This is a genomic window from Ignavibacteriota bacterium, from assembly GCA_016212665.1.
Classification (GTDB): domain Bacteria; phylum Bacteroidota; class Ignavibacteria; order UBA10030; family SZUA-254; genus FW602-bin19.
In genome coordinates this window covers 57,672-115,342 of the sequence record JACREZ010000024.1, presented here as the reverse complement: position 1 = coordinate 115,342, position 57,671 = coordinate 57,672, and the positions used below count along the sequence as shown (strand labels likewise).

Sequence of the window (57,671 nt, the reverse complement as noted above, 5' to 3'; positions counted from 1 at the left end):
AAAGTGTTATACTTGGTGAAACTCCCGTGAAAATTGCATCGCATATTTGCAATTTGTTTGATGACCCGCAACGAGCAGAAACGCTTGCGAGAAATGCGTACGAAAATATCGTTCAACATTACTCGTGGGAAGTTGTAATCGAACGACTTGAGAAAATTTATGGCAAGATACTGTCAAACTAATATTAAAAGATTTACAATCAAGAAATTATGGCTCAACCTCAATCAACAATAAAAAAACAATCATCACAAACGCTCTTCGGAAATCTTTCGGAGGCGAAGCGCGACCTACTATTTATCGGAATCTTATATGTGATTCTTTTAGTGATGTTCAACAAAATTGTCTTCAATGATATGATGTTTGCCGATTCAGGCGATACCGTTGCGGCGGAGGCGTGGTCTCAAGCCGGACGACAAATTGTCGAGACTGAGAACGTCGAGCCGCTTTGGATTCCCAATCCGTTCGGAGGAATGCCGGGCTTCGGAAGTTTAGCATATATTCCCCGCGATGTGAATTACTTGCAACTCGCGCTTCACTGGCTCGGCAAGGTATTGTTTCTCAACGCAACATGGGGATGGATGGTGCTTCACTTTTTCCTTGCAGGTGTGTTCATGTATTTTGCCGGGCGGGCGTTGTTTCCCGGTCCGTCGGGACAGTTGCCATCGTTGCTCGGTGCGTTGACCTTTATGCTCAATCCGTATCTCATCGGGCTCGCGCAGGCAGGACAAGGTTCTAAGTTATTCGCTCTGAGTTACATCCCGTTACTTTTTTTGCTCACACATAATTTATTTAAGCGAAGAGATGTATTGAGTTTGGGTTTGCTTGCAATCGCGATTGGAACGAGTCTTCTCACCAATCACGTGCAGATGGTGTTTTATGGATTTGTTGTCATCGGAAGTTATCTCCTTTGGGAAGTAGTTTCAGAAATCAAACAACAGCCAAAACCGGCAATGATAAAAACATTGATGTTTGTCGGAGCGTTCGTCCTTGGATTTGCAATTTCCGCGTATGTCTATCTTTCGGTTCAGGAATATTCAGCCTATTCGATACGCGGAGGTGGCGGTGGAGAAGGCGCTGTTGCGGGAGGCTTGGATTACGACTATGCGACCAATTGGTCGTTCCATCCATTCGAGATGATGAATTATCTTCTCCCCTCATTTTTCGGTTATCAGTCTCCGTACTATTGGGGCTGGATGCCGTTTACCGATAGCACTGTTTATATCGGTATTGTTCCCCTTGTGCTGGCTTTGTTTGCATTGATGTATAAAAGAAATCGTATGACGATTTTTCTTGCAGTTTTGTCCGGTGTTATGTTCCTCATTTCGTTCGGTAAACATTTTTCATTGTTGTATGATTTGATGTTCAATTACTTTCCGTTCTTTAACAAGTTCCGTGTGCCGGTGATGATTCTTCATCTCATTCCGTTCACGTTCGGAATCCTTGCATTGTACGGTTACAACGCGTTGATTGAAATGCAGGGAAAAGATTTTGAGAAGAAAAGAACACAATTGTTCAAGGCGTTACGCGTTGGAGTAGTTGTCATTTTTGCCGCGCTGGTTGTCGGATTTGTTGCAAAAGACGGTGTTTATAGTTTCCTGTCTGATTTTATGTTCAAGCGTGCGGAAGATATGAGGGAGTTGCAACAACAATACGGCGCGCAAGCGCAACAGATTCTTCCGCAGTTAGAACGTGGCAGATTCGATTTATTGTGGGATGATTACATCAAGTTTGCATTGATTGCTTGTGCAACGTTCGGTTTGATGATTGCGTTTTTGAAAAATAAAATCAAATCGCTTGCGATGACACTTGGCTTTCTCGTCATCTTAGCAATAGACCTGATAATGTTAGACACGAATTACATCAATCCGAAACCGAACACTGCGCTCGGTCAGCATTTTGCACCGGATGCGACCGTGCAATTTTTGCAACAGGATAAGAGTCAATTCCGGGTTTATCAAATAGGGAACTTCATGGATAACACCTACATGTATCATGGATTACAATTAGTTGGCGGGTATAGTCCTGCAAAAATAAAAATCTATCAGGAAATGATAGACTCAATTGGTTTGCATCCGTTCCGTTTTCCTCTCAACATGGGCGTGTTGAACATGTTGAACACGAAATATTTTGTTGTGCCGGGTCAGTTGCCGCCGGATACAAATCTTACCGTTGTGAATTTCGACCAATCGAAAAGTTTATTGACGTATCAAAATAAAAACTTCTTACCGCGTGCGTGGTTTGTTGATGAAGTGACCGTTGCAACTACTAAACCTGAAATATTCAATGTGCTTCGTTCCGGTTCATTTGACCCGAAGAAGATTGCCGTGTTGGAAAAGTCGCCCTCCGTCAATCCCGTGAAATCGGATTCTTCGTTTGTATCAATTGATGATTATAAATCACGGGAAATTTCGTACTCGACCTATTCAACACAAACTTCGTTGCTGGTGTTCAGTGAAGTTTATTATCCCGCAGGGTGGAAGGCGTACATTGATGGACAAGAGACGGAAATCTTCAAAACAAATTTTGTTCTTCGGTCGATAATTGTTCCGGCAGGCAATCATAAAATAGAAATGAAATTCAACCCGCCGCTATACGAAACAGGATTCTCGATAACAATGGGAGCGTGGGTTGTTTCAATAGCATTGGTTAGCTTTGGAGTTTGGAAGTGGAAGAAAAGTAATAAAATTGAAGCATAACGTTGAACGTCGTGCCCGATTCACTTGGGACAAAAATACAAAAGGGTCAGAAAAACTGACCCTTTTTTGTTAAGCAAACTTGTAACTTACATCTGCTCTTCCATCCGCTGGCGATATCTTGGATAAAAAATAATTGATTTTGATGGACAATATTATTTGTAATCATTAAAAAAAGTACTATAATCACGCGCAAGGGTTAGTGTGATAATATGTAATAAAACATTTATTCGCTCACCATATAATTTTATCAATATTTTATGTTCTTTATAGGTATAACATGTATCAGTTATTTTTATGTTCAATGTTTCTTCTTTTGTTCGGCGGTGGATTAGTGTATTCACAAAACACAAATCAAAACCAAGTGGTTGATGATTTTAATAAGGAAATGTTGACCGAGGAAAATGCCAACGAAATGAAAAGCCCTTCCCTTGGAATAGGCGCGATTGTAAATACAATTGATCAAACAACTGAATCTTTTATTGTGTTTGATTATTTTGAATCCCATCCTATTGTAGTCAATAGTAAAAAATTATCCTTGCGCTATGTTGATCATCCTAACGAAGCCCAATATACTGTTACTGGTGAATTAGATGGTTCGATGAGTATGTCTTCATATCGTCTACATGCTGATTATTTTCTTTGGAAAGATGGAAAGAAAATACAACAGTTGAGTATTTCGTGGAGTGGAACTACGAATGAAACCTATCCTCTCGATTTTAGAGCTAATGTACTCAGGCCGAGTCTTGATGAGTTCAAAAATTATTTAACTACTCTAATAGATGCAGGTAACATCTCTCCACAAGAAAAGCTAGTAATTGTACTACCAAATATTGAAATGAAGCGAACGAGAATTCCGTTTTCTAATTCTCTAAATATCGGTATTGCAACTTCAAGTAGCGAGTATGGTGTAGGAGGAGTTTTGGCACCCGCCTATTTTGCACAACTGAATATGCACATCCCGTTTCTTAGAAATATTAATGTTGAAAATACTGTACAACTTCTCTATGCAGAAGTTGGAGAAAAAGAATATACTAATAGTTTCAGTACGCAATATAAATTATACAAGAAAAAAGGCTCGTATTTTTCTAGTACGATCTTACTTGGTATGAATTATAGTATTCCACTTTCAAATTCGTCATATATTTACTTGGGAGGACAAGGGCAATTAGGCCTAGGCGGGTTGATTGATCACAATATGTCATATAGAGATCAATCACAGCAATTTTATTTTTCAGTCTCTTCATCAGACGATATGCATTTCATTTACGGTTTTAACTTCAATGCAGGAATTACCTTCGGTAGATTCAGAACGTTTATATCGTATGATAATGTCTATTGGTCTGATGAATTTTCTATTACAGAGTGGCATACAAATAACCCGAATATGAAGTTATACTATTCACTTCCGGAAGATGTATCCCTTGAATATATAAAATTTGGGATAGGTTATATTACAGACATCCATTTTTAATCTACAAACAAAAACATCAATTAGAAACAAGTATTGGTTATTTCTATGTCAAATCTCAAAAAATTTACCCTACTAACTTTTCTTTTCTTATTCATACAAGGTTGCGCTACACAAAGACTTAGTACACTTTTTAATAATCCCAGTATCGAAGATAAAGGGAGAATTAATCCTAAAAGTAGAATTAATAAATTTGAAGATAATTTCCGTAATTCCAATTCAAAGGATCAATCATACCCTAACTATCTTGGGAACTATGAAGGGTTATCAACATTTTTCTTTCCCAAAACAAAGAGACCTGAGGCTGCATGGAATTATGTTTTTTTAGGTTGGGATTTTTTAAAGGTTAATGACATTGGTGGAGCTGCTCGGGCATTTTGGGCCGGATTGAAACTTGTTGGTACAACGAATGCAAGTAGAACTGAACGAGAAAGGATTAGATATTATTGTTATCAAGGGCTTGGAGAAGTTGCAGAAGGAAAAAAACAACATCGATATCGTGCTTTATTATTGTTATGTTCTGATTTGATAAATGTTTATTTACATGACCCTCAATCATATTCCGATAGTATAAAATTTGTTCAGGAAATGGCTAAATTCAAAAGCGTTCAGATTAGTATCGAAAATGCTGAGGATGAAAAAAACAAACAAGGTTTACTGAATATGCTCAATGTTCTTTCCTCTGTGTATGCATCCGATGCACAATTAAAAAATGCTTTGGTTACCGGTGATTCTAAGGCAGCAGCCGAACAATTAGTTTCAACTTTTAAGACCACTAGTGAGGCAAATGAGCAAGAAAAAGAATCTCGAATGAAATTAAATGAGATGGTGGAGAAGTTGAATACAATTAACACGAAAGAGATTAGCTCCGTGGTAGAAAGTGAAGTTATATCCAATGAATCCGACTTATTTTTTGTGTCAAAAGAAATCATCGCGTTTTTAGCTATCACAGACAGTGCAAAAAAAAATAATTATTTAAACATAATTCATTCTTTTGCTGAAAAGAATTCTGAGTTAGACATTGTTCTTAACAAATTTGATTACTCTGAAACAGCGATGATGGGGCTTGTTCGAGCAATAAATAAAGAATGTGCTAAAGTTGAAGTAACTGAGAGAAGAAAAGTAAATCAATGATCTATTGTTGACAAGGATTGTGAGGAATAACATGATATCCAGTGAAAGAGGTCTTTACCAGAACTTATCACTTTTTCCGATAATCAGGATCGTTGTATTGATAATGATTATGAATGGATTGATTTATGAAATTGCCGTTTCACAATGCTCATATTGTAAAATGGCTGCAGAAAAAATGAGAGTTGCAATGCAAGAAAACCAGAAAAATGCAAATCAGTTTCCCGGTTCTCTTGGAGATCCTTATCGGCAAGCAGTCAAGGCGCAACAATGGGGGATAAACAAGTATAATTCATGTACGGGAAATCCATGCATTGCAACAGGAAAATCATCATCGTCTCAATCAAATCAACAAAATATATCAACGTCACCTACTTCCACTAATAATAATGCAGAATCTTTGAATAAACTTTCTGAGGGTTTACAGTCTCTTGCAAATCGTTCAAAAGATAATTTTAATGAACATGCAGAAGAATTCGAGGAAAAATTTAATATCCTTCAAAATGGTTCTTCAATAGAGGAAAAGGTAAGACTTAATGTAAAAGAACGCGACGCTATGATGACTCGATTTCTTTCTGACCAAGATGGATACATGAAAGACTTTATCTCTGATTTAGAAGAACAAGAAAAACTAGAGAAGGAAGTTTATGCATCAGTAGATAGAAAATTACATGAAATGGATTTACGATTGGATAGTATCCGCCGTTTGATGCCTGAAACCGATGCGATAGTTAATGATGACGGGTCAATTAGTTTATTTCCTCGTAACGCTAATCAATATACCAGCCCTCGTCACGCACCCATTTCAGATAAAGAATTGATTGCCAAATTTCAAAATGATTTGGGACAGATGGTTGAATCTTTTTTCAACAATAAAGAATATACAACCATCCTTGGGCAAGAAATTCCTAAGGAAATTGAGTTTGGCGGAGATGAGGATTCTGAGGAGTTAGCGAATATTTCTGAAAATCAAAATGACAACATCGGGGAAGATAGAGGCAGTCAACAAAACCCGGCAATTATTGAGTCAAGCATTGGTCAAGATAGAATCGCCGAGACTAGAAGTGATATAAAAAGTAAAGATGTAAGTGATGAGGATGAAAGCTCAAATAGTTCCTCAGCCAAATTTGAAATTTCCGATAACAAAGCGAAAGAACTGGAAGATATTGCATACTCGGCCGGAGATTGGGCTCTTAAAAAATCTAATCCACGTTTATATCAACAAACAACAGAAAAGATAGAAAAGACCAACGATGCATTGAAGCCAATTATTATTACACAAAGAACATTAAGCGATTTCAATAGTACTTTCAAAGGTCAAGAGGGACATGATTACTATAAGGGAACCCGTGCGATTGCAACAACAGGGACTCACGATAAAGAGATTCGAGAAAAGGTTGAAAATGTTGGCGCAACTGTTCAGGGCGCTGTAAATCGGCTTAACGGTCAAACTGTAGATGAGTATGAGGAAGTTCTCCGACGAAAGGAGGAAGGTACAGATGAAATACTACTGCCAAGACCAATTAAAAATATCAAACAGAAGTATGATAATGTTATTTCCACCACTGAAGATGTTTTGAAGAAAATGAAATCAGCAGCTAATACTACAGGAGTGAAAGAGTTTTGGCCCGTTGATATGCTTTTTCGTACCAGTAATAGATGGAAGTAACTCCACAGATGTATGGTCAGAATCTGAAGAGCGATTTAAGAGAATGATCACATTAGGTATGATTTGTCAAAGGGGTGTTTTTGTAAACAAGAAGTTATTGGAACAACCTCATGAGTAAATTCTGTTTCGTTATTTCGGATATCATTATGATTTTGTTAGTTTTCATTTGTTCTAATCAGGTGTACAGTCTTACAAACAACATTGATGATTCAGTATTAATTGACGCACGATTTACTTCACTAAACTATACATTACCCGAAACACAAAGTAAGCCTTTTGATTTTACGGTTGCAAAACCCGGACTAATTTTTGTCCCAATAGATGGAGGTATATTCATTTGTGGGTGGAACTCATGGTTTATCAAACCACAGGAATTTCCTATTATCGCTATGGAGGTTTCAAACGATAGTATTCTTACCATTATTCAAAACGACAGCACGTTTTCATACGTTTTAAGCACTTTGATGGGGAATCATTCCAACACTGCTTTTGATACTATTGCTAAATTACCAGTTGGGTCTTATGGATTGCGAAATGCAGGAAAAAATCAATATTGGGTTTGGGGCAAATCAACTTCTTTAAAGTGGAAAATATATAAAGTATCCAAACGAAATGTATCTGTATTTTTTGTTTCTGACAATCCCATAAAATCTCTCACATTGTACGGTAATGATAAAATTCTTTTCTCTGCCGGTGAGCGGCTTTTCCTGATGAAGAGCAAACACAACTCAATTTTGGTATCAAAAACCGATTTTCTCATAGAAGGATTATGTGTAGATGAGAACGGGAATATCTTCATTTCTTCAAATAACTCAATTATTGAAATCAATAAGAATGCGAAAATGACGACTATTGCAAAAAATGTTTCCGGTTTGCTCCAAAGGTATAATAAGAAGATTTTTGTATTGTCAAAGATTGGGAATCAGGTAATAGAATTGATTTTGTCTAATAACAAGTAAGACATGCAATACGAATTAATGAAGTGTCAGTAATAAATAAAAAAAGGGTCAATAAAACTGACCCTTTTTTGTTAAGCAAACTTGTAACTTTACATTTGCTCTTCCATCCGCTGGCGATATGCCCGGCGTACGGCTTTGATTTTTTTCATCCGCTTCTCGACAGAAGGCTTCGTAAAGTACGAACGTCGTTTTACTTCCTTCAACACACCTGAACGCTCGTATTTTTTCTTAAAGCGCCGGATTGCGCGATCAACGTTTTCATTCTCTTGAATGGTAATGCCGACCACTAACTTCACCTCCTCTCGAGTATACTAATAGATGTTGCATAAAATTTCTAAGTGTTTTTACCATGACAATGTTTATACTTTTTACCGCTTCCGCAATAACAAGTTTTATTTCTACCGATGTTCAATGATCTAGCAAAATTATTATTCATTATTGTAGATTCTGCAACGTAATCAATCGTTTGTACAGAAGGGATTCTGAAAGAAACGGTAGTCAGGTTGTTCACGTTTGTTATAGCAAAATCTCCATGTGAGATAATATCCATTCCGATTATTATCCCAAATTTCCCAGCAGTTTCTTTACATTCACTAACTCTTACCCCTGGAATAATCAAATTATTGGGAAGATAGACATTTACTAGATACACATTGACATTATTGCTTATCCCATTAGCGTGGGAAATTCTTGCAACCGAAATAGGGTGCAGGTTTAATATTCTTGCCGTTTCTTCTGTTACAGCACAATTAGTTGCACCGGTATCCCATAATGCTTTCGTTCTAAAAATTCTGTTATCAGAAGGACTGACTTCTTTTTCGAGGAAAGGAACCGAAACCCCGATGTCTGTTACAATTTCCCTAAGTAATCCATTTGCTTTTATAGTAAAAGCATGAAAGCCTATTTTATTGTTCAAATGCTCTAACGAAAAATAGCTCTTGAATGAAATGTCTGGGTATAATTTTCAATCCCGGGCAGACATTGCTGAATTAGAAACGTGCCAACTTCATGGACTTTCGAAGTTTCAACGTAAGCATCTAATTCATTTTCATAAATACCGATTATCTGTTGGTTCTTAAATACAAGATATTTACCCGCATATTTTGTGACAAATTCACTCTGATGTGCAAGGTAATATTCAAATTCTTTTTCAAGGCCTATTTTATTCTCAGACATATAAATAAAAATGCTACCGTAAATTTTCCACCAGTGTTTTTTGTCCTTCTTTTTCAAACGAGACGACTATCGCTTGACTTCCGCTGGAGGTTCGTACTTTGCTCAGTACTTTTCCCACGTCGTTCCATTCTGTATGGAATATTGCTTCCCCGATTCTGAACGTCTGTTCAGGATTGTACGGAGTTGCTTTCGATGCATCAAGATTGGCGTCATCTGCTTTTGGGTCAATAGGAGTAATAAGTGTCATGTGGTGGCAACGAGTGCAACGAACCCATGATTTACCCGGTGTCGTTGTCATTTCGCCCATCATTTCCATGCGTGTGGTTTTATTACAATAACCGCAATGACGTTGTGAAAATTTTGAACGCGACATAAAGATGTCTTTCAACTTAGTTGGGGATGAAGATTTAGTAAACTATTCACCTATAAAATACCAGCACAGGTGGTATTGACTTTTTTCAATTATGTATGTTGTAGCATACAACTGAAAGAACACAACATTCCACCAAATCGCAGTTCAATATGTTCGCAGAGAACTTTTGAGGGAGGGAATGAGGGAAGCCAATGACGCTTTCAATATAGCAAAAATATGGTTGCTGTCAAATCGAAATTCCTGTTTGGTAATTACCTCAGAATGCCCTATATTTGTTCGGTTTTGAATAAAAAACAAAGTTTTTTGGGCCCTTAGCTCAGTTGGTCAGAGCAATTGACTCATAATCAATGGGTCGCAGGTTCAAGTCCTGCAGGGCCCACTTCTTATTTCATTTCGGATTTCGAATTGCCAATTTCGGATTTACTCTCCATTACTTTTTTTCCTTCTTTGCATGATTGATTTTTCGGTGGTAATTATCGGTGGTGGGGTCGTCGGGCTTGCATGCGCGGCAGAAGCATCAGCGAAAGGATTTTCGACATTACTCATCGAGCGACACGAATCGTTCGGGCAGGAGACGAGCAGTCGAAACAGTGAGGTCATTCATTCAGGAATTTACTATGCTACGAATTCTCTCAAGGCAACTTTCTGTGTTCCTTCCAACAAAAATCTTTACTCGTACTGCGAACGGAATACCGTATGGTACAACCGATGCGGAAAATTAATCGTTGCGGTTACGGCTGATGAAGAACCGGAACTTGAACGATTAAAGAAGCAGGGCGAGACAAACGGTGTCCCTGAAATCCAATTTCTTACTGCAACGCAAGCAAGAAAACTTGAACCGAATATCCAATGTGTTTCAGCATTGCTGGTTCCTTCAACAGGAATTGTGGATTCTCACGAGTTGATGAAGGCGTATATGGTAGAAGCAAAATCAAACGGTGCGGAAATAATTTTTGGGGTTGAATTTCTTTCTGTGATTGAGAAGTCAGACGGATACAAACTCCTGTTGAAAGAACGAAGCGGAGAACATCTTGAATTGAGAGCGAAGTTTGTCATCAACTCTGCCGGACTTGTAGCCGATAAAGTTGCGGAACGGTTCGGAGTGAATATAGACGAAGCAGGATATCGTTTGTATCCGAATCGTGGACATTATTTCCGTGTTGCTTCATCAAAAAGTAAACTAGTTTCCCGTTTGATTTATCCCGTGCCTCTGAAAAATCATGTCGGACTTGGCACGCACATAACTCTTGATAAAGGGGGACAAATCAAATTAGGTCCCGACCAGGAATACTGTTTCTCGACGCCTGAGGAAGATTGGTACAAGTTCGATGAATCAAAAAAAGAACGTTTTTATCAATCTGTGAAACGATATTTTCCTGCTTTAGAATTAGAAGATTTATCTCCCGACCAAATCGGTGTTCGACCGAAAGTGCAGAAGCCGGGGGATGGAGCGAAGGATTTCATCATTTCAGAAGAAAGCAAGCGAGGGTTTCCGGGATTAGTGAATCTTATCGGAATTGAATCGCCAGGATTGACCTGCGCGAGGGAAATAGGGAAGAACGTTGTTGAAAATTTCATCTCTTAACTCCGATTGCAGAAATGTTTGTTCAACTTCAATGCGAATTATTTTTTTCAAAATTAAATAAAGAGTACATTAAACCCGCATTCGATAGTTGAGTCTAACTTGTTGAATTTCTAACCGGATATATTATCGGTTAGAAAAGAATGTTTTCACGCTCGCACAGCGATTTATTTCACATTCATTTTTTAGAAAGTTCGTCATGAAACGAATTCTTGTACTTCTCATCATCAGTTTGTTCCTTCTCCCAGCGTGGAGTTCGACACAGTCGAATCCTCCATCCAATCTTACTGCAACAGTAGATTATTCGGGACGATACCCGAAGGTCAATCTTATGTGGCAACAAGATTCTGTCAACACATGGGCGAAGTTTAACATCTACAAAAAAATCGGTTCACTGAGTGATTCAAATTCCCGCTTTATCCGAATCTGGTCAACACATTACAGAACGTTCACTGATTTTTATGTACAAGCCGGAAGAACCTATTCGTATTATGTTACCTCGGTGGTGAACAGAGTTGAAAGCGCGCCGTCAACTATGGTTGAAGCAACAGTCCTCGCTCCGGTATTTACGTTTGGAAAAATCAGTGGGCTGTTGGTGAACGATTCAGCGAATGTTCCGATTGGACGCGGCGGAGTGAAATTCATTCCCGCATTGAACTCAGCAGGAAATCCGATTTTTGTTCCGACCGATAGCAACGGTTTCTTCTCTGCTCGATTACGGACGGGCGAGTATTACATGTTCTCATCCGCTCCCGGATTTGTTGGAGAGTTTTATGATAATGCCGCGACAATACAAACTGCCACAAAAGTGACTGTCCTTGAAAATGATTCGCTCATCCTCACCGTTGGTTTAGCGAAGTTTGTACCACCAACATTTTATACTCTCACGGGTCGTGTGGATGACTACATATACGACGCACCACACCAAAAGAGAGCATGGGTAAGCGCGTATCTCATTAACAGAAATTTCGGGCATGATTTACACCGGCGTAAGCTTCAAACGACAACAGATTCACTTGGTTTCTTTTCTTTGACTTTGAAACAGAATGATACTGTTGTCGTGTATGCATTTTCTTCCGACCGATTCTTATTACCTGAATTCTGGAACGACAAACGAACATTTGCTGAAGCAGATAGAATTGCAATTACCGGAAATATCACCGACATCAACATGACGCTCGACCCGGTTCCGGTGTATAACAATGGAATTACCGGAACGGTATCAGACTCAGCCGGAACATTGCCGTTGAATGCGTTTATCTATGCATACAAAAAAGTCAACAACGGAATACGTTACACGAAATATTACACACAGACCGACACAGCGTCTGGGGGATACACTCTCTCGAATATGGAACCCGGCGCATACATTTTATTAAGTTGGGCTCGCGGTTATAAATCAACATACTTCCGGTTAGACGGAACACCGACGTTGAACTGGAGAGAAGCCGATACACTTGTTGTTTCAGCAAGCGATGTGATTCCGAATATCAATTTCAACTTACGTCCGATTCGCCACCGCAACAGCGCGGGATTTGTTCTCGGCACGGTGAAGCAACGCGCGGGAAATGCGCTGGATGGAGCGCTACTCTATGCAGTGAATACACAGGGAGAACTTGTCGGCTGTGCAGTCTCCGACCTCGACGGTTCGTTTGAGATTGAAGGATTGGAAAAAGGAGACTACTTCCTTGTTTCTAATTTAATGAATTATGATGACGACTATGCAAACGATATTTCTATCAGCATGGAAAATGAAGTTCAGCAAATTGATGTAGTGTTGAATCCAAACGAAGTGCTTAGCGTCGGTGAAACTCCCAATGTTGTTACAGAGTACAGGTTAGCGCAAAACTATCCGAATCCGTTTAACCCTGCAACCGTTATCAGTTATTCATTACCCGTTACAGGCGTCGTTACATTGAAAGTGTATAATCTTCTCGGCAACGAAGTCGCAACCCTTGTTCAAGGAATGCAGGAAGCCGGAGAGAAGAAAGTAACATTCAACGCCTCAGGATTATCGAGCGGCGTGTACATGTACAAACTTTCCGCCGGTTCGTTCAGTGAAGTGAAGCGGATGATACTTATTAAGTAGTTGAGATGGTGAGTACATGAGTATTTGAGTATTTGAGTATTCAGTACATAAGTAACCAATGTTCCAAAGAAAGCCGATGCTGAAAAGTGTCGGCTTTTTTGTAGAAGGATGTGTGAGATTCAAGAGGAGCGATTCAAAAAAACATACCATCCAACGTACACTCACCGCCATACTTTTTGTGCTCTACGAGTCGTTGACTTTGCTTTTTGGTGGAGGTTGTAGTGCAGGAATACTGACTGATTTCTAACATGTTTTTGCTTTATAACTGAACTTTAGTATTTTTACTCCACAAATTAAGGAATGCCACATGAATGCAGTTGCAGTAATAGAAGAAAAAATACATCAGTTACACCCGGAACATTATGGTGAGGTTGAAGAATTTATTGATATGTTCCTCGGCAAACAGCAAACTCCAAAATCCGCGAAGTTGAATCCGAAATGGAAGGGGATGTTAAAAGATGTGAGAATGTCCTCTGTCGAGTTACAGCACAAGTCACTTGAGTGGTGGAGCGAGGAATGTATCTTATAGATACCAATGTATTTATTGAATACTTTTTAGGGCAGGAGAGGGCGGCAGAGGTCGAACACTTCTTCGAGCGAATGACTTCAGAAGTCTTGTTCATTTCAGAATTTTCTCTTCATACCATCGGAATAATATTAGCAAAGAAGAGAATGAAAGAAAAATTCACAGAATTCGTACAAGAAGAAATAATTGATGGGAAGATACAACCCGTTAAACTACCTGCACACGACCTGAGGAAGTTGATTGACCATAGTAATAAATACAATTTAGATTTTGACGACGCCTACCAATACACCGCCGCTGAGAAATACAATTTAGAAATAGTAAGTTTTGCCTACGGCTCGTAGAGATACTGACTTTGATAGAACCGAACGAGGACGAGTAACACCACTACAGGTTTTAGAACGGCTGAACAAACAACAATGAGATTTTGATGTACTAAATTTTTAAATACATTTTGGGGAAGGAACACCATGAAACATACCATACAACTTACACTCACCGCCATACTTTTTGTGCTCTACGAGTCGTTGACTTTGCTTTTTGGCGGCGGTTGAGGCACAAGTAAGCAAACGTTGTTTTTGAACCGATGAATTTGTAACATTGTACGGTCAATCGAAATAATTACATTAAAATATATGAGCACTACATTAGTAGAAAAAATTGAGAAACTCCCTCCTAAAAAACAAAAGGAAGTTGAGGTTATTGTTGAAAGAATGATTGAACAACAAGAGCCTGAATCAGAAATGCCATGGAAATTTGATTGGGAGGGAGCGTTAAAAGATATGAGGGATGAATACACGTCTGTTGAATTACAACACGCAGTAACAAAGTTGTGGAGACAAGGTGTATCTCGTTGATACGAATGTCTTTTTAGAAATTATCCTTCAGCAGGAGCGGAAGGAAGAAGCCAAGGAATTTCTACGGAGAGTTTCATCTCGTTCGATATTCATTTCAGAATTTTCTGTTGATTCAGTAGGGCTTATTCTTTTCTATCGAAATTTACACGACGAATTTCTGAATTTTATTCACGATGTTTTCGTGCATAGAAAAATAGAGCAAATTCGTTTGTTCCACGAAGAACTGGAAACCATTGTATTTGTCTCGAAACGCTTCAAACTTGACTTTGACGACGCCTACCAATACACAGCCGCAGAGAAATACAATTTAGAAATAGTCAGTTTCGATACTGACTTTGATAGAACAGAACGAGGCAGAGTAACACCACAACAAGTTTTAGAAAGAATTAACAAGCCGCAATAAAATTTTGATGTACTAAATTTATAAATACATTTTGGGGAAGTAACACCATGAAACATACCATACACTTTACACTCACCGCCATACTTTTTGTGATTTGCTTTTTAGTGGAGGTTGATGCGCAGGAATACCAACCCGATGCGAACACTGTTGCGCTTGACTCCGGACTTGTTGCTTACTATCCTTTCAACGGAAATGCAAATGATGAAAGTGGAAATGGAAATAATGGAACTGTTTTTGGTGCAATTCTAACAGCCGATAGATTTGGAGGTGCAAATAAAGCGTTTAGTTTTAATGGTGTAGATCATTACATACTAGAACAGAGTACGCCAATTTTTAATTTGGGATGGTCAACATATTCCATCACAGGATGGTTCAACACGTCTGACATTTCAAAAACAATGCAAACCATTTTCAATACTTATCCGCATAACGGCATATCCATTTCTTATAATTATTTTCCGCAGGGAAAGATGAATTACTCGGTTGGTAATGGATCTGCTTGGGATTCTGCAGTTGTTGCTGGAACAAAAACAAACTTTCAGCAAAATAAATGGTACTTTTTCTCCTTAATAAAAAATGGGAATACATATAAATTTTATATAGATGGTACATTAGATATTTCTTTCATAGTATCATCAAGTGATTATTACAACACCAATGTAGGATGTAGGTTTGGAACAATTGGAGGATTATGGGAAATGTTCAAGGGGAAACTTGATGATTTTAGAATATATAATAAGGCACTTGACATTGCAGAAATCGATTCACTCTTCCATGAAAACGGATGGGACCCACAAGTAAAATCTGTTTCTCCATCTCAAAACGCCCTCAACATCTCCAAGTCCACCAACATCTCCGCCACGTTCAATGTTGCAATGAACACGGCAACATTAAACACAAGCAACATTCTCGTTCACGGCTCGCAGAGCGGGAAGCACGCCGGAACAATTACTCTGAGTGGTGATACGGCTATTACATTTAACCCAACAACAGATTTTAAAGCGGGAGAAATTGTAAATGTTACGCTTACCAAAAACATACTTAGTGCAAGTGGAGATAGTTTGACGAATGGGTGGCATTGGCAGTTTTCTGTTGCAACAGTTTCTAGCCCAGGCACTTTTTCTGCAAAAATGGATTACACTGTAGGTGTTCGTCCACGTTCTATTTTTGCAAGTGATGTGGATAATGATGGAGATGCAGACATTCTAACAGCAAATTATATCTCAGCTTCAGTTTCTGTGATGAAAAATAATGGAGATGGGACTTTTGCTCCAAAGGCAGATTATCCAATAGATTTACCTGCTTTTTCCGTATGTGTAAACGATATTGATAATGATGGAGATGAAGATATCCTGCTTGCAAATTTTGGTGGATACGTTTCCGTGTTGAAAAATTATGGTGATGGCACATTTGAAAACAAAGTAAATTATCAAACAGGAAATCGTCCCTACTTTGTCATAACGAGTGATCTAGACGGAGACGGTGATGTTGATGTCGTAACAGCCAATTATAATGGAAATTCGGTCTCTATATTGATGAACAACGGAGATGGCACGTTCGCGACAAAAGTAGATTACCCGACAGGGACCGCTGCCATTTGTGTATTAACGAGCGATATTGATAACGATGGAGATAATGATTTATTAGTAACCAATTATACTGCGAATACGCTTTCTGTTTTGAAAAACAATGGTGACGGCACATTTGTTTCAAAAATTGATTATAACATTAGTCCATTTCCCATATCATTATTTGTGAATGATATTGACGCAGACCTTGACAACGATGTTCTAATTGCGAATAACAATTCCGGAACTTTTTCTGTTCTGAAAAATAATGGTGATGGGACGTTTGCAAATACAATAAATTATTCCACGGGCGTAACTCCGTCTTCAATTATTTTAAATGATATAGATGGTAATGGAAACAGCGATGTAATAGTTACTAATGAGGATTCATATACAATCTCTGTCTTAAGAAACGATGATAATGGAGTATTTGGGGCAAAAGTAAATTACACAACAGGGGCATCACCTAAAAGTGTGTGTGCGAGTGATGTAGACAACGATGGGATGGTTGACCTGATTGTAGCAAATTACAATGCTGGGACGGTTTCAGTTTTTAAGAACCTCCATTTCGGTGTTATCTCCGGTATCAAGTTCAACGATCGCTACGGAAATAAAACGAAGGACAGCACTGATGGAGTATTAGAAAACTGGAAAATTATTCTTTCAGGTACTTCAAATGAAACAACCTACACAGATGCAAATGGAAATTATACATTCACAAACCTTTCTCCTGGTTCATATACTCTTACTGAAGAAATTAAAAATGGTTGGTTACAAACATTTCCTGATTCAGGTTTTTACACTATTACACTTTCAGACGGAGATAGTCTTACAGGAAAAGATTTTTGGAATTTCAAATATGGTTCATTAAATGGAATGAAGTTCCACGACCTCAACTCCAACGGAATCAAAGATAGTGCTGATGGAATATTGGAGAACTGGAGTATCTATCTTTCCGGCGCATCAAGCGAAACAACGCTCACCGATGCAAACGGTAATTACTCTTTCGATAGTCTTGAAGCTGGAACATACATCATCACAGAAGAAGAACGGGCAGGATGGGTGAGAACTTCTGATTCTGTTTCATACACAATTACAATTTCAAGCGGCGATAGTGTTACCAACAAAAACTTCGGTAACTACCAACTCGTCTCCATCTCCGGCAAAAAGTTTCACGATGTAAACGCCGATAGCGCAATCGCAGGCGAGCCGGGACTGAGCGGATGGGTAATCAAACTGTTCAAGGATTGTCAACTTGTTGCACGCGCAGTAACGGATTCAAGCGGAAGTTATAGTTTCAATAATCTCACAGCCGGAACATACACCGTTGAGGAAAGTTTGAAGGTAAGTTGGGTGCAAAGTTATCCGAGAATCGGTTCACCAAATGTTACCACTTCAACCTGCGGAAGTGGGGCGGGACAACGGGCATACTCTCTCACAATTTCTTCCGGCATGAATGCGACTGGAATTGATTTTGCCAATGGGCAACTTGGAAGAATTTGCGGCGTGAAGTACGAAGACACCAACGGCAACGGAACTCGTGATGATGGCGAGCCGGGTCTTGAGGGCTGGACAATTCTCCTTGGAGGATTGACCAACGCGTTCACACAAACAGATGCACAAGGAAATTATTGCTTCATCGGATTGTCTCCCGGGTACTACATGCTCACCGAAGCGCAACAAGGTGGTTGGGTAAAGACCGAAGGAGGGTGCAGTATCTTTTTACAAAGCGGCGGAAGCGATACCTGCAATTTCGGAAACTTTCAATTTGGCAGCATCAGCGGAATGAAATTTCAGGATTTGAACGGGAATGGAAGTAAACAACCGTTCGAGCCGTATCTTTCTGATTGGCGATTCTTTCTTGGAAAAATCGGTGAACCCGCGCCGTACAGGATGCGGCTCACCGGTGGAAATGGTGTGTTCACGTTCGATTCATTACTGTATGGAAAATATCTCCTGACAGAAGAGCAACGTGCGGGTTGGGTGCAAACTACCGAGCCGTTTGATACTCTTGAAATCCTCAGCGGAACAACGGTAACGAATATTATTTTCGGAAATGTTTTTCAATCGGATTGCGATGTGAAAGAAAAATGGAACATGCTTTCTCTTCCGGTTCGCGTCGTGGATAGCCGGAAGGTATTTCTCTTTCCAAGTGCTACATCAAGCGCGTTTGCATTTGAGGGAAGTTATCAAACAAAAGACTCGTTGGAAAACGGAGTCGGTTATTGGTTAAAATTTCCCGCTGATGATTCGCTGAGTATTTCCGGTGTTGCAGTCGAAACAGATTCAGTCGAAGTGGGCGAAGGTTGGAATCTGATTGGGATGATTAGTTCCGAGTTAACGCCGGGGTGTGTGGAGACGAGAGGAACAACAGAAATCGTCTCACAATTTTTTGAGTTTGGTGGAGGATATACCGCGTCGGAGTTGCTTCGTCCATGCAAAGCGTATTGGGTGAAAGTTTCGCAAGCAGGAACGTTGTACTTTGATGGGCATTGCCGCGCTTCTTCGAGGAAGATGTTGAAAAAGTAAGATATGTTCAAGTAGGCTTTGCATTACCTCCTATTTCGTCATGCCGAACTTGTTTCGGCATCTAAAAAGTGCCGATTGGGGGCTGTCTCAAAAGTCTTTTTACTTTTCATTCCCGTGCCAACGGGAATCCAGAATCGTCGAAAGTGAAATGGATTCCTGCTTTCGCAGGAATGACACCCAAGGCGATTGCACTTATGAGACAGCCCCGACGGCATCGTAGGGTTTTGCAAAGCCTTCTTCAAGACTATTTTTACGCTTTTCAGTCCATATTAAGAAGTTCCACTAAAAATTGTTCGCTGTAACTCCGCAATCTGACAATTTAATTCCGCATTCTGATGGATTAACTCCGCATTCCGATGGATTAACTCCGCAATCTGAAAGTTTAATTCCGCATTCCGACGGATTAATTCCGCAATCTGATAGTTTAACTCCGCATACCGACGGATTATCTCCGCATTCCGAAAGTTTAATTCGGCAATCCGATGGATTAACTCCGCAATTTGATAGTTTAACTCCGCATTCCGATGAATTAACTCCGCATTCCGAAAGTTTAATTCGGCATCCCGATGGATTAACTCCGAATTTTTTTTACCTGAATTTTGCCTTCCTTACTTTACCTCATCCGGAATGAAAACAAATTATTACTTCACAAACACAATCCCCGCCGCAAACGAACCGACTTCAATGTTCTTTCTCACCAACTTAGTAGATATATCTATGACCGAAACAAAACTCGGAACTGAATTTCCTTTTGTAAGATGATACTGCGGGAACAAATGCCATAATATTTTCGCACGAAACATAGACACACTTACCGTCGGAGGAAATTTCAATCACAACTACTTCGTTCAACTAATAAGAAGAATGAAAAGGAGGAAAATAAGAGTTGATTGCTTCATAGCAACGTTCTGAGTGATGAGTGGTGTAAAAAATCCCGGAGTAAGTTCCAACATTTTGAATTATACTTACGATTGGGGTATATTTGTCCGGCTTTATGGTTCAAAACAATTCCAACACATTAGTCATCAACGAAATCTTTCACAGCATACAGGGCGAGTCGAGTTATGCCGGCATGCCGTGCGTGTTCGTGCGACTGACATATTGTAATATCCGTTGCTCGTACTGCGATTCCGCGTACGCGTTCTATGAAGGGAAGGAGATGACGGTTGAAGAAATCGTTCAGCAGGTGCGAAGTTACGACTGCAAACTTGTAGAAGTGACAGGCGGCGAGCCGTTGTTTCAATCCAACATTCATACGTTTTTACAACAATTGTGTGATGAGGGCTTTGAAGTGTTGCTGGAGACCGGCGGAAGTTTACCCATTGCTGAAGTTGATGAGCGTGTGAATTGTATCGTTGATTTCAAATGTCCGTCATCCGCTATGATGAAGAAAAATGATTGGACAATTGTTCACGACCTGAAACCGACAGACGAGGTAAAGTTCGTTATTGGCGACCGGAACGATTACGATTGGGCGAAAGAAAAAATCAAAGAATACAAGATTGATGAACGATGCAATTTGCTGATGTCGGTTGTATTCGGAAAGTTAGAACCGGTTAACCTTGCTGAATGGATTCTCACTGACAAACTCAATGTGCGGTTTCAGTTGCAGTTGCATAAGTTTATTTGGCATCCGGAAGCACGGGGCGTTTAGTTTAGATGCTTGATATGCGATGTGAGATGCTGTGCGAAAAGTTATCTGTTAATGGTTATTTGTTATTCGTTTGAATGTTGACGACCAATGACTAATGACTATTGACAAATGACAAAGAACCACAAACCTGTTTTCCTGAACCTTGAACATGAAACAACAATCAATGAAGAACGACCTCGCAATTGTACTGGTCAGCGGCGGAATGGATAGTTGCGTTACTGCCGCCATCGCTCATCAGGAGTTTGAGATGGCGTTTTTGCATTTGAATTACGGACAACGAACAGAGCGGCGTGAGTTGAAGTCGTTCAACGACATTGCTGATTTTTATTCAGTGAAGAAACGGCTTGTTGTGGATGTTCAGCATCTGAAACACATCGGTGGCTCAAGTTTGACTGATGATACGATGGCTGTTCAACAAGCGGATTTGGAACGGAAAGAAATTCCGACATCGTATGTCCCGTTTCGGAATGCGAATATTCTTTCCATTGCAGTGAGCTGGGGAGAAATTCTCGGAGCGAAGAAGATTTTCATCGGTGCGGTGGAAGAAGATTCATCCGGCTATCCCGATTGTCGGAGAGAGTTTTATGATGCGTTCAATCAGGTAATCAAACTCGGAACGAAAGCGGAGACGAACTTAGAAATTGTCACGCCTGTTATCTCCATGAAGAAATTTGAGATCGTAAAGAGAGGAAATGAATTGAACGCTCCGTTACATCTCAGTTGGTCCTGCTATCAAAATGAAGAGATTGCTTGCGGTGTGTGTGATAGTTGCGCTCTTCGTCTGCGGGGATTTCAACTCGCAGGCGTCGTTGATCCGATTACGTATGTCGTCATCCCTGATTACGCAAATCAACTATGAGCAAAGAAGTGCGGGTACTGAGGAACGAGGGAGGACGAAATCTTATGTTATTGTATGGTTCAACAATTTTCCTTAGTGCGTTCCTTCTTTTTCAGGTTCAGCCAATTATCAGCAAATACATTTTGCCGTGGTACGGCGGTAGCATGTCGGTATGGACAACGTGCATGTTGTTTTTCCAAATGTTCCTGTTGTTTGGATATTTATACGCACACCTACTCACGAAATATTTCTCGAAAAATATTCAAGCGTTTGTACATCTTGTATTGATGGTTGCTTCGCTCTTGTTACTGCCGGTTATACCTTCGGAGAGTTGGAAGCCGCAACCAAACGCAGACCCGACACTTGGAATACTTTCACTCCTCACCGTTAATTTAGGTTTACCGTACTTTATTCTTTCAGCAACAAGCCCGCTCTTGCAACGATGGTTTACGTTGCTCAATCCGGGAGTGCAACCGTATCGTTTGTTTGCACTTTCTAACGCAGGCTCGTTGTTGGCGCTTCTCAGTTTTCCATTTTTGATTGAGCCCCTCTTTTCAAGAATTGAACAAGCAATGATCTGGGCATTCGGATTGGGCTTGTTTACAGTATTGTGCGGAACGATTGGATTCAGACTCCGGAAAACTTCAGAACAAAGCATCACTGAAAAAGAACTATCAGAAAAGAAAGAAGTAAAATCGCCAACACAACTCATACGATGGCTTTGGATTCTGTTGCCGGCGACTTCCTCCATCATTCTTTTAGCAATAACAAATAAACTGTGTCGTGAAGTCGTTGTCGTTCCGTTTCTCTGGGTTCTTCCGTTAATGGTGTACCTGCTGACGTTCATCATCAGTTTCGACCGACCAACTTGGTATTCACGAAGATGGTTTGGATTGCTCTTTGCCGTCAGCCTTGCTTTGACTTGTTATTTTCTTCTTGTCAAAGAAGAGACGTTGACGATAGTGATGACAATCTTTCCGTTGCTGATGTTTTCTTCGTGCATGATTTGCCATGGTGAACTTGCGCGATTGAAACCCGGTTCAAATCATCTTACATTATATTATTTGCTGATTGCGTTTGGCGGCGCGCTTGGTAGTTTGTTCGTGGTTCTCGTTGCCCCTCTAATCTTCGATGAATACAATGAATTTTACCTTGGATTTATTTTGTGTTCGCTTCTTTGGTTCACCATTTTGTATGTTGATAAACAGAGTCCGCTGCGAGGCGGAAAACGAAAACTCCTGTGGGCGTTCCTCTTTGCCGGAACTGTCGGATTGGTATTTTCTTTCTACAAGATACATGGCTCGACACGAACATACGTTATTGAGCAATCAAGAAATTTTTATGGAGTCATTTCAATTTCTGAGTATGCAAAGGAAACGCCGGTGTACACATACAGAACCATGAGTCACGACGGCGTTTTGCACGGACAGCAATTCATGAGTCCGAAAGTCCAACGGATGCCGATGAGCTATTACTCAGAAAAGAGCGGGCTTGGTGTCTGTTTCTTGGCGATTGGAAAACCACAGTTTCGTGTCGGAGCGGTTGGAATGGGTGTCGGAACAATTGCCGTATGGATGCGCCCGAACGATTACCTCCGGCTCTATGAAATCAACCCTGAAGTGGAGCGGCTCGCGCAAAAATACTTCACGTACATGAAGGACTGCATGGGCAAGATGGATATTTTACTTGGTGATGCACGCCTTTCCCTCGAACGGGAACAGCCGCAGAATTTTGATATCCTCGCACTCGATGCCTTCAATAGTGATTCACCGCCGCTCCATCTACTGACCAAGGAAGCGTTTGATGTTTACCTGAAACATCTTGCACCGGATGGAGCGATTATAATTCACGGGACGTCAAGTTATCTTGACTTCTATCCGGCTGTTACAAAACTTGCCGCACTTTACGGAATGCATTGCAGTTACTTGTTAGATATGAATGAAGAAAGAGCAAAGAACCGTTCGGCTTCGGTTTGGTTGATGGTAACGAAAAATCAATCACTCATTAATCATCCTGATGTTGTACGCATGACAATTCCTGTAACACCTGATACAACTTTCGAACTTTGGACGGACGATTATTCATCACTCTTCCCGATTATGACGTGGTAATTCTCTCTCCATTTTGAATGGAGTGTTGGAGTTATGGAGTTATGAAGTGATGGAGTAGCGGAGTATTGGCACAATGGAAATGTCGAGGGCAAGGGTGTGGAGCGCGCGGGCGAATTTGAAAATTCTTCATGGCTTTTATACTCCACTCCCGTGCAATCTACCACCTATTACCTAAGACCTGACATGTAAGTTACTCAATAATTCCTACCTGATACTCATTGAAACCTGTTAAATAATCAATTGGGATAATAACGTGTTGCAAATAGGAGTAACAACTCTTATTATCACTCAAATTGTTCTTTCATATTTTCAATTATTTAAAGGTATTCACTATGAAGATATTAGTTCTTACTCTTCTGATTCTTGTCTTACCAGCTTTCACTTTCGCTCAGGGAATAACAAGTTGTACGACGAGTCCTCTTGCGTTCACAGATACAGCGTGGACGAATCGCTTTAGCGCCAATGGCGAAAATGCTATCGGTACGGTTGAAGCGCCGAATGATGTGCCGGGAACCGGCGTGGTCGGTATTATTGACTTGTCGAATAGTTCATCTTTTCCATTGGGCGCGAACGCAACGCCGAGCATGTATTTCGGTCCCCCGGGCAGTCAATGGAATTCGCAACAACTTGGTCAGGTGTTCGGTATTGCACTTGATGCCGATGGAAATATTTACGTAACAGCGACCACCGCGTATTGGAATGATAATTTCGGTTCCGGCGGCGCTGGGGCGATTTACAAAATCAATAACGGAACGGGAACAGTTTCCGTGTTTGCGACGCTTCCGAACTCAGGAAGTACTGCTCTCGGAAATATTTGTTACGATTGCAAGCGCAATCAGTTTTTTGTTACCAATATGGAGGATGGAAAGATTTACCGCATCAGTTCGAGTGGGACAATTCTCAGCAGTTATGACCCGCTTCAACCTGATAACGGTTTGGACGGGTATCCTCAACTTGGTGAAAGAATTTGGGGTGTGAATGTTTGGGGAAATCGTGTCTATTATTCTGTGTGGAATTCGGATGTGACGTTTCATACATTTCAAAATAATCTCATCCGCTCGGTTGCTCTGAACGCATCGGGCGATTTCAGTACACAAGACCAAATAGAAATTGAGATTCCTTATCTCGTACCTCTTGGTGGATGGAGTAATCCCGTTTCTGATATTTCGTTTTCCTCCGGCGGAAAAATGCTTCTTGCAGAACGTTCGATGTCCTCACCAACACAACCGGAAGCGCATAAATCGAGATGTCTCGAATATCTATTTCAGAACGGTCAGTGGGTTCCTTCCTCGGCTCAATTTTCTGTTGGTACTTCATTATTCTCAGGGAGAAATTGTGCAGGCGGCGCCGATTATGCGAATGTGAGCGACAGAGTTTGGGTGACTGGCGATGCTTTGATTTTACAGTACACGCCATCATATTTAGTTTACGGCTTGCAAGGATTGCCACAAGGCGGTGGTTCAGTTAACGATAGTTATCTCATTGATGAGTGGGGAAATACCGTTGATATGTCGAAGACAGGTATGGGCGATGTTGAAGTGACAGGAGGAAGAACGACAGGGACGCTCGGTTCAATTTCAGGAAAGAAATGGAAAGATACCGATGGAAATTGTACACAAATTCTTCCCGCAGAAGTTGGTCTGCCAAATTGGATTATCAAATTGTATCCGGGACCGATTATTACGACGACCGATAGCATGGGCAATTATTCGTTTTCGAATCTCCCCCCCGGACAATACACCGTATCAGAAAGTTTGAAAACAGGATGGAATTATACATGCCCGGCAACTGGCTCGCAAAGCGTTACAATCGGAACGGGACAAAATCTAACCGATGTAAATTTTGCAAATCGTTCGATCGGAACCCCTGTCCATGACCTCGGACTTTCGTTTAGCGGTAGTGTTGCCGTGCTGGGGAAACCGAAACACTTCGGAATAAAATATTGGAACAAAGGAAATGTTCCTGTGGCGACGACAATCACCGTTGTCTATCCGGAACATACAACCTATATGAGCGCAACGTACTGGGTATATCAAGGGCAACTGATTAATCACGACATCCCGACACGAACGCTAACGTACGACATGGGAATTCTTCCACCGAACTCAAGCGGAACAATGAAAGTCTCGGTTCAGATTGCCCCACCTCCGGCTGTTCAACTGGGAGACCAACTCCATGCGACAGCAACGATTTCACCAACAACAGGAGACGCAACACCGAATGATAATTTCAAGACCGACATTGAAACTGTCGTAGCATCGTACGACCCGAATCAAAAGTGGGTTGTCCCGGTTGGCATCGGTTCATTTGGCGGAATCGCTATTGATGAGACGCTGAAGTATCACATTGATTTCCAAAATACCGGAACATTTCAAGCGTTTGATATTATCGTTCGCGATACGCTCCCGACGTCGCTTGATATTTCAACCTTCGAAGAAGGCGCGAGCAGTCATTACTGTATTGTGAATGTTCAGGCGCCGAATATCGTTGTGTTCAATTTCCCGAATATCAATCTTCCCGATAGTACAAGCGATGAACCGAACAGTCATGGCTGGGTTGAATTTACAATCAAACCATTTCAAACTACGCCGCTTGGGACCGATATTAATAATCGTGTCGGGATTTACTTTGATTACAACGATGTTGTGTTGACGAATTATACACAGAACAGAATTGTTGACCCGGATGCATATATGAAAATGTACCGTTCATTTCCGCCGGAGAGTCTCGTTGCGAAACGGGGAACGAAAACCATAAAACCGGTTAAGCGTGGTGCAGGTTTACCGAACGCGGCAAATTTGTTAGATGAGGTTGTTGCTCAGGGCGGTTTCCGACCGAATGCCTCGGAGAGTGATAGCGCGGGCGGAATGAGAATTGGTATTTCTTTCATGATGGGTAAAGGAACAGATAAATGGGCGGCAGATAAAGGCGCTGAACGACTCTATTCATGGTGTCGCCTGACAAAATGGGATTTCAAAAAGAAGAAAGGTTCAAATTACGCAGACATTCAGGCAACGCTGGAAGATAAAACAGGATTGCACACAGGGAATCCGAGAGGATTGGATTCTCTCTTTAAGAATGGTATTCCCGCCAAACGATTGCTTGGTCAGAAAACAAAATTACCGCCGAAGGACCACAACAATCATTTACTTGCCGAACTGATTGCTTTGAAAGTGAATATCGCATCGAGCCAGTTAGAAAAAACTCCGCTCGGGTTTGGCGAGTTGGTGTACAACGAAGAAAACCCGCTCGATGAAATGTCGGTGAAAGAGATTTCTTTGAAAGCAGACTCAGCGTTTACATTCTGGAACAGCGGAATCTGGGATTATCAGTTGCTTGATAGTGTCATCAGTAAAATTAACCGTGCTTTTGCCGGTTCAATTGATAAAGAAGATACGCTTAGTTTTATTTCAGGTACAAAGTTGTATCTGAATGGCGAGAAGATTCTTCTTGATGTTCCGTATCTCAAACCGTCAGGTGAATTGCCATCGTTCATGATGCCATATCTTGAAACAGAGCAAACGGATGAATATACTGATAGCAAGCCATACAGTTTTGCGTTGGAGCAGAACTATCCGAACCCGTTCAACCCGACAACGAATTTCGGATTTCGGATTGCCAATTTCGGATTAGTGACGTTGAAAATATATAACTTGCTTGGTCAGGAAGTTGCAACACTCCTGAACAACGAGCAGATGGAAGCAGGGGAGTACGAAATTCCATTTTCTGCTATAGAACTTTCGAGCGGTGTCTATTTCTATCGCATCAATGTCGAATCGGTTGATGAGGATGGATTAAAGCAAACTTTCACCGATGTGAAGCGGATGCTGCTGATGAAGTGATTTGTCACTTCATCAGTAATCTCGATTTCATGTCATCGGGGATGATAAGAAACAGATTGTAAAATAATCTTCAAATCGCAGGGGCGAGATACCCTCGTCCCTGCGATGATTCGATGGGGTAGATGGATAGTCGGGTACAGTGCAAATCATTCCTGTGAGTTGAATATTTTCAAAATTGTTTTGACAAAAACTCAACTTTTCCATATCTTTCTCACCTGAGACAGTACTTGATGCCAGAAACCCTAAGGATAACTACGCGATCATGGTTTCTAAATTAGCAATCATTGATTTCCATCCCGATTGTTTTTTACTCGTAGAGTTCTATCCACCAAGCCTCTGCCTCAGGATCATTCGGTCATGTTCTATAATCTTAAAGATATTTTCCTGATACTTTTTTTGCGTACGTGCTTTTTCAGTTTTCTTATCTTATTGTTTCTGAACAAACCCTCAGTATTCTCCCAACAGAAACTTTCGTTCGAACATATTACGACAGAGCATGGACTTTCCAGAAATTCTATTCTTTCTATTTTTCAGGATAGAAGAGGGTTTATGTGGTTCGGTACAAGAGAAGGACTGAATCGCTATGATGGGTTTTCTTTTACGGTGTATAAACATTCTGTAAATGATTCCAACACAATTTCTAATAATGTCATTACTGTAATTATAGAAGATCATGATGGGATGTTATGGGTTGGAACGAACGAAGGGCTAAATTCTTTTAATCCCTATACAGAAAAAATAAAACGTTATTATCTTACCGATGCGCCATTGAGTGAAAAATATAGTATTCGTTCGATTTATGTTGATTCAAGTCTTTCTTCGACAAGGAATAACAAGCAAAAAATAATTTGGGTTGGAACGTATCAAGGAGGGTTGTACAAAATTTCGCTTGATGGTGAGAATATCTCCTATCAACATTTTCAATATTCTTCCGAAGACAATCATAGCATCGGCGGCAATGCTATTGGAGGAATACTTCGGGATGAACGGGGTACATTGTGGGTTGGAACAGATAATAGAACGCTCAATCAATATGTTCGTTCAACGAATTCATTTATTCGTCATCTCATTGATTTGAATGAGACTCAACACGCCAGTTTCTACAGTTTATTTCTTGATTCACGACATCAAATGTGGGCGAGTATTTTTAACAGAGGAGTGTATCAAGTTTCAAGGGAATATCTCAATGAAAATACCATCCAAGTTACTTTTACTCCAAAAACAAAATCAAAGTTTGTACAAGATGATATCTACGGATTTCCGGTATCTGTTATTGAAGATTTGCAGGGAAATATCTGGGCAAATTATTATTACTATGGATTGGAAAAATATGAACGTACGGATGTCGATTCCTCAATAGTTACACACTATTATTATGATGGTAAGAAGGCGTCCAGTCTGAGTTCTAATCTTCTTCGTTCCATTTTTATCAGTAAAAACAATATCCTTTGGGCAGGCGATGAAGGATACGGAATCAACAAAGCACTGTTGACGAAAAAATTTTCATTATACCGGTATGATGGAAACGATTCAACTTCATTACGAAGCAAAAGTCTGAGAGGTATCTATGAACTTCCCGATGGAAAACTTCTTCTTGGTGGATATTCACCGTTGATGACGTTTGATAGAAAACGCGGAGTTCTTCAAACGAAAATTAAAAATGTTGATTCCCCCAAATCTTCAGAAATTATTAATTCTGTGTATTGTATTGCTCCTGACCCATTATACGCTGATAGTATTGTATGGCTGGGTACAGAAGGGTATGGATTAATGCGGTATAATTTCCTTAATTACACGTTCAAGAAATATATACCCGATGTCAACAATTCGAATTCTTTATTGTACTCTTGGATTAAATCGCTCTATGCTGATAAGAACGGATTACTTTGGGTAGGAACCGAAGGAGGTTTGCAAAGCATGGATGTTAAGAATTTTCATTCTCCTACATTTACTACCTACAAACATGATGAAAAGAATCCGCAGAGTATAAGCAATGGAGTAATTTCGAGCATTTATCGTTCCTCAAAAGGCATACTCTGGGTTGCTTCAAATCCGGGCGGATTAAACGCTATGATTCCTTCTGAAACAAATATTTTTCATCATTACATCTCCACTCCATCCGATTCAGCGAGTATTGGTAGTAATCTCATAAAAACAATTCATGAAGATAACAATGGAACAATGTGGTTCGGAACAGATGGCGGCGGATTGAATAAACTGCTTCCTGATGGAAAATCATTTCAACAGTATTTGGAAGAAGATGGACTTCCGAACAATACCGTTTACGGCATATTAGAAGATTCCAGCGGTAGCCTCTGGCTAAGTACAAATAAAGGAATTTCCCGCTTTATTCCTTCGAGCAATGAGTTTTGGAATTTCTCGCTCAACGATGGACTACAGGACGAAGAGTTTAACACTGCTTCATATTATCAATGTAAGCATGGGGAAATGTTTTTTGGCGGTATCAATGGTCTCAATGCTTTTTTCCCAGAGCAAATGAAACGCAATTCTTATATTCCCCCCGTGCATATTACTTCGATGAAAATTTTTGATAAAGAAATTCCGCACGAAAGAAGGTTGGCATCTCCGCTCCTTTCACTTGCGTACGACGAAAACGTGCTCTCCTTTGAATTTACTTCGTTGGATTATTCCGAACCATCACGCAATCAATTCAAATACAAAATGGATGGTAACGACGTTGATTGGGTTTATGCTGGAAATAGAAGGTATGTTTCCTATGCTCATTTATCCCCCGGGGAATACACCTTTAACGTCAAGGGTTCGAATAGTGCTGGAATTTGGAATGAACAACCGGCAACCATTTCTTTCATTATTCGTCCGCCATTCTGGGCTACGTGGTGGTTTCGGTCTCTTGCGGTTATTCTCTTTCTTTCTGTTGGTCCTGCTTTTTATTATCGTCGCGTTTCATCTCTGAAGAAGGAACAACGGCGTCAACAAGAATTCTCAAGACAACTTATTAATACACAAGAAACAGAAAGACGACGAATGGCACGTGAACTTCATGATGGGTTGGGTCAGGAGCTAATGATTATTGCCAACAAGTCGCAGTCGGCATCCGAGATGGAGAAACTGAGTCTTATAAAAAGTAAACTCAATGAAATTTCACAAACCGCATTAACCGCCATTGGTTCAGTGCGCGAAATTGCATTTAATCTCAGTCCCTATCAACTTGAGCAATTAGGTTTGACCAGCGGATTGCGTTCAATGATAGAAAAAGTCTCCGCATCATATCCCATTATTTTCACGCACGAGATTGAGAATATTGATGGATGTTTTAGTAATGAAGCAGAAATCAATATCTACCGAATCGTACAAGAATGTTTGAATAATATTGTAAAACACTCAGAAGCGACGGAGTCGCTCATCAACATAACAATTTCTCGTGAACAGGTTGTCATTGTGATTAGTGATAACGGAAAAGGATTTGATTTCGATAGTGTTCTCTCGTCAGGATTTCGTTCTGGATTTGGATTAGCCGGGTTAGATGAACGGATCAGGCTTCTTCATGGGACCTATACTATCGAATCAGCGCCCATGAATGGAACAACATTTTCATGTTCAATAATTAGAGAAAATAATGAAGCAAACAATTAATATCGTTATCGCTGAAGACCATCCTATTTTTAGAAAAGGACTAAAAGACATCATCAATGGTGAACATAACATGAAAGTTATTGATGAATGTGGTGACGGATCTAAAGTGTTGAGTATGATTAAAAAACAGAAACCTGATGTTCTCATACTTGACCTCAACTTACCGGAGCGGCATGGTCTTGAAGTGCTCAACGAAATACAAATGTTTAAGGACAAACTAAAAACAATTATTCTCACCATGCACAACGATGAGGAAACATTTAATAAAGCAATCGACCTTGGAGTTGCGGGCTATGTACTAAAAGAAAGTGCTGGTCATGATATTTTAGAAAGTATTCGAGCAGTTGTCAATGATCAAATGTATATCAGCCCGACGATTTCGTCCTATTTACTCAAGAGACGACAACGGAATCACCTTCTCCATGAATTACATCCCTCCATTGAAAACCTCACGGAGATGGAAAGAAAAATATTGAAGCTGATTTCTGAAAATAAATCGAGCAAAGAAATTGCTACCCTGTTGTTTATCAGTGACCGTACAGTCCAAAATCATCGGATGAATATTTGTAATAAACTGAACTTGCATGGAAGTTTTTCTTTGTTAAAATTTGCAATTGAGAACAAGAATAAGTTGTAATTTCTTTCAAAACACCCCATTTCTTCCTTCCTCCTAAGTAACTCTACTCAGTTCACTGAGTAGGTATATCTCTTTCAAATAAGCCACTCTATCAATCTATTTAGAGTAGGTTCCTCTATTCTTTTCTCTTGGGCTGCAGCGTACATTAGTACCCAGAAATCTATGACCATTATGATAGTTGATGATAATATTGGTATGCGGGCTACTATTCGGGAAGCAGTGCAACCCTTTGTCAGTACCGTTCTCGAATGTGGAGATGGCAGTGAAGCTATCACTGCTTATACAAAATATAAACCTGATTGGGTGTTGATGGATATTGTCATGAAACAGATGGATGGATTTACCGCAACAAAGAAAATTCTCGATTCAGATCCAACTGCAAAAATTATCATTATAACACAATACAACGATTCCGAATATGTACGACGATCTCAACAAATTGGAGCCAAAGGTTTCGTCATAAAAGAACGACTGACTGATGTTCTCAAAATAATAAATACAACAGGATTTTTTCCTCAACAACATTAATTCACTTTATCATTACTCACAACAGTTCTTTCTACCATGAAGACACAACTCAATCATTTTGCAATTCTTTTCTTTGCATTCCTTCTTATTCCAATATCAACACAGCTGAACGCGCAAGGATTTTCAGAAGTCTATTCCGGGCAACTGGATTCCTTGTACAACGGTTCTGTCGCGTGGGGCGATTATGATAATGATGGAAAATTAGATTTACTCATGACCGGAGTAAACAGCAATGGATTCCCCGTAACAAATATCTACCGCAATACCGGAAGCGGTTTTACGAAGCAATTTACAGGAACAATTCCCGGCGTTGCATACGGTTCTTCCGCGTGGGGCGATTATGATAGTGATGGTAAACTTGACTTTGTACTAACCGGTTCCGACACTACTGCATTGACCGTTTCGATGTTGTATCGTAATACCGGGAGCGGATTTACTCAGGTCTTTGCAGGAGTGTTCGACAGCGTTGTGAACAGTTCGGTTGCCTGGGCAGATTATAATAACGACGGTAAGTTAGATATTCTCCTCACCGGTGCAAATAGTCAAGGCACTCTTGTTTCAAAAATATATCGTAATACAGGAAGCGGATTTACGGAAGCATATCCGGGATCGTTCATCGGTGTTAACAGAGGTTCAGTTGCATGGGGTGATTACGATAACGACGGCAAGTTGGATATTCTCCTTGCCGGAATGGACTATTCGTATAATCCACTGACAAAACTATATCGCAATACAGGAAGCGGGTTTACAGAAGTCTATGCCGGAACATTTACAGGAGTACACTCTGGCTCTGTTGCCTGGGGCGATTACGATAGTGATGGCAAGTTAGATATTCTGCTTACAGGTGATTCTTCTTCCTTCACACCGGTATCCAGGATTTATCACAATACAGGAAGTGGGTTTACGGAAGTGTATGCCGGTAGTTTAACACCGGTAGTGAACGGTTCTGCTGTCTGGGGCGATTATGATGGTGATGGCGATCTGGATATCCTGCTTACGGGCGATGATGGTACATTCAGGAACAACAAAGTGTATAAGAATACAGGAAGCGGATTTACCGTAGATATTGCTTCGAGTGTTCTTGTGGGGTATGATTATTCTTCTTCAGCGTGGGGGGATTACAATAATGATGGAAATTTGGATTTTGTTCAGATCGGATTTGTCAACGGATTTATTCCGATTTCACAAATCATCACTGTGAGCGGTGTACCGGCAAATACGGCGCCGGACGCTCCTGCCAATTTAACGGCAACAAACACAGGAGATCTCGTTACGTTCAGATGGAACCGCTCCACCGATGCGCAAACACCCACTGATGGATTAACCTATAATCTTCGCATCGGAACTTCATCCAATGGAGTGAATACTCTTTCGCCGATGGCAAATGCAACCACGGGATTCCGGAGAGTTGTTAAACTTGGAAATACCAATCACGATACGAGTTGGACAATCAACATTCCCGATACAACCGTAGCAACGTACTGGAGTGTTCAGGCGATTGATAATAATTTTGCAGGCTCTCCATTTTCATCGGAACAACAAATTTTTGTTCCTCCGGCGCCAACATATACTCTCACTGTAAATTATAACGCGGAACAAGGTTCGGTTACAAAAAATCCTGACAGTTCTTCATACCATAACGGAACAGAAGTACAGCTCACTGCAACGGCAAATACCGGATACAATTTTGTTAATTGGACCGGCGATATAACAAGCGCATCAAATCCTCTATCGCTTCTCATGAATGCAAATAAAACCGTGAGCGCAAACTTTGCAATCAAACAATACACGTTGACATATACTGCCGGTGCGAACGGTTCAATTTCAGGAACGACGCCGCAAACAGTAAACCACGGAACCAACGGAACACAAGTTACAGCAATGCCTGCAACAGGTTATCATTTTGTGAACTGGAGCGATGGCATAACCACAGCAACAAGACAGGATATGAGCGTAACCGCAAACTTATCCGTAACGGCTAACTTTGCAATCGATACATACACCATTACGCCGGCAGACGATGCACACAGCACAATCCAACCTGCCGTTCCCACGACTGTGAATTACGGCGCAAGTCAACGCTTCACATTCTCTGCCGATGACGGGTACGAAATAGACAGCGTCATTGTTGATGATGTAAACGTTGATTCCACGACGGGATATACGTTTACCAATGTTTCGGCGAACCATTCAATCCGCATAACCTCAGCGAGAGCAAAAACACGCGTAACAAACCACACTCCGGCTAAACACGAGATAGATGTTTTCATTGGGACAGAAATACAAGTTACATTCAGCAGACCGATGAAGCAAAGTTCGTTTGTTGATACAACCTCCTTTATTGCTCGAGGTTGGACAAGCGGAAGGCATAAAGGGACGTTTGCCTTTTCGCATGGAGATTCGGTAGTAACGTTTTCTCCAACTCTACCATTTAAGAGCGGGGAAATTGTAGAAGTAGAAATTTCTAATAAACTTCTTGATGATTCCAATTTTGTAATTGCGCCGACTGTTTACACATTTACGACACAGACACAAACCTCTCCCGGCATATTTGCAACAAAGGTAGATTATGCAACGGGAATTGAACCTCGCTCAATCTATGCGAGCGATATAGATGGTGACGGCGATGCAGATATTGTGACAGCGAACTCTGCATCATTTGAAAGTAGCGTTTCAGTTTTGAAGAACAATGGGACTGGGACATTTGCAACGAAGGTGTACTACGAAGTGGGAAATAAACCCTTTTCCCTCTACGTCAGTGATATAGATGGCGACGGCGATGAAGATATTGTAACGGCGAACAATTCGTCAAATAATGTTTCGGTTTTGAAGAACAATGGGAATGGAACATTTGCAACGAAGGTGGACTACGGAGTGGGAGATGGTCCCTATTCCGTCTTTGCCAGTGATATTGATGGTGACGGCACGGCGGATATTGTGACTGCGAACTATAATTCAAATAACGTTTCAGTTTTGAAGAACAACGGAGATGGGATATTTGCAATGAAGGTGGACTTCGGAGTGGGAGATGGTCCATCTTCCATCTTTTCTAGTGATATTGATGGCGACGGCGATGAGGATATTGTAACGGCGAACAATTCGACAAATAACATTTCGGTTTTGAAGAACAACGGGGCTGGGACATTTGCAACGAAAGTGGACTACATAGTTGGACAGAATCCCCAGTCCGTCTTTGCCAATGATATAGATGGCGACGGCGATGTGGATATTATGACTGCGAATAAGGGTTCACATAACGTTTCTGTTTTGAAGAACAACGGGGCTGGGACATTTGCAACGAAGGTGGACTACAGAGTGGGAGCTACTCCTAAAACCGTCTATACGATTGATGTAGATGGCGACAGCGATGTGGATATTATGACTGCGAACAATAATTCAGATAGCGTTTCGGTTTTGAAGAATGATGGCAATGGGATATTTGCGTCAAAGTTTGATTATAGAACGGCATTTTCTCCTTGGTCAGTCTATGCGAGTGATTTGGATAACGATGGCGATGTGGATATTATGACTGCGAACTACGGTTCAAATACCATTTCGGTGTTGCTTGGGAAAAATTCCTTTGAACTGACTACCGATATCGGAGATGGCGATGGCGAGATAATAATCTCTCCAACTTTCGAAGATGGTATGTATGAAGAAGGCACACAAGTTACACTTGTTCCTCTCCCCGAAGAACATTTTGTCTTCTCATCGTGGAGCGGCGATACGGCAAATGCAGTAAGAAAAAATGATACGCTTATTGTAACAATGGATACCAGTAAATCTATTACGGCAAATTTTGAACCGGAGAAATTTACAATCACCATAGCGCCGGGACCAAACGGGAAAATAATGTACGATGGAGAAATTGCACCATCAACAATACTCATTGAATATGGAGAGGATTTTGATTTCACTGTTGAGCCAAATGAAACATATAGTGTAAAGAGTGTGAGTGTTGATTATCGGGTTGTTGGTTCCGATATAGACAATACCATACCAAGCGTAGATGCAAATCATATAGTTGGAGCAACGTTTAAACTGGGACCACAGACTCCATCTATAACCGTAACAACACCCAACGGCAACGAAATCTGGAAAATTGGAGAAACACATACGATTGAGTGGACGAAAGTAAATCTGGATTCTGTAAAAGTGCAATATACTATCAACAACGGAATTACATGGAAGACAATTGATTCCAACATTACTGCGACAAGTTTAAGTTGGGTAATACCGGATTTGCCGAGCGGTGCTGCAGTAAGATCAGCGATAAGAGTGCTCAGCACGAAGAATTCAAACGTACGGGATATCTCTGACAACTATTTTTATATTAAACCGGTAATACAACCCTCTAATACCGGGACGACACAAAAATTAAATGATATGTTTATGTATCCGGATGGCAATGGTTGGGCTGTAGGCAATGCATCAACAATTTTGCAAACCACAGATGCAGGAAAAACCTGGATTAACCATTCGAATGACAAAGGTGTACCTGCTGGTGTGAATTTGGTCGGAATTATAAATACTTATTATCATTATTTCGCAATCGGTTCGCTCGGGAATAACGCAGTGGTTTTAAGGTTTAACGCCATTGGTAGTATTGATAGTTTTGTACAAGATGCAACGATAAACGATTTCTCTCCCAACAGTATATGTATTAAGCCAGCGGGTTCGTTAGGAAATCAAATTCCCTTTACGGTTGGAAATAATGGAAAGGTTTTCTACGAGTTTGGTGGCTTTTGGCAATCTGTTACTTCACCAACACAAGACAACCTCACCAGTATAACTTATAGAAATCATATTACATCAAGTGGTCCTGACAATAATACAACGTATTACATAACAGTTGGAAAGAATGGTACGGTCTATCAAGCGAAAGTTAAACAATCTTCGGTTTCCCAATATTCTGCTGAATGGAGTACTCTTGCAACGGGTGTTGGTTCAAATCTTAACGATATTGCTTTTTTGCCTCACAGTTATATTTTCCAAAATAATTATAATACTGGATGGATTGTCGGAGATAGTGGGAAAATACTCAAGACGTCAGATGGCGGCTCAACATGGGTTTCCCAATCAAGTGGAACGACTGCAAATCTTAAAGGTATAAGTGTTGGTGTGAATTATGGCTGGATAGTAGGAGATGATGGTACAGTTCTCAAATTAAATACATTAAGCGGTAAGGCAAAATGGAAATCCGGTTTTCAGCAAAGTGAAAGTTGGTCTCAAGTTCCCAGCGGTACAACGAAAAACTTAAATGTGGCGGGAGTAACTGGAAATGGCTCGTTTGTAACGGTGGGAGATTCGGGCACAGCGCTCAATAGTTTAACACAGGAAGTGATTCTTACATCGCCAACGGGGGGAGAAACATTCATCGCCGGACAAACGGTTCCTATCACGTGGTCAAGCGATGGAGTGAATTATGTAAAAATAGAATACTCACCGGATTCAGGACAAACGTGGCAATCGGTGACTAATTTTACATCTGCAAAGAACGGTCTTTACAACTGGAAAATGCCGAACACTGTTTTGCAAAATGTTGTTGTTGCAATTAGTGATCTGGAAGATTCAACAATATCAGATGCAAGCGATTCAACATTCAGGTTAGTGCAGGATGTTGCAATGTTCAGAACGTTCCGAGCCGATACGATGCTCTCGAAAAAATCAGTGACACTAAAATTCGATAAGTATAAAAATCTGACTTCAGGAAAAGGAAATATGAAGACCGCAGTCGAGCATGTGTTCAAGCGATTGAAAGCAACAAAGGGTGCGACGTTTCTCGGCAAACCTCAAACGGATAAAGTACTGAAGAAGAAACTCGGATGGATTGCATTCGGTTCTGCAGCAGATTTCGGGAAGATGTTCACCGCACCGCATAACGGTACATCGTACCCGATTGATTCTGTACGTTTGCCAGCACCAAAGAAATCGAAAAAACTCTTCGGCGCTCTCAAGCCAACACGAAAAGCATACAATAACCCGGTATGGGAACAGGGAATTATTTTCCGGATGAACCTGATTGCCAGCAGTAAGGGAATCACACCGAAAGGGTTTGGCGATCTGGTATTGGATACTACTGCTGTGTTGAACGGAAAACAACTACAGGGAATGACGCTCAGTGAAATCGGAACATGGATGGATAGTGTGATGACATGGTGGGATACATTAGATTATGAGACAGTCGATAGTTATACCGAACTCGCGGAGTTCGCCAACTTGTTACGTGGAATCAACGAAGCATTTTATGATTCGGTCACGTTCAGCAACTCGTACATTGATTCGATGGCAGTGATAAAAGGCGATTCGAACATTTCTGTGAAAAAGCCGAAGAATGCGTTTGCGATATATTTGCAAGGAACAAAAACTGCATCTGAATCGGGTGGGTTATTGAAATACATTCTTGGCAACGAATCGAAGACGATTGCCTATCAACCCTCGTTCTCGGATGAGGAAGAAATTCCGTTCGAGTATGAACTCTATCAGAACTATCCGAATCCGTTTAATCCTTCGACTGTTATTCGTTATCAGTTACAAGATGTCAGTACTGTGAACTTGAAAGTGTATAACTTGCTCGGTCAGGAAGTTGCAACACTTCTGAACAACCAACAGATGGATGAAGGCGAGTATGAAATACCATTCAATGCCGCGGGCTATGCAAGTGGTGTGTATTTCTACCGTCTTGAAGCGACAAATGTTGAGGATGGAACGAAGATATATATGCAGGTGAAGAAAATGCTCTTGATGCGATAAAATCATAACAATTTATTAAAAAGGTATCCTATGAAATTTTTACAGTTCTTTTTTACTTGGCTTTTCATTTTATCGATGAGCAGTGGTGTAAGTTCACTCGTTTTCGCTCAGTGGATGGTCCACCCAAATGTGAACACCGCCATCTCGACGACAGCAGGTTCTGAACAATATCCCACCATTGTGAGTGACGGCTCAGGAGGCGCTATTATTACGTGGCATGACAACCGCAGCGGAAATTATGACATCTACGCCCAACGAATAAACAGTTCAGGTGTTGTTCAATGGACAGCCAACGGCGTCGTCATCTCGACAGCGGCAGGCAATCAAGAATATCCTACCATTGTAAGTGACGGCACAGGAGGCGCCATCATCACGTGGGGTAATGTTGATATCTACGCCCAGCGGATCAACAGCGAAGGCGTCGTCCAGTGGACAGCAAATGGTGTTGCCATCTCGACTGCAGCAAACAATCAACAATATCCCACCATTGTGAGTGACGGCTCGGGCGGCGCGATTATTACGTGGTATGACACTCGTAGCGGTGCTATTGACATCTACGCCCAACGGATCAATAGTGCAGGCGTTGTGCAGTGGACAGCCGATGGCGTTGCCATCTCGACTGCGGCAAACAGTCAACTACTTCCTACCATTGTGAGTGACAACTCAGGAGGCGCCATCATTACGTGGTATGATAACCGCAGCGGAAATTATGACATCTACGCTCAACGAATAAACAGTTCAGGTGTTGTTCAATGGACAGCCCACGGAGTCGCCATCTCGACTGCAACAAGCAATCAACAATATCCCACCATTGTGATTGACGGTTCAGGAGGTGCCATCATTACGTGGCAAGACCACCGCGCCAGCAATCCTGACATCTACGCCCAAAAGGTTAATAGTGAAGGAGTTGTGCAGTGGACTGCTGACGGTGTCGGTATCGCGACGGGGACACTACTTCAACAAAAGCCCACCTTAGTGAGTGACGACTCAGGAGGCGCCATGATCACCTACACTAGTGGCACGTCAACCGATGATATCTACGCCCAGCGTATAAACAGTTCAGGTGTTGTGCAATGGACAGCCAACGGAGTCGCCATCACGACGGCAGCAGGCGATCAACTAAATCCTACCATAGTAAGTGACGGTTCAGGAGGCGCCATCATCGCGTGGGGTAATGCTGATATCTACGCCCAGCGAATCAACAGCGCAGGAGTTGTGCAGTGGACAACCGACGGTGTTGCTATCTCGACGGCAGCAAGTACACAAGCCTATCCCACCATGGTGAGTAACAGTTCAGGTGGTGCAATCATCACCTGGCAAGACAATCGTAGCGGGAATAACATCTATGCACAGAATATAATTTCTTCCGGATTTATTGGCATGGCTCGTAATGCAATGATTTCAACTATTCAAGATGTGCCCAATGATCAAGGAGGCAGCGTTCGTGTGCGATGGCAAAAGTCTCCGGATGATACGGGAATTAGTGTAGTTCAAATTGTCTCTTATGGAGTCTGGAGGAAAATCCCGCCGAGTCTTCTTGCCAAAAAACTTATGGGAAGAACACTCAGAGCAATGGATGATACTCTTGGAACGCTTTACGATTTTATTGTGAACGTTCCGGCGGTGCAATCGCCGTACTACAATGTCGTAGCTCAAACGTTGGAGGATTCGTCTTCTGCGGGAACGAACAACTTCTCGTTTCTCGTAACAGCGCATACAGCCAATCCAAATTTATTTTATATTTCTCCTGCCGATAGTGGTCACTCGGTGGATAATTTATCGCCCAGCGCTGTAGTGTCCGTTACCGCTGAAGTGCAATCAGGCCCATTGGTGAAAATCCATTGGAGTCCTATTCTTGTTGATCCTGATGTCGGCTATTACGAAGTCCATCGTTCGACTTCTTCCGGATTCATCCCAAGTCCCGGTACGAAAATAGGATGGACAACTGACACGTTGTTCACTGATAATTCACCTGTAACCGGAACTACGAATTACTATCGTCTTATCACGGTGGATATCCACGGCAACCACAGTGTTCCATCAGCAGAAGCCACGGCGACGATGATGATAACGGCACAATACAATTTTTCAGATAGGTGGAATATGGTTTCAATCCCGCTTATAGTTAATGACTACACGAAAACTATTCTTTTTCCAACAGCAACTACAAATGCATTCGCGTATGAAGCAGACTATGTGGCGTATGGAACTCTTTCAAACGGTGTCGGGTACTGGTTAAAATTTAGTGGAAGCCAGCAAATATCTATGACGGGATTTCCGCGTGAAAGTGAAACAATAGCCGTCCAAGTCGGATGGAATATGATTGGTTCAATAAGTTCATCAGTAGATGTTACGACTATTACTTCCAATCCACCGGGACTCATAACATCACAATTTTTTAGTTATGAGAATGGTTACGATGTCTCGACAACAATTGAGCCGGGAAAGGGATATTGGGTGAAGGTAAATCAGGCTGGAACCTTAACTCTGTCATCAGTAGCCAGTAATCAGTACTCAGAAAATAGTATTAAGATTGTTTCTACGAATGAGCAACCACCACCGCCACCAACATCAGAAACCACAAATCAGAAACCACAAGTCTTTAACTTGGAACAAAACCACCCTAACCCGTTCAACCCTTCGACTGTTATTCGTTATTCGTTACCTGTTACAGGTCTGATAACGTTGAAAGTGTACAACATGCTCGGGCAGGAAGTTGCAACGTTGTTAGACAATCAGGAAATGGAGCAAGGCGAGTATGAAATATCGTTCAATGCAAACATGTTTGCAACCGGTGTATATTTCTATCGCATCAATGTTGAATCGGTTGATGAGGATGGAATGAAGCAAATATTCACTGATGTGAAGCGGATGCTGTTACTCAAGTAATCGAGTACTGAAGTATTGAGGTGTTAGAAAGCCGGGCTGTAAAGTTCGGCTTTTTTTTACCGGAAGTAGGGAGATTTATTCTATTTTCAAAAAAGCAAATAAAAAGCTACAAACTCCTTCTGTTCATTACTCAATCATTCCCACCTGATTCTCACTCAAACCTGTCAAATACTCAATTCCCTCATTTCTTCCCTTGTTTTCGGGCATTTCTCTATTAGATTTGCACCGGATTTATTATCACTTATTTGTTCTTTTATCAACCATCATAGGAATGTTATGAAACAGTTCTTCTTTTTTCTTTCTTTACTGATTGTCTTTGTCAGTACGGGTTTCGGCTCGTCGGTCACGAAGACTGTCGGTGTGGGACAAGATTACACGACGATAGCAGATGCTCTCGCCGATATCAATGCGAACGGATTGGCAGATACCGTCAGTTTAATGCTGATGGATACGCTGTACAATGAGACATCGCTCATGTACAATCCGTCAACAAGCCAACCATTATCGTTGTACATGGCTCAGGGCGGAACGGCGAAACCGCACGTTCGTGTTTCTCCCGGCGGATTGCCGTATGCAATCATGGCGGTCAACCATGCGGAGTTTGTCATGTACAATATTCTCGTCGAGCCGGATGTCAATTCAACATGGCTTGCGGGCGTGAATGTCCGCTCGATGGAAAATAATTCACGCGTCTATATTCAAAGCGGCGGCGTAACCGGTTCGACGACGGAACGCGGGTATGAAGTGCTCGCCGATAGTTCGGCAGATGTTGATATTTTCGGATGCCTTGTTATTCAGGTACAGTCTGTCGGTATTTACATAGAGTTACAAAATTTTCCACCCCTCACGACCCGCTATAAATTTCAGACCCTCAATAGTTCGGTAACGTCAGGCATCGAAATAAAGGATTGTTACCTGAGTGGTGCAGATACAGGAATCAGCGTGAATGGAATTGGAAGGACGTTCCTCTCCAGCAATACAATTACAACACAATGCAACGTTGGCACGACGATTAACTCAATGGGAGAGAATTCCGAAATTCGTTTTCTCGGCGGCGCGGATACGGTTATGGGTAAATCAATTTATCTTCCGAATGGACACAATGTTTCTGTGTTTGAAGTTGGCTCATCAACGCTTGCCAATCCAATGTTAGCCAGACGCGCCTCAGCATCAATGCTGAAACTTGCCGCGAATAGTTCATCTCTAATTTCACATGCTTATGATATAACAATCATAAATGATTCAACGGTGGAATGTGATTTCAGCATTACGAATACAGATTTCGATTGGGTAGGAACTGCTGTACAACTCAACAGGAAATTCTTAGGAAACTCTGAAATATCAAACAATACAATGTCCGTAATTGGCTACGCTAATTTGCCGGGGATGGCAATTAAATATTCGTCCGGTGGAATTGAGCAGGCAACGTATGATGATGAATACAATGGAAATATCGTGACGCATGAGATGGGACATAACTGGCTCACAATTGAATTCCAAAATGAAACAGGGGGTGAAGTGTTCGGAGGAATCACAGCACGCGGGAATACCATCTCAGGTACTCCTTCCGCAATGCAACTAAAATCAAAGCGGAGTGAACTTCCTGCAAATATTAATAATGTTGTTGTTATCAACAATACCTTTACGGGTAATTCAATATATGAAGGCATTGCATTTGAGTTTGGCGACATTGACATTAAAACCGGACTACGGTTTGATTCAAACACTGTCAGTAACACGAATGTGGCGATGCAGTATAGGGCGAAACGATCTGAACTCCCGCCAAACTTAGATGGAATCAAAACTGCCGAACTATCACATAACATGATAGAAAATGTTCAAGTTGGATTCGATTTTGAATTCAATGCAGATTCGTCGTTGCAGGCAGTTACACGAGGACCGATTTTCCCGCCGATTGAAATTCAAACGAACGGTATACTTGCGCCGATAGCGATTCCCAGTTTTGTCGCGATGCAGTATCGGGCAAAGCGTGCAGAAGTTCCTCCGAACATTGAATCTATAAAAATTACAGGAAACACGATTGATGGAAATGGTGGCGGAACAGCAATTGACTTACCGTTCACGACGGTTAATGACATAGAAATAGAAAATAATACAGTCACCGATGCAAGATATAACTTATTGCTTGGCTCGATGGCGACAGAAGATTATATCGGCAATAGTGATTGGTACGGACCGCCGCTGAGTATCCAAAACAATTCGTTCACGAGCAGTGTTGATGGAGCGTTATTTTTTCAAACACCGACCGAAGGATTACGAATTGATTCGTTGAACATTTCCGGAAACAACGTAAACGTTACCGGGGGTCTACACCGGGTCAGTAGTTTCTTCGATGTCTTTACGGATTTATCAATAAAAGATAATAACTTCCAGGTTAATTCATTCTTTGATGTATTCTTTGATATTGCCATCTCAGATATGGGCTCTGCTAATATTCAGAATAATAATTTCAGTTGTTCAGGATTAGCGAGTTCAATGCGCGGCAGTAAGTATGAACTGAATATCAGGAGAGCAAATATGGCAAGGTCGAGTATGAAGGGTTTAACTGCACGCCCAGATTTCTCTGTTTTACTTGGCGGAAATAGTTTCTGTGATGGAGATGTAGTTGTTGATATTCAGAATGATTCATTAGTCTATTCACCAATGAACGTTTCTATCAATAATAATCAAGCGAATGGAAATGTCTTGATTACAACCTTTGATACGGAAAATGAAATTGCAGGAAATACGTTCGGCAGTCCGTCGGCATTTTCAACTTCATCCATGCCTGCACGAAGATATGAGCTTCAGGTTCGAAAATCAGATAGAGTACACATGATGAATGTTGGCGGTTCACTATTGCTCAACTTTCATAATAACGTACTGAACGGATTTTATGACGTTGTCATTTCTGTTGATGACACCGCAGGAATAGGTTCTGTTCAAATAGATAGTAATACTGTTACTGCTGGAACAATGGCATCAAGCACTTCTTCATTACCCGCGAACAGGTACGAGGTGGGTTTCAGAAAATCAAAAACGGTTACGCTTGCAAATTCGAGTTCCTCGTTTGCAGAACCGACATCGTTTGATTATTCAAACAATACATTGACCGGCTATGAACACATCGGAATGTATGTCAGCGATGAAACAGGATTGCTTTCGACAGCCCTCAATAGCAATACTGTTGATGGAACATCGGCAACTGCTACGTTGAATGGCGATGGAACATCGAGCATGCCAGTGAAAAAATATGAATTAGCAGTTCGGGCTGGGAGCAGACAGCAGTTTGCTCAATCATCTGCAGTAATGGGAAACACGCATACATATTCCAATAATACAATTACGGGATATGAAGAAGTGTTTATTGGCATCGAAGATTCAAACGGAACGATGACGGCAGAAGTGAATGGGAATACAATCACAGGGCAAAGTATAGTCGCAGGTACGAACGGCATGAAGACTTCATCTATGGCAGCGAGGAAATATGAATTGCAGGTTCGTCGTTCAGATCGGGTTAGTATGTCGGGAAATAATGCAGGAAAAGACGTATCCGTTGCTACGGGTGATTGGTTCACCTGTGAAGACAATACCGTGACCGGATTTGCAGAGGTTCAATTAGTTCTCGAAGGAGTGGATGATTTGATGTCGGCTTCGATAAAGAGAAATACATTTACAGGTATCGGAAGTGCGACCGGATTGAATACTTCCTCTATGGCGGGAAACAAATATCAGGTTGGAGTAAAAAGATCGGGCACAAATACACCTCGAAGTAGTTCTTTCGCTACTGCTCATCAATGGTTCACGTATGAAGATAACACTGTGAGTAACTTTTCCGAAGGTGGTATTTTCGACTTGCTGAATGAAGGAGAAGCAGGTCTTGCAAATATCGAAGGAAATACATTTGGTAACGTTGTTGTTTCTTCTAACAATGTAAAAGACAAAGATGCATTGATGGCTGGTTCGAAATATGAACTTAACATCAGAAGAGCAAATAGAGCGACATTAACAGGAACCTTGTCTAAAACATCCAATAATTTCACCGCCGCAGATTCGGTGAAAATATTTAACAATTCATTCGCTCAACTTGATGGCGGCGGATTCTATGTCTATTCAGAAAATAATGCCCCCGGAGAAGTAACAACGGTGTGGCTTGATGGAAACAATTTGTCGTCAACTTCATCTCCCTTCATCTTTGACCTTTCCGAAGCACCTTTTGATAGCGGTTCCTCCCAATTTCTCGTAACGGGGAATAGTTCGAACGGTGGTACAGGTTCTTCAAACATTGAAAAAATCCGGTTTAATTTTCAACTTGGTAGTATGTATGCATCTTCAACTCCCTTGTCGCCCGTTTCTTCAAAGCCAAACACCTTTAAGAATGGTCATGGATTAGCATTTTACAGTAATCCGTCAACACCTGTAATATTCAATTACCAGAACATGACCGGCAACAGCATGAATATTATCAACGGAACCAACAGCCAAATTGATGCGCGCTACTGCTGGTGGGGAACAACCGACTCGGCAGAGATTGCATCCAAGATGCAGGGCGATGTGTTGTTCATGCCGTTCCTGACAGATTCAGTAACGACACAATCGGGTGGAATTGAAGGCGTTGTCTATCACGATGCAAACTTCAATTACACACGTGACAGTGAAACAGGACTTGAAGGATGGACAGTCAATTTACTCGTTGATGGAACTATTGTTGATACAAGAGTGAGCGATGCAAACGGAGCGTATTCATTCATGGACATTCCGTTCGACCAATACACCGTGTGCCTCGTTCCGCAAGATGGGTATGCGTACTCCGAAAACCTGAATTGCGGTACAGTAGATTTTTCGTCCGGTACATTATTTAGTGTCGAGTTTGGTGTTTTCAGCGATGCGAAAAAATTCCGGACATTCAGCGCCGATACGCTTCTCTCCAAAAAGCCGGTGAAGATGGTGTTCAAGAGTAATATTAGAACATCGCTCTACCCGAACACAGCAACTGCGTTGGAAAATGTGTTTGCCCGTCTCGGAAAGAATGGCGCGACATTCCTCGGCATCGCACAGTTGGATAAAAACCGTTCGAAGAATCTTGCCTGGATACCGTACAAGAAAGCAGGCGATTTAGGTAAACTCTATACTTCAGCACATAACGGTACGGCATACCCGATTGATTCGTTACGCCCCGCAGGGAAACCAGCGAAGAAATTGAAAGGTGCAGTGAAAGCTGATAGAAAACAATTCAACAATCGTGTGTTTGAACAGGGTATTGCCTTCAATTTGAATATCATCGCAAGCGCTCTTGGAGTTACTCCAACGGGATTCGGTGAGTTGGTGTTTGATTCTCCCGGTTCTCTCCTCGGGAAAAAACTTTATGGAATGACTCTGGCAGAGATAGCCGGGTGGATGAATCAATTAATGACGAATTGGGATTCGCTTGGCGTAGAAAATTCTTCCGCCTATGCTGAACTTGGTGAGTTTGCAAATGTCCTGAAGAAATTAAACGATAGTTTCTCGGAAACAGTAGATTCATCCAACTCAAGTATTGATACGTCGGCGGTGACTGTTGGAGATAGAAATATCACAAGCGGGAAAAAGAATGCGTTTGCAGTGACATTGCATGGGGTCAGGACAGCGTCTGAAGTGGGATTAGTAAAATATGTACCGGGAACAGTACCGAGTGTGAAAATTCAGGATGCAGGATTCAGTGAAGATGAATCAACGTTGCCGACAGAAACTGCGTTGATGCAGAATTATCCGAATCCGTTCAACCCGTCTACGAATTTCGGATTTCTGATTTCTGATTTCGGAGTGGTGACATTGAAAGTGTATGATATGCTCGGACGTGAAGTAGCAACTCTGTTAAACAATGATGAAGTAGAGCAAGGAGAGTATGAAATCAACTTTGATGCTTCATCGCTGACAAGCGGAGTATATTTTTATCGTTTGACTGTGAATGGTGTTGATGATGCTTCACAATCATTTACCGATGTAAAACGGATGCTACTTGTGAAATAGTGATTAGTGAATAGTGATTCGTGGAGTCGGGGACCAATGGAGTGTTGACGTTGAACGTTTACACTCCATTACTCCACATCTCCTATCAATGAGTTGATTGACACCTTTAGTTATTACTTTTTATTTTTAACTTTTACTTTTGAATTGATTAAAGCTGTAATCATAGATGACGAACGAAGCAGTCGGCAAGTGCTTATGCAGATGCTGAACCGGTTTTGCAGTAACGTGAATGTTGTTGCCTCGGCAGGTTCGGCAGATGCGGGAAAGTTGGCAATCAATCAGTGCAAACCGGACGTTGTTTTTCTAGATGTTGAAATGCCGTACGAAACAGGATTTGAATTGCTACAAAGCTTTCATCATGTTGATTTCGGAGTTGTCTTTGTATCGGCTCACCAGCGTTATATTGAGGAAGCCCGGCAATACGCTCCTCTCGGTTTTCTGCTGAAGCCTATCAATGCGAAGGAACTCAAGGTTATGATGGAGGAATATGAGTCAGGAAATCACAGGGGAAAATTGGAGTAATGGATTGATGGAGTGTTGGAGTCATGGAGTCATAGAGTGACGGAGTGCTGACTATTGATAATTATTTAAAATTGTACGATAAAACACTCTCCACCAATATAGTCTCCAGTTCTCCAATACTCCAAAACTCCATATATGTTCAATCTCCTTCATTTGAGAGGTTGCTGCGTAATGATTTCAAATAGAATTTGAGTATTTTTCAGCCACATGAACATCGTTCTTCATCGTAATTGGTTTTTGTGGCTGAAATTATTTTCGGTTGGTTTCTTTCTTCTGAATACTTTTTTCACTCCACTCTTTGCACTTGACCCTTCCAAATCAATCAGACAATATGGTTATGATGTTTGGGATGCAAACAAAGGATTTCCATTCTTTGCCGTTCATTCCATTGTTCAATCCCACGATGGCTATCTTTGGTTAAGTACTGACGATGGGCTTGTTCGTTTCGACGGCGTACGATTCAAACTGTTCGATAATACAAATACGAAGGAGTTGAAGCATAATCAAATTTCAACTATCGTCGAGGACAAAAACGGAAACCTTTGGTTTGGCACACGGGGCGGCGGATTGATGAAATACCGTGACGGTAAGTTTTTCCATTATGGTAAGAAAGATGGACTGCCAAGTGAGACAATTCATGCAATGTGTTTGAGTAACGACGGAGGATTATGGCTTGGAACGGAGATGGTTGGGATTTGCTACTGGAATAACGGATTCGTCCGACCGTTGCAGACGGTGAAAAAATATGATTGGGTATTCTCGATTGCCGAGATGCGGGACAAAACATTACTCTTCGGGCTGGGCGCATTGTGCAAGAAACCGGCCGACAAGTTTTCATATTATCGCGTGGATAGTTCGCGTGCGCTTGTCAAAGCGATTCTTGAGGATACTCACGGACGAAGATGGATAGGAACAGCGGAAGGATTATTTTTTCTACAGGATGAACAGATGGTTCCGTGTATGATTCCCGGAGCGCCAACGACACAGGTGGTTTCGGCGTTGTATGAGGACAAGGCAGGAAATATCTGGTTAGGAACAGAAGGGAACGGACTGTACCGGTATTCAAACGGAAAATTCGACACGTTTACAATGGCAAACGGATTATCAAGTGACAGAATTCTTTCTTTCTATGAAGACAGGGAAGGAAACCTCTGGGTTGGAACACGCGGCGGTGGTTTGAACCGCTTCCGGGATTTGAATATCGTTTCGTTCAGCAAATCGGAAAGATTGACTGAGGAATATGCCGGTTCGGTGTTTGAATGTCGCGACGGAACAATGTTCGTCGGGATAAAAGATTTCGGGTTAGATGAAATTCGTGACGGAAAGGTTATCAACAATTACAGGTTTGGTGAAACGCAAATGCAAAATACCGTGCGGGCGATTCATGAAGATACACACGGAACAATCTGGATTGGAACGAATCGCGGTGTGTATCAATTAACCAAAAAGAATGGAACGAGCAAACGAATTGTCAAACCCGTTGAATTGCAGGGGAGACTGCGTACTGAATCTTTCCGTGTAATTTTCAGTGACGCGCGGGATTCTCTCTGGTTTGGAATTTATGGCGGAGGATTTATCCAAAGGCATTCGTCAGTCGCTTACCAACTTGAACCTGTTGATAAAACGTTAATGAGAAACGGATATGTCAGAACTTTATCACGCAGTAATGACGGAACAATCTGGGTTGGTTCTCAGACGGGCGTTGTTCAGTTGAAAGACTCTGCTGTTATTTCCCGCTTCACTAAAAAAGATGGATTAACGCACGATGATGTTTTCTCAACGCATGTAGAAGATAACGGAATAGTCTGGGTCGGAACGTACGGAGGCGGTTTGAACAGAATTAAAAACGGGAGAGTTACTCAGATCCGGAAAGTACACGGATTGTTCGACGAAGTTGTGTACTCTATCTTGGATGATGGTTTGGGTAATTTTTGGATGAGTTGCAACAAGGGAATTTTCAGTATCTCCAAGAAGCAACTGAATGAATTTTGTGAAGGAAGAGTTCAGGAAATTACATGTACACCGTACGGAATTGTTGACGGGATGAAAAGTGTCGAGTGTAACGGCGGCTCTCAATTCAGCGGAATAATTACGCGTTCGGGGTTACTTGTTTTTGCAACAGTAAAAGGTGTTGTGATGATTGACCCTGCACGGGTCCAAACAAACATGTTACCTCCGCTTGTAAAAATAGAGCAGGTTATTGCTGAAGGGGAAATAGTTGAAGCAAAAAATGAAATTGAACTTTCCTCGGGGAAGAGAAATCTTGAAATAGAATTTACGGGATTGAGTTTTGTTGTACCGGAAAAAGTTCAGTTCAAATTCAAATTACAAGGTATCAATGATAGTTGGATAGAATCAGGAACAAGGAGAAGCGCGTACTTTACTCACTTGCCGCCGGGAGAATATGTATTTCATGTTAAAGCATGTAACAATGCCGGTGTGTGGAATGAACAAGGTGCAACAGTTTCTATCATCATTCCTCCGCTATTCTGGGAAACGTGGTGGTTTCAATTCGGCGGAGTGTTGACTCTCGTTTCCGTTGTTGTTACAATAGTGATGCGACGGGAAAAAATAATAAAAGAACGTGAGCGGCAGAAGTTGATGGTGCAACAACAATTGATGGAGTTAGAATCACGCGCGCTTCGTTCACAGATGAATCCCCATTTCATTTTCAACTCGCTCAATTCTATTCAGGAATGTATTCTCAGTGATAAGACGGAAGCGGCATGTGAATATCTTTCCAAGTTTGCACAACTCATTCGGATTGCATTTGAGAGTTCGGAGAAAAGTGTCATTCCGCTTGAGAAGGAAATTCAATCGCTTCGATTATATCTTGAGTTGGAGTCGTTACGGTTTGATAATACTTTTGAATATCTGGTTGAAATTCACCCCGAATTGGAATCGTTGAATTATCAGGTTCCTGCCATGTTGATTCAACCGTTTGTTGAAAATGCAATCTGGCATGGGCTGCTTCATAAAGAAGGCGAACGAAAACTTCTTGTTTCGCTTCAAATGAGTGATGAGATGTTGCAATGCATCATCGAAGATAATGGTATCGGGAGGAAGCGTGCGTCTGAAATCAGGAAATTAAGAAACAAAGAGCATGAATCGAAAGGTATGACGGTGACACGCGAACGGTTGGAGATGATGAGCAAATCAACAAACAAAAAGGCAAGCGTGAACATCGAGGATTTAATTGAGCATGACGGGAATCCGTTAGGGACAAGAGTTGTCCTCTTGATTCCGATACAAAGTTAACTTTGTGCTCTTCGCGGTTTCTCTGCGTGCTTTGCGTTTGGAGGGATTTCGATTGAACAGCAAAGAACGCAAATGTCACAGAGGGATGACAACTTTTCATTTTTCATTTTTAACTTGTAACTTACGCCCATGGTAAGAACAATAATCATTGACGACGAACCAAAAGGGAGAAGCGCTTTACAACAGATGTTGCAAAAATTCTGTCCTTCTGTCGAAGTTGTAGAGACTGCTGATTCTGCTGAAGCAGGGAAGAAGGCGATTTACAAGCACAGACCTAAGTTGGTTTTCCTTGATGTTGAGATGCCATTTCAGGATGGATTTGAAATGTTACAAAGTTTAGAAAAAATTGATTTCAAAGTCATTTTCTGTACGGGGCATAATCATTACGCCATCAAAGCAATCCGATTCAGCGCGCTCGATTACTTGATGAAGCCGATTGACATCAAAGAATTAAAAGCGGCGGTTGAAAAGGCGGAACACTCGATTCACCCGAAAAATCCAAACGAGCAGTTTGATGTTTTCTTTCACAGTCTGAAAAATGTGTATGGGAAAATCGGTGTGCCGACGAGAAACGGATTACTCTTCGTGGAAATCAGTAACATTCTCCGTTGCGAATCGGACAGCAATTACACCCGCATCTTTACTATCAATGGAGAAAAACATCTTGCATCAAAAACATTAAAAGAATTTGAAGGACTTCTCACCGAATGTAATTTTGTTCGCGTACATCAATCGCACTTAGTCAATCTCAGTCACATCAAAGAATATGTAAAAGGTGATGGCGGCTCGGTAATTCTTGTGGATGGAACTGAGGTTGAAGTCTCAAGGAAGAACAAGGAGATTCTACTGAAGAGATTGATGGTACATTAATGAGGTTATAATATGGAAATGCAATGGGGCGCGGGAGTGGAGGGCATGGGGGAATTATCTCACCCACGCGCTCTACACTCTACTCCCCACGTTTCAAATATAAATTATCTGTAAACGAACTACATCACTCCAAAACTCCGCTCATCCAATCAACAGTGAGTGAGTTGGTTTTGCCCTACTCTTTTTGTAGATTTGTCTCCGTTAAAAATCAACTTGGTTAAATTCAAATCATTTCAGAAACAATTCAGGAACGAATGACAATCTTAGTCACCGGGGGCTGTGGATTTATCGGCAGTAACTTTGTTCGATACATGCTCGAACGACATCCCGACTATTCCATCATCAATTTTGATGCGCTTACCTATGCCGGAAATCTTGAAAATTTGACCGGAATTGAAGACAACCCTCGTTATCATTTTGTAAAAGGAGATATTTGCCGGAAAGATGATGTTCAATCTGCGATGCAAAAATTCGGCGTTGACACAATCGTGAACTTTGCCGCCGAATCTCATGTTGATAGAAGCATCTTGGGACCGGCTGTGTTTGTTCAGACGAATGTTGCCGGGACCGGAATTCTTCTCGATGTTGCGCGCGAGAATGGAATCAAGAAGTTTTTACAAGTTTCTACAGATGAAGTCTATGGTTCACTTGGTGCCGAAGGAAAATTTACCGAAACGACTCCACTTCATCCGAACAGTCCGTATGCCGCATCAAAAACTTCAGCAGATTTACTTGCGCTCGCGTATGAACACACATTTGGTTTGCCGGTTGTGATTACCCGATGTTCTAACAATTATGGTCCGTATCAATTTCCTGAAAAATTACTTCCGTTGATGATTGCAAATATTCTGGAGAATAAACCGTTACCTGTGTATGGCAAAGGCTTGAATGTACGTGATTGGTTGTATGTAATTGACCATTGCGCGGCAATTGATGTAGTACTTCATCGGGGGAAAATCGGTGAAGTGTATAACATCGGCGGGAATAATGAATGGAAAAATATTGACATCGTGAAGATATTGTTGAAGGAACTTGGCAAGCCGGAAAGTCTCATCACGTATGTAAAGGACAGACCGGGACACGATTTACGTTACGCTATTGATGCGACGAAGATTCAAACAGAATTAGGTTGGACACCATCGGTAACGTTCGAGCAAGGAATTACAATGACGATTGATTGGTATTTGAAGAATGAATCGTGGTGGAGACGAGTGATGAGCGGAGAGTATAAAGAGTATTATCGGAAGATGTATGATGAAAGATAAGTTTTTGGTCTCGGGTTTGCGGTTATTAGTTTGTGGTTTGTTCTGGTTACTGAGTACTGATATACTTTTGTACTCTCAAATCAGGCAAGATGCGTTAGACGAGTTAGAGAACCGCTCTTCTGAAATGAAATCATTGAATGTTACTCAACCTACCGGAGTTGCGTTGGAGTCAACAGTTGATGCAACAAAATATTTTGTTGGTCCTTCGGACGGAATTTCGATTAATATCTGGATGAGCCCGCCGGTGAATTTTGTTTTGACAGTAACACCTGAAGGTACTCTCATTATTCCAACAGTTGGTGAAGTGAAAGTTGCTGACATTACGCTTGCAGAAGCTAAGACGAAAGTATTGAAAGCAATCAAAGAGAAATATAAAGCACAGGATATTTCGGTAACGTTAGTGAAGCCGCGACAAATTATTGTCAGTGTTACCGGGAATGTGTTGAACCCGGGTTTGTTCACACTCAGTTCGATTGACCGGGCAAACAAAGCGATTGATGAAGCAAATAAATTATCAAGAACTCAGGCACAATTGGAACTTGACAGGATAAAAGAAGAGATGTCAACCCGTAATGTCGTATTGAAACATAAAGACGGGTCTGAAAATAGGGTTGACCTGACGAAATTTTTTGCAACGAAGGAAGACAGGTTCAATCCGTATTTGCGTGAGGGAGATGTTATTATTGTCCCACGAAAAAATAAAACAAAAAATGTATTTGGAATTTACGGTGAGGTCAATGTTCCGGGACGATATGAAGTTGTAGAAGACGATACATTCCTTGATGCAATCAAGATTGCATACGGATTTACACGGTTAGCGCGAACTGATTCGATTGAGTTTTCGCGATTAAACTCCGACGGCTCTTCGCTTACCACGAATGTTGTCCGATTTGATGATGTAGCGAGCGGTAGACAACCGAACATGAATCTGGAGCCGGGTGACCGCATCAATGTAAAAGCAAGAATAGATTTACGTGAAGACTACCGAGTGGAAATTCAAGGCGAAGTGTTGTACCCGGGGTTTTATCCGATTACTAAAAATCAAACACGGCTGTCGGATGTCATCAAACAAGCAGGAGGGTTTACGGAATTTGCATCGCTCAAATCAGCCGAGTTGATTCACCAATCTGTGGAACAACGGGAACTTGAGACCGAACGGCTACTCAGTTTGCGTGGCGGCGCTTCGGTGGATGACAGTACGGATTATTTTTTGGAAACAGAACTGCGGTTGAAAAAAGAAATTGTCAATGTGGATTTTGAAAAACTATTTCTACACGGAGATAATTCACAAGATGTACTTCTTCAAACAGAAGATAAAATCATAATTCCATCGAAGAAGCAAACAATTTATATATTCGGACAGGTTGTTTCACCCGGGCATATTCCTTACGTGAAAGGAAATGATTTCAAATATTACATCTCCAAAGCGGGCGGATTTACGGAGCGTGCCCGTGAAGGTGATTTGAAAATCATCAAGGCAAGAACAAAGCAATGGCTTGCTCCCGACGAAACGGAAATCGAAGAAGGCGATTACATTTGGATTCCAAAAGAACCTGAACGTTCGTTCGCGTACTACGCCCAAGTAACAAGTCAGGCCGCGAGCGTATTGAGTGTGATCGTTGGAGTAGCAGTGTTGATTGTGCAGGTGACCAAATGAGTGAGGGTACCAACTACAACAACAATAATCCGAACTCCGATTTTATCAATAAGGTAAATGTCTTAGATTATTTTCTTCTTCTCTTAAAATGGAAGAAATTGATTCTCTGGAATTTTGTCATTATTACAGGATTTTCAATCGGTATTAGTTTTTTATTACCGCGTTGGTATAAATCTGTCGCCTCTATCATGCCACCAAAAGAACAAGGTGTACTTAATGGAATGGGGATTGCAAGTTCTGTTTTGAAATCTATTCCCGGTTTGCAACGATTGGGTGGTTCGAGCCAAAATTCAAATCTTTACAACTACATTGCAATTCTTCGAAGCAGATCGTCAATGGAACAGGTTGTGAAGAAATTTGATCTAGTTCACGTCTATGAAATATCTGATGGTTCATTAGAAAAGGCAGTAAAAGAACTCCGGGATAATACGATGTTCGAAATACAAGATGAAGGATATATTTCATTGGAAGTATTCGACCAAGATGCAAAGCGTGCGGCAGATATAACCAATTATTTTATTACTGTTCTAAATTCGATGAGTATTCAAATGACAACTCAGGAAGCAAAGAGTAGTAGAGAATTTATCGAACGACGATTGGAAAAGAATAAGACTGAACTTTTTAACGCGGAGGAATCGTTGCGAACGTATCAGGAACGCACCGGAACATTATTCGTACCTGAGCAGACATCGAATAGCGTTGCCGTAGTTGCTGAACTATATGGAATGAAGGTACAAAAAGAAATCGCGGTAGGAATTTTAGAACAAACATTTTCAAAGGATAATCTTCACCTACAACAAGCGAAAACAGAATTGCATGAATTGAATAAAAGGTTAGCGGGGATTCCGCAAATAGGATTTGAATCAATTCGGCTTTATCGTGATGCTGTTATACAGCAAAAAATATATGAATATCTTGTACCGATTTTTGAACAAGCAAAAATTGATGAGCAAAAGAATGTCCCCGTACTTATCGTGTTAGATGAAGCCATTCCAGCAGAAAAACCAATAAAACCCAGTAAGAGAATTGTTGTTCTTATTGGAGTAGTAATTAGTTTGTTACTTCCTTTCCTGATAATTCTTTTTAGAGAGCATTTTACATCGGTAAAGGAAACTTCCCCCGAGACATGGCAAAAGCTTCAAATGGCAACAAGAGTTTTTAACAAAAAGTAACCGTGGAAATGAGTTCATACATCGGGAACTCGGGAGTACGAAAATCATTTCCGTTAATCCTTGACTTTTTTGCTTACATACTTTTCATCGTAACGTTGTGGCTCGTTATTTACCAAGACGATATTCAGATTACATCAGTAATTCAGTTTCAGGAGACGCCGACAATTTACAATACAAGGATTCTCGGATTAAAACTTCTTGATTGGTTAAGTATTTGCATTACTTTTATTTTAGGACTCTCTTTTATTCTTCGAGCGGAATTAGTTACAACAAGTTTTCATAAAAATATGTTGATAGTCTTTGGAGTCTATGCAACAGCAGGAGTGATAGGATTCATCTACGGTTTATTTTACGATTATCATTGGGAACGTTGGTATCAGGATTTTCAACAGACTTTATATTTTGTCGGATATTTCTTCGTTACATTTTATGTTTTGTCATCGCAAAGAAGATGGTATTGGTTTCTGGGGCTATTTGTGGGTTTTCTCGGGTTAAAAAACATTATTATTTTCCAAAGATTGTTCGAGGGTACAGGTAGAATGCTTGGAGAATTTGGAATGCGCACAACTCAAAGCGCTGACGCCGCAATATTCCCACTTTTCTTCATTCTGGGTTTGGTTCTCATTCTCCATCAACGAACAAATTTTTGGATTAAACTCACATTGATTTCTGTTCTCGTCATTTACCTTTTCAATTTACTGATTGGTTTTGGGAGAACGATTTGGGTAGTTCTTCCTGTCCTCGCTCTCTATATTTTTTTTGAAATTGACAAACAGCAGAAGAGAAAACTTGTTCTCTCATCAATACTTTTCTTAACCTTATCTATTGGTATGGCATTGTTTTTTTTTCCAAGATATTTTGATCTTTTCTTTTGGAAGTTTTCCTCTATTTTCGATTGGAGTGTTCAAGGAGATAGATCAAACGCGACTCGATTATTGGAAATATTAAACATTGGTTTTAGACTTTTTGACCAATTTGCAGTTTTTCATGGTATGGGGTTGGGAGCGTGGTGGGACGATAGATTT

General features: G+C 41.1%; 35 protein-coding genes, 1 tRNA gene and 1 pseudogene (2 of these 37 cut by a window edge). 32 read left to right on the top strand and 5 right to left on the bottom strand.

Translation table 11 applies throughout. The annotated features are described in order from the left end of the window. The 6 genes from HY960_08140 to HY960_08115 form a co-directional block, all read left to right on the top strand. On the top strand, nucleotides 1–182 hold the 3' end of the coding sequence (locus HY960_08140) for a glycosyltransferase (protein MBI5215708.1). The gene continues 1,045 nt to the left of window position 1, outside the view; only the last 182 of its 1,227 coding nucleotides appear in the window; its start codon lies beyond the left edge, outside the window; its stop codon occupies nucleotides 180–182. Between the two features lie 27 nt (nucleotides 183–209). Next, entirely contained in the window at nucleotides 210–2,696 is a 2,487-nt protein-coding gene (locus tag HY960_08135) for a YfhO family protein (GenBank protein MBI5215707.1), read from the top strand. Between the two features lie 277 nt (nucleotides 2,697–2,973). Continuing rightward, on the top strand, nucleotides 2,974–4,167 hold the full coding sequence (locus tag HY960_08130) for a hypothetical protein (GenBank protein MBI5215706.1): 1,194 nt from the start codon (nucleotides 2,974–2,976) through the stop codon (nucleotides 4,165–4,167). A 45-nt stretch (nucleotides 4,168–4,212) separates the two neighbouring features. Beyond that, nucleotides 4,213–5,298 carry a hypothetical protein gene (locus HY960_08125; protein MBI5215705.1) on the top strand — a complete coding sequence of 362 codons (1,086 nt, stop codon included), beginning with the start codon at nucleotides 4,213–4,215 and terminating at the stop codon, nucleotides 5,296–5,298. Nucleotides 5,299–5,458: 160 nt separating this feature from the next. Next, nucleotides 5,459–6,964: a hypothetical protein gene (locus HY960_08120; protein ID MBI5215704.1), complete on the top strand. Its 1,506-nt coding sequence runs from the start codon at nucleotides 5,459–5,461 to the stop codon at nucleotides 6,962–6,964. 110 nt (nucleotides 6,965–7,074) lie between these two features. Continuing rightward, nucleotides 7,075–7,923, top strand: coding sequence for a hypothetical protein (locus tag HY960_08115; protein ID MBI5215703.1), 849 nt, complete (start codon nucleotides 7,075–7,077; stop codon nucleotides 7,921–7,923). 89 nt (nucleotides 7,924–8,012) lie between these two features. Here the strand turns inward: HY960_08115 and rpsU are convergent, their stop codons facing one another. From rpsU to HY960_08095, 4 genes are read right to left on the bottom strand one after another with little or no spacing between them, the layout of a single operon-like run. Beyond that, the gene (gene rpsU, locus HY960_08110) at nucleotides 8,013–8,210 is read right to left on the bottom strand and encodes a 30S ribosomal protein S21 (GenBank protein MBI5215702.1); all 198 of its coding nucleotides are present in this window, start codon (nucleotides 8,208–8,210) and stop codon (nucleotides 8,013–8,015) included. Between the two features lie 47 nt (nucleotides 8,211–8,257). Continuing rightward, nucleotides 8,258–8,839 (bottom strand): SEC-C domain-containing protein, encoded by a 582-nt coding sequence (locus tag HY960_08105; protein ID MBI5215701.1) that lies wholly within the window; start codon nucleotides 8,837–8,839, stop codon nucleotides 8,258–8,260. A gap of 5 nt (nucleotides 8,840–8,844) precedes the next feature. Beyond that, a complete protein-coding gene (locus HY960_08100) occupies nucleotides 8,845–9,099 on the bottom strand; it encodes a hypothetical protein (GenBank protein MBI5215700.1) in 255 nt (84 codons plus the stop codon). A 13-nt stretch (nucleotides 9,100–9,112) separates the two neighbouring features. Then, nucleotides 9,113–9,472: a hypothetical protein gene (locus HY960_08095; GenBank protein ID MBI5215699.1), complete on the bottom strand. Its 360-nt coding sequence runs from the start codon at nucleotides 9,470–9,472 to the stop codon at nucleotides 9,113–9,115. A 305-nt stretch (nucleotides 9,473–9,777) separates the two neighbouring features. On the opposite strand from HY960_08095, the gene HY960_08090 reads away from it, so the two are divergent. The 9 genes and pseudogenes from HY960_08090 (at nucleotide 9,778) to HY960_08050 (ending at nucleotide 19,657) form a co-directional block, all read left to right on the top strand. After that, nucleotides 9,778–9,851, top strand: a tRNA-Ile gene (locus HY960_08090). 72 nt (nucleotides 9,852–9,923) lie between these two features. Next, nucleotides 9,924–11,057: an NAD(P)/FAD-dependent oxidoreductase gene (locus HY960_08085; protein MBI5215698.1), complete on the top strand. Its 1,134-nt coding sequence runs from the start codon at nucleotides 9,924–9,926 to the stop codon at nucleotides 11,055–11,057. A gap of 196 nt (nucleotides 11,058–11,253) precedes the next feature. Next, the gene (locus HY960_08080; GenBank protein ID MBI5215697.1) at nucleotides 11,254–13,143 is read left to right on the top strand and encodes a T9SS type A sorting domain-containing protein; all 1,890 of its coding nucleotides are present in this window, start codon (nucleotides 11,254–11,256) and stop codon (nucleotides 13,141–13,143) included. A gap of 307 nt (nucleotides 13,144–13,450) precedes the next feature. Then, complete coding sequence (locus HY960_08075; GenBank protein ID MBI5215696.1) at nucleotides 13,451–13,672, top strand: hypothetical protein; 222 nt, start codon at nucleotides 13,451–13,453, stop codon at nucleotides 13,670–13,672. Next, a pseudogene (locus HY960_08070) lies at nucleotides 13,660–14,092 on the top strand (type II toxin-antitoxin system VapC family toxin). The gene HY960_08075 and the pseudogene HY960_08070 overlap by 13 nt, the downstream one beginning before the upstream one ends. 212 nt (nucleotides 14,093–14,304) lie before the next feature. After that, the gene (locus HY960_08065) at nucleotides 14,305–14,526 is read left to right on the top strand and encodes a DUF2281 domain-containing protein (GenBank protein MBI5215695.1); all 222 of its coding nucleotides are present in this window, start codon (nucleotides 14,305–14,307) and stop codon (nucleotides 14,524–14,526) included. After that, a complete protein-coding gene (locus HY960_08060; GenBank protein MBI5215694.1) occupies nucleotides 14,513–14,929 on the top strand; it encodes a type II toxin-antitoxin system VapC family toxin in 417 nt (138 codons plus the stop codon). The genes HY960_08065 and HY960_08060 overlap by 14 nt, the downstream gene beginning before the upstream one ends. 47 nt (nucleotides 14,930–14,976) lie before the next feature. Beyond that, nucleotides 14,977–19,026 (top strand): VCBS repeat-containing protein, encoded by a 4,050-nt coding sequence (locus HY960_08055; protein MBI5215693.1) that lies wholly within the window; start codon nucleotides 14,977–14,979, stop codon nucleotides 19,024–19,026. A 289-nt stretch (nucleotides 19,027–19,315) separates the two neighbouring features. After that, nucleotides 19,316–19,657, top strand: a complete 342-nt coding sequence (locus tag HY960_08050; protein ID MBI5215692.1) for a hypothetical protein — start codon at nucleotides 19,316–19,318, stop codon at nucleotides 19,655–19,657. A 10-nt stretch (nucleotides 19,658–19,667) separates the two neighbouring features. Here the strand turns inward: HY960_08050 and HY960_08045 are convergent, their stop codons facing one another. Continuing rightward, nucleotides 19,668–19,859 carry a hypothetical protein gene (locus tag HY960_08045; protein ID MBI5215691.1) on the bottom strand — a complete coding sequence of 64 codons (192 nt, stop codon included), beginning with the start codon at nucleotides 19,857–19,859 and terminating at the stop codon, nucleotides 19,668–19,670. A 161-nt stretch (nucleotides 19,860–20,020) separates the two neighbouring features. On the opposite strand from HY960_08045, the gene HY960_08040 reads away from it, so the two are divergent. The 17 genes from HY960_08040 to HY960_07960 all read left to right on the top strand — a co-directional run. After that, nucleotides 20,021–20,680 carry a radical SAM protein gene (locus HY960_08040; protein ID MBI5215690.1) on the top strand — a complete coding sequence of 220 codons (660 nt, stop codon included), beginning with the start codon at nucleotides 20,021–20,023 and terminating at the stop codon, nucleotides 20,678–20,680. Nucleotides 20,681–20,843: 163 nt separating this feature from the next. Continuing rightward, nucleotides 20,844–21,539 carry a 7-cyano-7-deazaguanine synthase QueC gene (gene queC / locus HY960_08035; GenBank protein MBI5215689.1) on the top strand — a complete coding sequence of 232 codons (696 nt, stop codon included), beginning with the start codon at nucleotides 20,844–20,846 and terminating at the stop codon, nucleotides 21,537–21,539. Further along, a complete protein-coding gene (locus tag HY960_08030; GenBank protein MBI5215688.1) occupies nucleotides 21,536–23,629 on the top strand; it encodes a fused MFS/spermidine synthase in 2,094 nt (697 codons plus the stop codon). Before queC ends, HY960_08030 begins: the two co-directional genes overlap by 4 nt. 332 nt (nucleotides 23,630–23,961) lie before the next feature. Further along, the gene (locus tag HY960_08025) at nucleotides 23,962–27,471 is read left to right on the top strand and encodes a T9SS type A sorting domain-containing protein (GenBank protein ID MBI5215687.1); all 3,510 of its coding nucleotides are present in this window, start codon (nucleotides 23,962–23,964) and stop codon (nucleotides 27,469–27,471) included. 357 nt (nucleotides 27,472–27,828) lie between these two features. Further along, entirely contained in the window at nucleotides 27,829–31,086 is a 3,258-nt protein-coding gene (locus HY960_08020) for a hypothetical protein (protein ID MBI5215686.1), read from the top strand. Further along, nucleotides 31,070–31,723 carry a response regulator transcription factor gene (locus HY960_08015; GenBank protein MBI5215685.1) on the top strand — a complete coding sequence of 218 codons (654 nt, stop codon included), beginning with the start codon at nucleotides 31,070–31,072 and terminating at the stop codon, nucleotides 31,721–31,723. The genes HY960_08020 and HY960_08015 overlap by 17 nt, the downstream gene beginning before the upstream one ends. Before the next feature lie 162 nt (nucleotides 31,724–31,885). Next, nucleotides 31,886–32,251, top strand: coding sequence for a response regulator transcription factor (locus tag HY960_08010; GenBank protein ID MBI5215684.1), 366 nt, complete (start codon nucleotides 31,886–31,888; stop codon nucleotides 32,249–32,251). 36 nt (nucleotides 32,252–32,287) lie between these two features. After that, nucleotides 32,288–39,004: a VCBS repeat-containing protein gene (locus tag HY960_08005; protein ID MBI5215683.1), complete on the top strand. Its 6,717-nt coding sequence runs from the start codon at nucleotides 32,288–32,290 to the stop codon at nucleotides 39,002–39,004. 2,265 nt (nucleotides 39,005–41,269) lie between these two features. Beyond that, a complete protein-coding gene (locus HY960_08000; protein MBI5215682.1) occupies nucleotides 41,270–41,893 on the top strand; it encodes a T9SS type A sorting domain-containing protein in 624 nt (207 codons plus the stop codon). A 4,749-nt stretch (nucleotides 41,894–46,642) separates the two neighbouring features. After that, the gene (locus HY960_07995) at nucleotides 46,643–47,902 is read left to right on the top strand and encodes a T9SS type A sorting domain-containing protein (protein MBI5215681.1); all 1,260 of its coding nucleotides are present in this window, start codon (nucleotides 46,643–46,645) and stop codon (nucleotides 47,900–47,902) included. 144 nt (nucleotides 47,903–48,046) lie between these two features. Further along, nucleotides 48,047–48,424 (top strand): response regulator, encoded by a 378-nt coding sequence (locus HY960_07990; GenBank protein ID MBI5215680.1) that lies wholly within the window; start codon nucleotides 48,047–48,049, stop codon nucleotides 48,422–48,424. 207 nt (nucleotides 48,425–48,631) lie between these two features. Next, on the top strand, nucleotides 48,632–51,682 hold the full coding sequence (locus HY960_07985; GenBank protein ID MBI5215679.1) for a histidine kinase: 3,051 nt from the start codon (nucleotides 48,632–48,634) through the stop codon (nucleotides 51,680–51,682). 129 nt (nucleotides 51,683–51,811) lie between these two features. Further along, complete coding sequence (locus HY960_07980) at nucleotides 51,812–52,552, top strand: response regulator transcription factor (GenBank protein MBI5215678.1); 741 nt, start codon at nucleotides 51,812–51,814, stop codon at nucleotides 52,550–52,552. Between the two features lie 254 nt (nucleotides 52,553–52,806). Beyond that, nucleotides 52,807–53,817 (top strand): dTDP-glucose 4,6-dehydratase, encoded by a 1,011-nt coding sequence (gene rfbB / locus HY960_07975; GenBank protein MBI5215677.1) that lies wholly within the window; start codon nucleotides 52,807–52,809, stop codon nucleotides 53,815–53,817. Nucleotides 53,818–53,941: 124 nt separating this feature from the next. Beyond that, nucleotides 53,942–55,474: an SLBB domain-containing protein gene (locus tag HY960_07970; GenBank protein ID MBI5215676.1), complete on the top strand. Its 1,533-nt coding sequence runs from the start codon at nucleotides 53,942–53,944 to the stop codon at nucleotides 55,472–55,474. Beyond that, nucleotides 55,471–56,646 (top strand): hypothetical protein, encoded by a 1,176-nt coding sequence (locus HY960_07965; protein MBI5215675.1) that lies wholly within the window; start codon nucleotides 55,471–55,473, stop codon nucleotides 56,644–56,646. The genes HY960_07970 and HY960_07965 overlap by 4 nt, the downstream gene beginning before the upstream one ends. A 287-nt stretch (nucleotides 56,647–56,933) precedes the next feature. Beyond that, a protein-coding gene (locus tag HY960_07960) for a hypothetical protein (protein ID MBI5215674.1) crosses the window boundary here: on the top strand, nucleotides 56,934–57,671 show its 5' portion. The gene runs 348 nt beyond the window's last position; the window shows 738 of its 1,086 coding nt (coding positions 1–738); it begins with the start codon at nucleotides 56,934–56,936; its stop codon lies off the right edge, out of view.

Coding starts and splice junctions, on each gene's coding strand:
- HY960_08135 (MBI5215707.1), top strand. CDS start 210: ATGGCTCAACCTCAATCAACAATAAAAAAACAATCATCACAAACGCTC.
- HY960_08130 (MBI5215706.1), top strand. CDS start 2,974: ATGTATCAGTTATTTTTATGTTCAATGTTTCTTCTTTTGTTCGGCGGT.
- HY960_08125 (MBI5215705.1), top strand. CDS start 4,213: ATGTCAAATCTCAAAAAATTTACCCTACTAACTTTTCTTTTCTTATTC.
- HY960_08120 (MBI5215704.1), top strand. CDS start 5,459: ATGGCTGCAGAAAAAATGAGAGTTGCAATGCAAGAAAACCAGAAAAAT.
- HY960_08115 (MBI5215703.1), top strand. CDS start 7,075: ATGAGTAAATTCTGTTTCGTTATTTCGGATATCATTATGATTTTGTTA.
- HY960_08100 (MBI5215700.1), bottom strand. CDS start 9,099: ATGTCTGAGAATAAAATAGGCCTTGAAAAAGAATTTGAATATTACCTT.
- HY960_08095 (MBI5215699.1), bottom strand. CDS start 9,472: ATGTCGCGTTCAAAATTTTCACAACGTCATTGCGGTTATTGTAATAAA.
- HY960_08085 (MBI5215698.1), top strand. CDS start 9,924: ATGATTGATTTTTCGGTGGTAATTATCGGTGGTGGGGTCGTCGGGCTT.
- HY960_08080 (MBI5215697.1), top strand. CDS start 11,254: ATGAAACGAATTCTTGTACTTCTCATCATCAGTTTGTTCCTTCTCCCA.
- HY960_08075 (MBI5215696.1), top strand. CDS start 13,451: ATGAATGCAGTTGCAGTAATAGAAGAAAAAATACATCAGTTACACCCG.
- HY960_08065 (MBI5215695.1), top strand. CDS start 14,305: ATGAGCACTACATTAGTAGAAAAAATTGAGAAACTCCCTCCTAAAAAA.
- HY960_08055 (MBI5215693.1), top strand. CDS start 14,977: ATGAAACATACCATACACTTTACACTCACCGCCATACTTTTTGTGATT.
- HY960_08040 (MBI5215690.1), top strand. CDS start 20,021: ATGGTTCAAAACAATTCCAACACATTAGTCATCAACGAAATCTTTCAC.
- queC (MBI5215689.1), top strand. CDS start 20,844: ATGAAGAACGACCTCGCAATTGTACTGGTCAGCGGCGGAATGGATAGT.
- HY960_08030 (MBI5215688.1), top strand. CDS start 21,536: ATGAGCAAAGAAGTGCGGGTACTGAGGAACGAGGGAGGACGAAATCTT.
- HY960_08025 (MBI5215687.1), top strand. CDS start 23,962: ATGAAGATATTAGTTCTTACTCTTCTGATTCTTGTCTTACCAGCTTTC.
- HY960_08020 (MBI5215686.1), top strand. CDS start 27,829: ATGTTCTATAATCTTAAAGATATTTTCCTGATACTTTTTTTGCGTACG.
- HY960_08015 (MBI5215685.1), top strand. CDS start 31,070: ATGAAGCAAACAATTAATATCGTTATCGCTGAAGACCATCCTATTTTT.
- HY960_08010 (MBI5215684.1), top strand. CDS start 31,886: ATGACCATTATGATAGTTGATGATAATATTGGTATGCGGGCTACTATT.
- HY960_08005 (MBI5215683.1), top strand. CDS start 32,288: ATGAAGACACAACTCAATCATTTTGCAATTCTTTTCTTTGCATTCCTT.
- HY960_08000 (MBI5215682.1), top strand. CDS start 41,270: ATGACGGGATTTCCGCGTGAAAGTGAAACAATAGCCGTCCAAGTCGGA.
- HY960_07995 (MBI5215681.1), top strand. CDS start 46,643: ATGGACATTCCGTTCGACCAATACACCGTGTGCCTCGTTCCGCAAGAT.
- HY960_07985 (MBI5215679.1), top strand. CDS start 48,632: ATGAACATCGTTCTTCATCGTAATTGGTTTTTGTGGCTGAAATTATTT.
- HY960_07980 (MBI5215678.1), top strand. CDS start 51,812: ATGGTAAGAACAATAATCATTGACGACGAACCAAAAGGGAGAAGCGCT.
- rfbB (MBI5215677.1), top strand. CDS start 52,807: ATGACAATCTTAGTCACCGGGGGCTGTGGATTTATCGGCAGTAACTTT.
- HY960_07970 (MBI5215676.1), top strand. CDS start 53,942: ATGAAATCATTGAATGTTACTCAACCTACCGGAGTTGCGTTGGAGTCA.
- HY960_07965 (MBI5215675.1), top strand. CDS start 55,471: ATGAGTGAGGGTACCAACTACAACAACAATAATCCGAACTCCGATTTT.